Origin of the sequence: Chroococcidiopsis sp. TS-821 (genome assembly GCF_002939305.1) — a bacterium.
Taxonomy (GTDB): Bacteria; Cyanobacteriota; Cyanobacteriia; order Cyanobacteriales; family Chroococcidiopsidaceae; genus Chroogloeocystis.
In genome coordinates this window covers 57672-115342 of the sequence record NZ_MVDI01000012.1, presented here as the reverse complement: position 1 = coordinate 115342, position 57671 = coordinate 57672, and the positions used below count along the sequence as shown (strand labels likewise).

Here is a 57671-nt window from a genome sequence, read left to right as displayed (position 1 = left end):
TAACGCTATTTATCCTCTATATCCAAGAGCAATTCCACCGACAATGCATAAGAAATTTAATATATTCAATATTAAGATTTCAGTGAAATTACGGTAGCAAATTTAGGCACAGATTAGGGCTCAGAGATCGAGGGTCAGAGTTAAAACTTGCCTGTAATCTAAAAATTAGAATTTCTTCTACAATTTACTACTTACTGTTGATTCTGGTTACTTGCGGCTGCGGCTGCTTCGGCGGGGCTAGCTGGCATTAAGGCTTCTAACTGAAAAGATGTTGTAATGACAGCGCCTCGTGGCTGCACAACACCAGGCTGCTGATTGTCTCCAGTTTGTGCCAAGGATGATTGATAATCTTTAACTATCAATAGTGGCTGTAGCCGCTCAATATTGCGAATGATTGATTGCGTTTGCTCGAAAGTTCCTTCTAGCTCAATATTGACAACTTGGCGCTTAAGTTTTCCATTGACAACTGGTCCAAGGCTACCATCTGAAACAATTTCTGGTGACTGATTAACGGGGACAAATCGCTTCAGTTTTGCCCTAGGGGCATTTTGTGCAAGTTGAGCATTACCTGATTCTACAACGCGGTTGAGGTCCAGTAACAAGGTATCTAATGTGCGTTCGTCAGCAAATAACGCAAGCACTTGAGCATTTTGCTGTTTGACCTGGGCTAACTCGGCTCTTACCTGTTCAGTTTGTTGAATGGCAAGTTGTTTTTGTTCAACCAGCGCATTTTTTTCATCGCGGCTAGCTTGCAATTCTTGGTGTCTTTGCCACGTTGGCATTAACAAATTAATAACCAAGTAAACACTTCCTGCTAGCCCCAACAGCGCAATCAGCACACCGCTTACCGCCGGAGTCAGCGTCACGCCAAATGCTTTGGGGTAACTTGGCGCTACTGGTTGAAACTCAATGCTTTCTTCAGGAATAAAGTCTTCAGTTACCGTCATTGTTGAATCACACCTTTTTGTTGCAGTGTGCGAATGCGAGTTACCAATCCTAATGTACCCTTACGCTCTAGTTCTCTTAACAACTCTGAGGCGGGGACATCGCTTAACGTCGATTGAATTGTATATCTTACCGCTTGAGGCGTCACAACTGCGGTTGAATTTGCTTGGGGTACAGCTACTGTCCCTGGTTCAGCAATATCTACCAACTCAGCCGTGACAATTCTTGTATCCGTCGGTTTCAGAAATGCTGATTGTTGCAGCGTCAGCAAGAAATCGTTGACATCGTTAAAAGAACGGGCAATTCCGGCAATTTCAATATTACCTGCGGGAACTACTTGTGCTGATTGCTGTTGCTGCTGTTCAGCGTTTTGTTGATCTTGTCCCTCTTGTTGTTGCTGCTCGTTATTATTTGCAGCATTATTTGCTGCTTGCGGGCTGGGTTGGGGAGTTGCAGCAGCAGTTTGGCGAATAGTTTCAATTTGGACTGCGCGGGGAATGCGATCGCGCATATCCTGTAACATCGCTGACCAAGGACGAATTTGATTAAACACTGTAGCTAAAGCTTGGGTCTCTGTGCGAATTTGATTAATTTGCGCTTGTGTTGTTTGAATTTCTTGTTCTTGCAGTCCCAAGCGACTGAGTTCAGCATCAAGTTCTGCATTTTCGGCTTCGAGTTGCCCAATGCGAGCTTGCATAACCAACCACGCGCCACCAATCATAGCAGGCAAAATAACGCCGATCGCAATTCCCAAATACAACGGTGTTGTATCACTAGCAAGTATCCCTAGTTTTTTAGCACCCGCGTTTTTTAAGATGTACTCTGGGCGATCGCGAATAAAGTTAATGTCTAGACTGTACATAGAATTTCGTATCGATCGTCATGGATAGCTGACAGGTAAGTTAACTAAATCTCGCGCATTCCTAAACCGAGAACAATTCCGAGTCCTGGGCGTTGTCCAGGAGTAATTTTTTTCTCATCAACTTCTAATGACAAAGCTGCCACAGGATCGATTTGTACGGTGGGAATGTTTACTCGTTGTTGGAAAAACTCATCTAAGTTTACTAAGCCGCCCCCAGGACCTGCCAAGAGGATTTGGGCAACTTCGAGATTTTCACTTTGACTAAGATAAAAATCGAGCGATCGCCGTAGTTCGTCAATCAACTCTCCCATCACGCGCAACATTGCTGCGGTACCAGGGTCAACTGTCGTACTGATAACTCCTCCCATTTCATCAGTTGTCGTGGTGGGAATAACCACCGACTGTAGCATTACTTGTGTATCTCTAGACATTGGTAAGTGCAAGGCGCGCAATAGCGCACTTTGCAGGTGAAATGTACCAATTGGCACAGTCCGCGAAAACTGCGGTATTCCATCTACAATAATTGCAATTTCAGTGTTGTCAAATTCAATGTCAACTAAAACAACGGCTTCTTGTGAAGGAAATTCGCGTAGTTTCTCCCGAATCGTGCGTAACAACGCAAAACTGTTAATTTCTAAGACATCGACTTGCAGACCTGCTTGTTGAAATGTGTCGATGTAAGTATCTGTCACTTCTTTGCGCGTAGCAACTAACAACACTTGTACCTTTTCAATTCCGTCCTCGTCGACAAAATACCCAAGTTTTTGATAATCAACATCAGCTTCTTCACGCGGATACGGGAGATACAAACCTGCTTCGTGGTTGAGTACCATTTCGCGTAATTCTTGGTCATCTAACTCGGCGGGTAAAGGAATTAAGCGCACGAGTGAATCTCTTCCAGGAACAGCGGTAGCCACTCGCTTAGCTTTTATTTTGCTTTGGGCGAAGGCGGATTGGATAATTTCGGCAAGCGCTGGTGGATCGATAATTTGACCATCTTGAAAAATTCCTTCAGGTACGGGAACCGAGGTAAACGCTGCCAGTCTTATTCCTTGTCCTTGTTTGCGCAGCTGGGCAATATTAATACGTTCAGGAGCCAGTTCAACACCAACTCCCCTGGCACGTTTTGGCAGTATCTGTAAGCGGTTAGGTAGTGTCTGGAAGCGGTTAAGCACGGTTTTGTTGGTTATCTAGAGGGTAAAAAGAAATTGAGAGTGAGATACTTAATAGCAATGGTCAATATTGTTAAAACGTCACAGAGGCTAAGAATCATTGTCTTGTAAAGTTTATTTAACAAAGGATCTTCGCACACGATTTTCCGCTACTCCAAATAACTATTAACCCTGACCTCTACTATAAAAATTGAATGTCTGTTACTTTAGCTTAGAATTGCTTTGCTCGTAAAAGTCAGCAAGTGACGTTTGAAAAATGTCGATAGTATCAGTCTTTTTTAGCAAAATCAGAGGTTGGAAACGCCTCGGAATTTTCGCTTTGTTAGGTTTAACCCTGAGTTGGGTTGTGAGTTGTGGTACTGGTAACGTCAATAATAGTACCCAGCAATCGGCATCAGGTAACAGTAGTAATGTGGAATTCTGGACAATGCAACTCCAGCCACAATTTACAGATTTCTTCAACAATCTCATCCGTTCTTTTGAAGCTGAAAACCCTGGAATTAAAGTTAACTGGGTTGATGTTCCCTGGTCAGCGATGGAAAGCAAAATTCTCACTGCGATGTCCGCACGCACCGCACCGGATGTCGTCAACTTAAACCCCAGTTTTGCTTCGCAACTCGCAACGCGCAATGCTTGGCTAGACTTGGATTCGAAAGTCAGCGCGGATGTGCGCGAAACTTATCTACCTAATATTTGGAAAGCAAGCACGATTAATGGGAAAAGTTTTGGCCTACCTTGGTACCTCACAACTCGCCTGACAATTTATAACACTGATTTGTTAAAGCAAGCAGGAGTCAGTCAACCGCCAACAACTTATGCAGAATTAGCAACAGTGGCGCGACAAGTTAAAGAAAGAACTGGAAAGTACGCCTTTTTTACAACGTTTGTTCCCGAAGATTCTGCCGAAGTTTTGGAATCTTTTGTGCAAATGGGAGTCAATTTAGTAGACGCGCAGGGTAAAGCGGCGTTTAATACTCCTGAAGGTCGGGCTGTCTTTCAGTACTGGGTAGACTTGTATCGCAATGAACTGATACCGCCTGAAGTATTGACACAAGGACACAGATATGGTATAGAGCAGTATCAAGCTGGACAAACCGCGTTATTAGCTTCAGGTCCAGAATTTTTGAAAACGATCGCCAAAAACGCACCAGCGATCGCGCAAGTTTCAGCTACCGCACCACAAATAACAGGACCTACAGGCAAGAAAAACGTTGCGGTCATGAACATAGTCATTCCTGCCAACACCGACCAACCGGATGCAGCGTTAAAATTTGCACTGTATGTTACAAACAATCAAAATCAGCTTGCCTTTGCCAAAGCTGCCAATGTCTTACCCTCAACAGTCGCCGCACTCTCAGACGAATACTTTAAGTCAGTACCTGCTGATGCGTCAACCGTCGAAAAAGCCCGCGTTGTTAGCGCCAGCCAATTGCAGCAAGCCGAAGTCTTAGTTCCCGCAATGGAAAACCGCAATGTCTTACAACGCGCGATTTACGACAATCTGCAAGCGGCTATGTTAGGTGAAAAAACTGTAGACCAAGCTGTTGCTGATGCTGCGGCAGAGTGGGATAGTAGAGCTTAGAGGTCAAGGGTCAGAGGTCGGAGGTTAGGGAGTTAAAGAAAAGAGGCATTATGAGTTAAGAAAATTCTAATGCCTCCGGCACACTGCGCGAACAAGTCACAACTAATCACTAGTCGCTAACTACTCAAACCTCTCCACTCGCCCCACCTAAAATGGAATGTCGTCGATATCCTGCTCTTCGCTGGGTGGGAGCGGCGTTGAAGATGTTCTTACAGGTGGTTCATAAGTCGCCGTCGCAAAGTCAGCAATGACATCGGTGCGACTAGTTGTCGTCCGAGTAGAAGTCATCGTATCTGAATTCACATTCTTGGCAGTTTTTTCGGGACGCGAACTTACAGCAGCGGTTGCAGCTTTGGAGTTTGCTTTTGTCGCCGTTGTATCTACAGTTTTATCGACGGCGTGAATTCGTTGTATCGTCAATTCAGCACGTTTTTCTTTGAAGCCTTCCGAGCGCTCAACAGTGTTCATGCTTAGGCGACCTTCAATAATGACGCGATCGCCTTGCTGATAATTTTGTTCAATCTCTTGCGCCAAGTTACCCCAACCAACAGCTTTTAACGTTGCAGGAGAATCTTCTGCACGTAAAGCTGGAAATTGAATCAGCATTTCCGCTAATGCCATGTTGTCAGACGTATAACGCAGTTGTGGCGCTTGCACAATTTCTGCCATCAAAATACAGCTATTCATTCGCTTCTCCTATGTGTTCGCTCGATGAGAGGTTAGGGGTCAAAGGTTAGGGGAAGAATTGGTGACTAGTTGCTCTTGACACCAGCCACTAGCCACTAATCACTAGTCTACTCACTCCTAACTCACGATCGATTGCTGAGGACTGTTACTGTAAGCTTCCACTCCTTGTTGTTGTTCAATAAATGATTGAACGCGGGTGCGGTATTCCCTCAACGATTCATCTACCCAATTACGATCGTGACTGTTAGCGAACAAATGTACCAGTGGTTCGCCCGCATCGGGCAAAATGAGTACCCAATTATCATCTTCAAAGCGAATCTTCACGCCATCAACCAATTCTAGATTTTCTTCTTTATGAGTTTCGACCAAATGGCGCATCAATGCTCCTTTGACCGTCCAGGGACAGCGTACGGTGTAGCTGCGGTGGCTTACTTGTGGTAAGTCGTCATCGCGGATTGACGCGAGCGATCGCTCTTGAACCGTCAACATCTCAATCACTTTGGCAATGCAGAACATTGCGTCAAACCCAGGATGCAACTGTGGAAAAATAAATCCCATATCCCCACTTCCCGCCAGGACAACATTCGGGTTGGCACTTGGCAAAGAAGCTTCCATAAGTGCGGTAGGACTTGCCTTAGTGCGAATGACCTTACCATCATGGCGGCGGGCAATTTGTTCGACAGCACTCGATGCATGAATCGGGACAACAACAGTTCCGCGTGGATGTGCAGTCAGAATCATATTCACCATAAGGGCGGTCAACATTTCACCGCGAATCGGCGTTCCCAACTTATCAACCAAAATGAGCTGTTCTCCATTGGCAGATACCTGAACGCCAAAAGTCGCTCGCAATGCTTCGACAACATGACCTAGCTGCTGTAAGAGTGCTTCTTTCTCGACTGAAGACACCGCTGTTTGCTTCAAACTGGCATTTAACACGACGGCGTCGCAACCAAATTTTGCTAAAAGTTGCGGCAAAACCGCACCCGATACGGCATATGTATAATCAATGACAACTTTCGAGTTACTATGGCGAATGGCTTCTACGTTTAAATTTTTCTCAAAAGCACTACAGTAAGTGTCGATCATCTGAATCGGATAGACAACATTACCAATCTCGTGAATTTGCACGCGCCGGAGGTCTTCTTTAAAGTACGCGCCTTCGATTTTCTTTTCGAGTGCTTTTGAGATGTTGACGCCTTTGTTATCAATAAACTCAATCAACAGGTAATCGGGTCGATCTGGGTGCAATCGTACGTGAATTCCGCCAGCAACGCCCAAAGTTGGTGCAACAGTCCGCGCCATCGGAATTGCGGTTGCATCCAAGTTCTGAATATTGACACCCACAGACATTAAACCCGCAATCAGCGATCGCGTCACCATTCGGGAAATGCTGCGTTGGTCGCGCGATATCATCACTTGCGAACCAGGTTTCAATGTCGAGCCGTAAGCTGCGCCTAACTTCACGGCAAATTCGGGCGTGATATCAATATTAGCTAACCCAGTCACTCCACGCTGACCAAATAAATTGCGCTGTGCAGTTTGTCCCCAAATTAAATTTATGTTTAATGTTGCGCCTGATTCAATTTGTTTACTTGGCCAAACACGAACGTTAGGACTAATTTGTGCTTCTTCTCCAACTGTAGAAAGCGAACCAACCACAGCACCTTCTAATACTTGCGCGCGGCGGTCTACACGTGTTCCGCGACCAATCACACACGCTCGCAATTCTGCATCTTCGCCAATAATTGCACCATTCCAGATGATTGGTCGTTTTAAGTCAGCGTCCGCCCCAATCGTCACGTTGTCCCCAATTACCGTTCCAGCATCAATTCGCACTCGCGGTCCAATGCGGCAATTGTGACCAATCAACACTGGAGGACAAATTTCAACGCTCGGATCGATATAAGTATTCTGTCCTTGCCAAATCCCTGGCTTTGTTTCGGGGTACGCAAAGTCAAGTTTTACCTTGCCAAACAAGCCATCATACTGACTTTCGCGGTATGCATCAAGATGCCCAACATCACACCAGTAACCTTGTGCAATGTAGCCGTACATCGGCTCGCCTTTTTCTAGCAACAACGGAAACAAATCTTTGGAAAAGTCAGATTCTTGATTAGCTGGTAAATACTCTAAAACTGAGGGTTCCAAAATGTATATACCAGTGTTAACCGTATCAGAAAAGATCTCGCTTGTTGATGGCTTTTCTAGAAATCTCCGAATTCGATAGTCTTCGTCGGTAATCACGACTCCAAACTCAATCGGATTGGGAACGCGAGTAAGAACTAAGGTTGCTTTGGCTTGTTTGCGTTTGTGAAACTCAATTGCCGCGGTGAGGTCAAAATCTGTAACGCTATCACCACTAATGACTAAAAATGTTTCATTGAGAAATTCCGCGATATTCTTCACGCAGCCTGCGGTACCCAGGGGTTGATCTTCTTCAACGGCATAGATCATTTGTACGCCAAAGTCACTGCCATCTTGAAAATAATCGCGAATGACCTCTGGTAAATAATGCAGCGTGGCAATTATCTCAGTAATTTGATGTCGTTTGAGAAGATTAATAATATGTTCCGCAATTGGTCTGTTTAAAATAGGTACCATCGGTTTAGGAAGGTCACAAGTCAGCGGTCTTAACCGCGTTCCAGACCCTCCAGCCATCAGCACTGCACGCATAATTCCTCCTTAGGTGATTTGCCCTCATCACTGACATCGAGTCAATGAATCTGGCAAAAAGCAAGTCTTGTTATAGTTTCCTACGTATCTTGAAACTTAAGGTACTTCCACAGGATACATCCGTTAAGCGTAAACTTCATTAAGCATATATGTCAGTGTAGAGACGTACAACTATGCGCCTATCGAGAACAAGTAAATGTTGCTGCTGGCTATGATTCATGGATCTGTGCATGGTAGTTCGTCGGGCGCTGAACAACATATTGACAAAAAGCTGATTTAATGTATGGCGAGTCACCGCGCTTTTGAGCTACAACTAACTCAACGCTACTCATGGCGATCGCTCTAACGATTTCTCTTGGCTAATTTACACTAAGAGATAGTGGGAGAGGAACTTTAGCTCAAAATACCAATTTTTACTTTACGATCCTTTGTACAGGTGGTTTAAGGCAATGAACTGGATTGTTTTTGGCTTGATTGTTGTGTATGCAATAGGTGCTTGGAAATTCTGGAATGGATTTCATCGCACTACGTTTTCGCGTAGTTTTTCCAATCGCTTGTCTTTGTCATTATTATGGCCTGCATTGTTAATCTCGAATAAGTCTTATCGACAAAACTTCCGCAAAGCACTAAAAGGCTAACTGCGTTGCCTATTCCTCCCGCTATTGAGCCGCTTCCATCTGGTACTGTGTGTGGTAAGTTGTGGTTGATTGGCGGAACCCAAGAAAGTGTTGCGATCGCTGCGGCAATTGCACAGGCAGATATCTGCTGTATTATCTCTGTTACAACTCCTTCAGCGCAATCGCTTTACCATCCTGCACCGTGTTTAACAGTGTGGGTAGGGCGTTTAACGCGCGCTCAGATCCCTAATTTTATCAAACAACACCAAATTGCAGCAATTGTGGATGCTTCACATCCTTATGCTGTCGAAGTTTCGCAAAATGCGATCGCGGCGGCGCAACACTTGCAAGTCCCTTACTTACGCTATGAACGCCCCATCTTATCATCTAATAATGTAGATGGCAAAGCCGAACATTTCGATAGCTTTGAAGCTCTATTATCCACAAACCGCTTGCAAAACAAACGCGTCTTATTAACTGTAGGTTACAGACCGCTACACCTATTTCAAGCTTGGCACGATCGCGCCACATTATTTGCGAGAATTCTGCCTTCAGCGATCGCCATTGAAGCAGCAACACAAGCAGGTTTTACCCCAGATCGCTTAATCTGTCTGCGTCCTCCAATCTCTGCTGAATTAGAACTCGCGCTTTGGCGTCAGTGGCAAATTCAACTTGCGATTACCAAAGCCTCAGGAAAACCAGGGGGTGAAGAGACAAAACGCCTTGTCGCCACTCAACTTGGTATTCCCTTAATTACAATCAGTAGACCAACCGTTAATTATCCGCAGCAAACCAGCGATTTATCTGTTGCACTCGATTTTTGTCGTCAGTATCTCAACTAAAGCCCGTTCTCATCATTTAGGGAAGTCGTTTTAGTCTTGCTATAACTAAATTGCTAATTGCTCTCATTAAAAAGCTTGAATCCACTCTTTAATAAAGTATTCTGTCCAAACGCCATTTTTCCAATAAGGATCGGCTTCAACAAGTTGACGAACTGTTGCTTCATCTTCAGCTTCGTAGATGCCAAAAACCTTGGTTAAATCCTTCGTTGGACCAATTGTAATCAATACACCTGACTCTTTTTGCGCAGCTAGCCCGTCGAGATGAGCTTGTCGATGAGGAGCGCGTTTTTCTAGCACATCCTCGCAATAACTTCCCCACATTACGTACTTAGGCATACACAAGTTCAACTTCGCAGATTCACGCCAAATTTTTCTACCAAAGATTCTCGCACTTTTTGGTGTACGGGTTCGATGTCCTCATCTGTCAAAGTGCGATTTGGGGCGCGATACACTAAACGAAACGCTAAACTTCTTTGTCCTTGGGGGACGCGTTCGCCACGATATTCATCGAACAATTCAACAGATTCGAGCAATTCTCCCGCCGCCAGTGCGATCGCGCGTTCTATTTCCGCAACAGAGATTTCGAGATGCGCAAAAAATGCAATATCTCTGGGTGACGCTGGGTAAGTAGAATACGAACGGAATTTTGGTACTAAAACTTCGTCGCGATCCCAGTAATCTAGAATCACATCTAAATCGAGTTGAAAGACGTAAACAGCATCTGGTAAGCCTTTTTCTTGGCGTAATTGCGGATGGATTTGTCCAAAATTACCCAAATGATTTCCCTGCAACCATAACGACGCTGTACGACCTGGATGCAAGCGCGAATCTTGGTGGCTCGGTTGGTATTCTACTTTTAGCCCCAAGCGTTGAAAAACACTTTCTAAAACGCCTTTAGCTTCAAACCAGGTTAGCGGACGCTCTTTTCCACCCGATATCCACTTTCCTTGAGTTGGATCGCCGCCTAAAATACCGCCAATAGCCTCAGCTTCGAGTAATCCGTCTTCTTCTTGCCAGAAAATGCGCCCGATTTCAAAACCATTGAGGCTACCATTCCCCTGCTCTAGATTGTATTGAAAAGCATCGATTAAACCAGAAATCAAATCAGTCCGTAGCGCTGAATACTCCACAAAAATTGGGTTAGTAAGGACGATTTGTCGCTCTTGTCCTGGTTTGACGAGCGAGTAATGCATTAATTCAGTTAGCCCAGCGGCGCGGAAAGCTTCGCGGATTTGGCGCGTCAGTTGCTGTTCTAAGGAAAGATAGCCAGGTTCTGTTTTATCAGGTAAAGTATCGCAAAAGCGATCGTAGCCATACAGTCGCGCAATTTCTTCAATTAAGTCAATTTCACGCTCTAGGTCGCGATGACGATACGGTGGAACAGTGACAGTCAAAACTCTTTGTTGTTCGGATGATGGTTTTACCTGACATCCAAGGGCGGTAAGAATTTGCTGAATAGTTTCGGGTTGGAGTTCGCCAGTCGTGTCTTCTAAGTCAATTGGTCCTAAAACTTGGTTAACGCGATCGAGCCGTAATTCAATCGAACGTGATGTTGTGCCAATATCAGGTCTTGCGTCAGCAAATTCTTGTTGCACGGGAACGCCACCTGCTAGTTCCTGAATCAGCATTATGGCTCGACGACAGGCTAATTCTAATTCAGCCGCGTTGATTCCCCGCTCATATCTTGCGGAAGCTTCAGTACGTAAACCTTGACTGCGCGCCGATCGCCGAATCGCGACAGGATCGAACAGGGCGGCTTCTAAAACGAGATTTTGCGTACCCTCATGCACTTCGGTGGCTTCGCCGCCCATAACTCCCGCTAAGGCTACTGGTTCGTCGCGTGCGGTAATTAGTAAAGCTTGACTGGAAAGCGCGCGCATTTGACCATCGAGCGTTTTGAGCGTTTCCCCTGAGCGCGCGAATCGAACGCCAATGGTTAAATCTGCTTGAGCACCACTGACGGCTAAAAGGCGATCGCGGTCAAACGCATGAAGTGGTTGACCCCATTCGAGTAAAATATAGTTTGTAATATCAACAACGTTGTTGATCGGGCGAGTTCCAGCAGCTTGCAATCTTTGTTGTAACCATGCAGGTGAAGGAGCAATTTTGACTGACTCAATCACTGTACCAATATACGCAGGGCAAGCTTGTGGCTGCGATATTTTGAGCGTTAAATTCTTCTTGCCATCAGGAATAGAAATTTCTGGAGCTTCTGGTAACCGCACTGTTTTTCCCGTAATTGCAGCAACTTCGCGCGCGACACCTACCATGCTTAATGCATCAGCACGATTGGCAGTTGCTGTCAAGTCTAAAATGACATCATCTAAACCGAGCAACGGGCGCACGTCACTGCCTAATTCGAGTTCCTGCTCAAAAATATGAATTCCTGCGGATTCTTTAGCAAGTCCTAACTCAGCTAAAGAGCAAATCATGCCTTCCGAACGTACTCCGCGTAGTTTTGCGGCTTTGATTTTGACGTCAATTTTGGGCAGGTAAGTACCTACTGTGGCGACGGGTACATATATTCCCGCACGGACATTCGGCGCACCACAGACAATATTTAATGGTTCTGGGGAAGCCGTTCCGACATCGACTTTAGTAACGCTGAGTTTATCCGCATTTGGATGGCGATCGCACTCTAGCACTTTTCCCACAACCACACCTTCCGCCCATAGACGGCGATCTTCAATTTCTTCTACTTCAAACCCTGCCATTGTCAACGTTTCTGCCAATTCTTCAGGAGAAAGCGTCAACTCAACAAGTTCTTGTAGCCAATTTAGAGAAATACGCATGGAGTGTGATTGCTTAGACCTCAGCTAGACTATCTTATCAAAAGCAGGGGTCAAAGGTCAGAACTAGGCAATGCTTAGCCTGTAATCGGATTTTGCAGTAATAACTCTCTGTCTTTATAACATTCTCATCCCATCGTAGTTGGTGGTTTTGAGGGATGAGTCATAGAGAAAACTTTATTCTTCCCCTGCTCCTGTGCACCTCTCATTTTCCGTATAAATCACGTGGCTATGAGACATATTTCTTTAAATAATTGAAGCAGGGTGCGATCGCTCCCAGTGTTACCTGAAACAGCGAGTAAACGCTCATATGAGCTACTGCCTAAATCCCAACTGTTCCAATCCGCAAAACTCCAGTTCTCGTCAGACCTGTGCAGCTTGTGGCGCTCCATTATTATTACGCGATCGCTACCGCGCGCTGCAAGCACTAGCACAAGGTGGTTTCGGTGCAACGTTTTTAGCCCAGGATGTTACTTTACCTGGCGAACCCAAATGCGTTATCAAGCAGCTACGACCTTCGGCTACATCGTCAGAAGCTTTAGACATGGCACGAAAACTTTTTGCCCGGGAAGCTAAAACTTTGGGTAAAATAGGCAGTCATCCACAAGTTCCCAGACTACTTGACTACTTTGAAGATAGCGAACAATTCTATTTGGTTCAAGAGTACATTAATGGTTTAACGCTGCAACAAGAAGTCAAACGCTCTGGTCCGTTTAGCGAAACTGGGGTAAAACAATTTTTGAGTGAAATTCTGCCAACGCTGCAATATCTCCATAGCCAACAGGTCATTCACCGAGACATCAAACCCGCGAATATTATTCGCCGTCATGAGGACTGTAAACTCGTTTTGATCGATTTTGGTGCAGTGAAAGACCAAGTGAGTCAAACAACGAGTATGTCAGAAAATACAGCATTAACAGCTTTTGCGGTGGGAACTCCAGGTTTCGCGCCGCCTGAACAACTCGCGATGCGTCCTGTCTACGCAAGTGACATTTACGCTCTTGGGGTGACTTGCATCTATCTTCTCACAGGAAAATCTCCCAAGGATCTCGACTATAATTCCTCAACGGGAGAAATGGTGTGGCAAAACAAAGTACAGATTAGCGATCGCTTTCGCAAAGTCTTACAAAAAATGGTAGAAGGTTCGGTGCGACATCGCTACCAATCACCTAATGAGGTTCTCACCGCACTCGAACTCGAACCCTACATGGATAGCTTAGCGAATAGCATGGCGGCGCAGCCTTCAGCGGTACGTAAACCCAAATTACCCCGCAAGGTGAAGCAAGCGACACCGACAACAACCCCAGTAGCGACTACAACAAGTGCTTACACAGGAAGTAGCGCTGCGCAATCGCGGGCACAACTGGCTGCGGCTATTCGTGCCAGAAGAGCCAATTTGACTGAAGCATCGAATACATCAATACAGTCTCCACTACCATCAGTTGCGCTGACTTCTGCACCTTCAACAGTTGGAGCCAAGCCTAAATCACCACCAAGAAAGCTCGATGCGAATAATTTAGTCTTATCTTATATCAAAGGTAGAAGAGATTTTGCTTCTTACGATCTCAGTTTACTTGACCTACAGCGAGTAGATTTATCGGAAGTTAACTTTCGCGCAGCAAAATTAGACCGCACAAATTTTTTTAAATGTATTTTGTCAGGTAATGACTTTAGCCACGCTAGCCTCAAGCGTACTAATTTTAGAGAAGCGATCTTAACAAAAGCGTACTTTCATTCTGCCGATCTAGAAGGAGCCGATTTTCGCGGTGCTAACTTAAGCTACGCTGACTTCAGCGAAGCTCATTTAAAAAATGTGAATTTGTGTGGTGCTAACCTTACTGGGGCAAAAGTTTCGGACGAGCAACTAGCACAAGCTAAAGTAAATTGGATGACCGTACGCCCTAATGGTAAGCGCGGTTGGTTTTAGCAATAAATATCAAAAATATATAGTACTTAAATTCACAAAAAATTCATCATTATTAGCTTAGAAAGAGTCATCCTTTAACACTTATTTTACATAAGTGAAATATATTTAGTACAGAACTAAGGCATGTAGTTTTAAATAATTCAAGCGCAACAATTTACAGAAATAGTTTCTTAAGTTTCTATCTTTGAAAAGAGAGAAGCAAATTTATGTTGAAAAAGTTTATAGTAGCTACGGCTTCTCTGGTAGCAATATTTTACACAAATTCTGCTTCAGCAAGGCAATGGATAGTGCTAAATTCTGAACCTTATCTTGCCGTGGATGTTGATAGCATTAAAGGAACAGGAGATACTAGAACTTTTTGGAGCAAGTTAATTTATACTCAAGTTTCCAACTCTAGCTCGTCTATTTCATTCAGCCGACCAAGAACTCAATCTGTAATGTCATTAACTTATGTTGATTGTGCAAGCAACAAAATAGGTGTATTAAGACAGGTTGAATACGATTCAAAAGGTAATGTATTAAGTGATGATGACTTCAGTCATCTCAAAGTACCACGTAGTTTACGTTCGCCTGTACCTGACAGTCTTGGTGAAGCAGAATTACTTTATGTTTGCAGTTTAAGAACGGCTAATGGTGGAAGACAAACTGTAAGTAGTTCTCGCACCAGTAATAGAGCAGCTGTCACTAGTAGAAACGTCTCATTTCCTCGTAAAAGCTGTGGAGATCCATTCCAGAGCCAAGGAACATATTGGCCAGTATTTATAGATGGAGGTAATCTCCGTCAAATTCGAACTCATCTATGTAATGATGCATTTTCGATTGTGAGAGAACGGGGTATTAAATCAGTTCAAGTAGCATCTTTTACGTCTTATGAACGCGCGTTGTCTTTCGCGCAACAAGTAGGCGGAACAGTAGGTGCAGCAACACGCTACGTGAATGGGCGGGTTGTCAATTAGTTGATTATACCTTTTGCTAAAAGCGAGCAGTTGCATTGGATACAACTGCTTGACATAATCTTAATCTTGCTTACTGTGCTTTAGCGGAATTATAGGCGTGCCGACTTGTAACACGCGGACTGTTTCGCCTTTGGCGATCGCCGATTGACCGACGGGAATAACGGCGAGACCGTTGGTTTGTGCTAAGTTAATTAAGTTGCCTGAACTGTGGCTGCCTTCAGCTAAATGAAACTCGTAGGCACAATCGATGAGGTGGAGTTGTCCCCAAAGATAAGTTTCGCGCTGACCGTCAGATTTTAAATCGTGCTGCGATCGCGCTTGCACAAACATCGGTCCCCAACTGTGGGCAAGTCCGGAAAGCTTGCGTAAAGCAGGCTGGACAAACCGCCAAAAGCTGACTAAAGCAGAAACCGGATTACCAGGCAAACCAAAATACAATACGGGTTTATGTTTAGTCGCTGCCGATGCAGAAAATGTCGCGAATGTCAAGGGTTTCCCTGGCTTAACAGCAACAGCACGAATATGAATCGTCGCGCCTAACTCGGCAAGAATTTGTTCGACGAAGTCGTAGTCACCAACCGAAACACCACCAGAGGATAAGACAACATCAGCAGTAGCGATCGCCTGTGAAATTGCGCGGCGCAAAACATGAGGTTTGTCAGGAAAAATGCCCAAGTGCAATGGTTCTGCACCAGTTTGCGCGACGAGCGCGGCTAAAGCATACTGATTAGAATCAACGATTTGACCGAGTTGTAAAGGCTGATCGGGGGTAATTAATTCGTCACCCGTCGAAAGAATTGCGACGCGCGGGCGGCGATAAACTTTGATTTGGGTACACTGTGCTGCTGCTAATACTGCAAGTTCTGGGGGTTGGAGCGCAATTCCTGGCAACAACAGGGGCGTTCCTGCTTGATAATACGATGCTCCTTGACGGACAAAAGCTTTTTCTTCGGGTGGTGCTGCCAAAATCATGACGCGATTGCCTTCCTGGCGCGCGTGTTCTTGCATGACGACGGTATCTGCGCCCGATGGCATCACCCCACCTGTAAAAATGCGTGCGGCTTGTCCTGGCTTGATCTCGCGTTTTGGTGCTTGTCCTGCACGGATTTCTTCGACAATTTCTAAAGCAACGGGTTGCTCTGCATGACTATTTTTGACGTCTTCGTAACGCACCGCATAACCATCCATTGCCGAATTATCCCAATGCGGAAAATCCAACTGACTCACAACTGGTGCTGCCAGGATGCGGTCAATTGCTGTTAAAAGTGTTACAACCTCACCATGCCGCTTTCCATCTAGGGGTTGCACCAAATCTAAAATCATTGCCTCTGCTTGGCTTGCTGGCAGCATACAAGTTAACTCTGAATTCTGTATTCTTAGCTTAGTAACAGCACTTGGCTGTTAGCAATTAGCGGTTAGCGATAATCCTCAAATTAAGGATGTCAATATCATATGCAAGCTTAGGCATCGTTATTCACGTACTAATTGCTTTTTTGGTAAGTAAATATTTGCTGTAGGTTCAGCATTGCTTTACTTATCATAGTTATATAATTAAATGCTCTTGGTTTAAAGTAAAATTGAACAATTCAATGGCTACAATGCGACGGCTATCAGCATAGGATATGAAAGTAGCCAGTCACAATTTTTTGCTATGAAGACTTCGCCAGACTATACCCGCTTTCCTCGGGTGCAAATGGGAAGACGCGCTGTAGCTTTTGCAATCGATTTTTTAGGCGTTTGGCTACTAAGCTCTTTATTGGGCGGACGCGATCGCTTTTCTTGGGCGCAGGCTATTGTGTTTTTATTAGCATGGTACGGTACGCGGGTTTTTGTTGTGGCTCGAAATCACGGACAAAGTCTTGGGCGCTGGGCGTTGGACATGAAGGTACTCGATGTAGAGTTGGGTAAAGTTCCAAGTTTACAAGCCTTAGTGCTCCGCGAAAGTATTGTGGGATTGGGTGCGATGCTTGCCGCGATCGCCTTTAATAATTTCTTCACGAGTGCCGGTAATATATTACTACTGCTACCGTTAGCAATCGACTGCGGTATGGCGTTTGTCGATAACACGCGATCGCTCGCCGGACATGACCGAGTTGCCCGTACAATTGTTGCTAGTTCGCTGCGCGGCTATTCACTCGACATCAAAATGAAACGTTTTCTTGCCCAAGCTTGGCAGCGTATTCTAAAATAATAGATTGTGTTTAATTTTGTTTAAACTTGAGTAAGTGTCAATATGGCTAAGAATAAGGGTGTCCGGATTACTGTGACACTAGAATGCACAGAATGTCGCACTAACCCAGACAAGCGATCGCCTGGAGTTTCGCGCTATACCACAATGAAAAACCGTCGCAACACAACTGCAAGATTAGAACTGAAGAAGTTTTGCCCAAACTGCAACCGCCACACCGTTCACAAGGAAATTAAGTAAAAATGAGTTACTTTCGTCGTCGTTTGTCACCGATTAAACCGCAAGATCCCATTGACTACAAAGATATCGAATTGCTGCGCAAGTTTATTACCGAACGCGGTAAAATTTTGCCACGCCGCATTACAGGATTAACTGCTAAGCAACAACGCGATCTCACAGTAGCAATCAAGCGGGCGCGTATCTTAGCAATGCTGCCTTTTATTAATCAAGAGGGATAAATAGGAGCATCAGCTGAAGGCAAAGCGCAGCGTTGGGGCGAGGAGCGAGAACTTCAGTTGTCTTTTAGTAACTTGCCCTAAACCCCGCTTGTAAAACTTGATTGAACATAAACTTAACTGCTGAGTGCGCTGGTAGTGGAAAAGGGAACGCTAGTCGAATTTAGGGTACAAGGCGATCGCCGACTTGGAGTTGTCGATCGTCCTGATGGCAAATCACGCTGGATTGCTGTAGACGAACGCGGCTCAACGCATAGTCTAGCGCCGCGACAAATTACCTATCAAGTTTCCGGTCAAACCTTCCAACCAGGAGAAATTCCCCAGTTTTTGGCAGAAGTACAGACATACCTCGATCCTGCAAGCTTAGAAGTCGCCTGGGAATTGCTTGTAGAAAGCGGTGAAACCGTCAATCCTGCACAAATGGCGACACTGTTATTCGCTGAACAAAATCCGCCACAGTGTTATGCTGCCCACTGCTTGCTTTCAGATGATAAGCTCTACTTTAAGCAAAAGGGCGACAGCTACGAACCACGAAGCGCAGCGCAAGTCGCTGAACGAAAACACCAAATCGAAGTCGAAGTCAACCGCCAACGCGAACAACAAGAATTTCTCGCACGCGTTGCGCAAGCGATCAAAGGTGAAACAGTGGAATGGAGTCGCCAAGATCGCCAACGCATCGAGATGTTAGAAAAGTATGCGACACTACTAGCAGAAGGCGTGCGTTCCGGGGTAACTCCAGACTCGCTAGCGCGTACTTATGCCCCACCAGCTTCTGTGGTAGAAACCATGAATACTTTGGGACGTGCCGCTACGCCGCAAGCAGCTTTTCAGCTACTCGTAGATTTGGGGATCTGGAGTGTTCACGAAAATTTATTTCTAAGGCGCAGCCAAATTGCGGTTCAGTTCCCTACCAAGGTGTTAGAAGTGGCTCAACAGCGTATGGATTCTCCACCACCTGATGTCGATCAGCGCCTCGATTTAACTCATCATAAAGTTTACACAATTGACGACCAAAGTACGAGCGAAATTGATGACGGCATCAGTTGGGAATTGCTACCCGATCGACGTCAAAAGGTGTGGATTCATATTGCCGATCCGACGCGCTGGTTATTGCCAGAAGATGAACTTGATTTAGACGCACGGCGGCGGGGGACAACAGTGTATTTGCCAACGGGAATGATCCCGATGTTTCCCTCAATATTAGCAACAGGACCAATGAGTTTGTTGCAGGGAAAAGTTTGCTGTGCTTTAAGTTTTGGTGTTGTTTTAGATGAATCAGGCGCTGTACAAGAGTACAGTATTCATCCAAGTTTGATTAAACCGACGTATCGTCTAACGTACGAAGATGTAGACGAAATGTTGGAATTGGGGGTAGAAGCAGAACCGGAAATTGCCGCGATCGCGCGCTTAGCCCAACGTCGTCAACAGTGGCGGCAATCGCAAGGCGCAATTAGCATTAACTTACCCGAAGCTATTATCAAAGTTCAAGACGACGAGATTACGATCAAGGTCTTAAATGATTCTCCAGCGCGCCAGTTGGTCGCCGAGATGATGATCTTAGCAGGCGAAGTTGCAGGACATTACGCGCAAGTTCATAAAATTGCGTTGCCATTTCGCGGTCAACCACAACCCGAATTACCTTCAGATGAAGAGTTAATGCAATTACCCGCAGGCTTCGCGCGCGCTTGTGCAATGCGCCGCTGTATGCCTAAAAGCGAGATGAGTATTACACCCACGCGTCACGCCGGCTTAGGATTAGCAACTTATACGCAAGCGACTTCGCCAATTCGTCGCTACACAGATCTCCTCACGCATTTTCAACTAAAAGCCCACTTACGCGGTGAAACGCCTCCTTTTTCTAGCGAACAAATTCAAGAACTCATGTTAAGTGTATCGACCGCAACCCAAGAAGCGACATTGGTCGAACGACAAACTAACCGCTATTGGGGATTAGAATATCTACGTCGTCATCCTAATCAAGTTTGGCAAGCATTGGTACTGATGTGGCTGCGCGAAGATAGCCGTTTGGCACTGATTTTGATTGAAGACTTGGGATTGCAGTTACCAATGGTTTTCAAACGTGGCGTTAAAATAGGCGAACAGGTATCAGTAAAAGTCAGCTACGTCGATCCGCGTCAAGACGTGTTGCAGTTTCAGGAAGTCACTTATTCGGAAGCGCAACAGGCGGCTAATTAGTGCAGTATTGTAAATGCGATCGCACGCAAAATATACTTCCGTAAGATTACTGTTACCACAACACAGTTAGATCTCTACTTCGCATAAAATTCATAATAGTACTTTTGCTATGCTTTAAAACTTGATAAAGTTCGTTTAAAAATAGCAATTATACTTTATTCTTCTTTTAAATTTTAATTAGTAATTACACTGTGGTAGTTCAAAGTTCTAGTTCCTAAGATGAAACTATCGAACGGAATTGATTCTACTTCAAAAATTATAATATTTTTCAATAAGCTAATTAATTCCCATCGGCAAGAATAAAGTAGATTCTATTAAAGGAATTGAAAAATGCAATATCAACTGATTCAGGATACTTTAACCTACCTAATTAATGGTGTCGCTATTTCTGGAGTACTCGCAGCTGGTACAACTATTGTTTATCAATACTGGACACAAGGACGACTACAATTAGTAGATGGTGAACTTCCTCAAGAAGGATCGTCACAACCAGATTCAATCAAGTCACAAGTAAGTGAACAAAAACCTGTTTCAATTGAAGAACAGCTTAAAATTGAGCTTAATCAACTTCAGCAACAACTATCTTTTACTCAAGAACAATTACAACAAACTCAACAACAACTAGCACAATCTCATCAACATAAACTTCAAATCCAGTCTTATTTTGATGCTAAATTACAGCAAGCTCAGCAACAAGAACAGCAAGCTCAAATTGAGCTAAGTCAACTTCGGCAACAATTATCTTCTACTGAAGAAGAGTTACAAAAAACTCAGCAAGAGTTGAACAGTACAAAAGAAGGAGTACAAGGATTTGTTAATAAGATGTTTTATTTAGATCGAAGTGCTAAGACGAAGTTGAAAGCACTCTTTTCAAATAAGGAAGTTTCCCAACAACCAACTTTCAATTAAATAGTTTATAGTTGTCTCAATATGGATATTAGAGATACGGAAGTTTCCATTTTATTAAGTATGACAGAACATACAACCTCGCGCTACATAATGTTTCTGTTATTTTAAAGTTCTCGAAATCCATATTGAGTCATCATAAATAATCTCATAGACTTACCTATCTAAACAATAGTCTGAATTTGAAAGAAACCACCTTTTATGTCAAAACTTTATTGATGAAAATACATGGGGCGACAAGAGACACTACAGAGATCTTGTAGACGTACAGGTGAGATATGTAGAAATGTAACTCGCAAAGAAATTGTCGCAATTGCTATAAACAATGGTTGGGAAGTTGTACCAGCAGGCAAAGAACAACTAAAAGCCTGTAAAAAAGGACATTCCAGCGTTCCCATTCCAGGACATAGAGATAGCGCAATTATTCCTAACGGTACAGCACATAAAGTCATTAAATCACTACAGCAGCCTTCGGTTAATGATGTGGAATACATAAACACAAATAATAAGCTTCAAAAAGTCTCAAATTTTTATAAAGCTAAAGTCAATCAACTTGAGGTTCAGCTAGCAGAAGCAAATTCAACTAATAAAAAATTAAAAGATGATGTTGAAGCAGCCATTGATTTAGCAGCAGAAACTGAAACGAGGAACGCAGAATTAAGTAAGGAAATTTACAGACAAAAGTGTTGGATTGAAGGATTAAAACAAGAAATTGCTAACCTGATTCAGCAAAAAGCACAACAAGATAAAGAAATGCTCATGATTGCTGAGGAAGTGGAGCAACAGGAGTTGCTGATTAAGGTTGGTGGTGAAAAGTTAACTCGGTTTTCGCGGCGGCTAAGACCAAAATTACGGCTAGAACTACAGCAAATAATTCAATGGCTGACGGAGGAAAATTCATGAGTCTTGCACAACGGATACGAAATAACGTAGCGCGTTCTCGTCGAACAACTTCTGAAATTTTAGGAGCTACATCAGAACTCGTTCAGGCTCATGAGCGCATATTAGAGCAACTGGATACCTTTAATCAACCTACACTATCAGCCAAACGAAAAACTTGGACGATCGCTGTCATGAAGCGCGAACTTGGTGGATTCAAGGCGGCTAAAAATCACTTTGCAAAAATCTACGGCATTAAAGCAAAAAGTTGGACTGCATTAGTTGAGAAAGTTAATACTATTGAATCTGCGTTGGTTCATTTAGGGTATTGGCAGTAATATCGTATCGAGTTGATTGAATATAAATTCCTGTACGTTACAAAAAAGACCAATCAACTAGTTTTAAACTTTAAAGGAAAATTTATACAATAACTTTTACGCATATTAGCCAACAGAAACTAATCAATGTTGCGCTTACAATAGTTTGTACCGTCGGTATTGCTCACACTGCGATCGCTAAACCCAAAGATATCGGTTTAATGTCTGCTTTTACTGCATTATTAATAGTGATTAAAAAAACACAACAGGCAGAAAAAAGTGGTGTTGAAGCTTTACAAGACTCTCAATGTGCGATTAACAAACTCCAAATTCAAAACAATTTGATAAGCGATCGCGTGGAAGAAGTAATGCAGCTTGTCAATCAACGCTGCGATCGCGTTGACCAGAAATTGCAAGAACATATCGACGCTCTAAATCATCAAGTCATTGAACAACCTAAGTTATCTAAATCTAAAACTAAGCAAGTGACTTTTACTGAAGAAGAATTAGAAAATAGCCTAGTTACTTTGGTAGCAGATTTGTGTGCCCAAAAAAAAACGGCAAGCGTTTCAGTCTGTGTTGTAGGTAGTCACTTTTGCCGTATTTATGGTAAAAGTTTGTCCTCAGTTTTGAAAGAACTTAAATTAGAAAAGTACCCTGTTAAATTCTTGAAAAAAAGACCTAATAAATTTCATGTAACTTACCAAGATGGAGCTTCTTTTATAAGTCTTGTTCGCTCGGTTAATGACTCAAAAGAACATAATATGCTAGTCAAGGTGGCTTAGTCGTATTTCATTTATGTGATGTTTCAGAGCGCTGCGAGAAAGGTTTATATCTTTTAATTCTGCTTGTTAGATTGCTTTTATATATGAAACAGTGATTGCGGCTTCTTTCTGATTTATAATTAGCAAATTAGTATAAATTACCATACCGCCAAGAAATTAATTTCTTGGCTGATAGCTTAAGTCGGATAAATCCGACTAGCTTGGTAAGATTTTTTTATTCCATTTTAACGGAATATTGATTATTGAGGCAATGAGAGAAAGTGCAAAATCTGAAGTCAAGAAATTCAAAAATAGTGCCTTCAAATTGCATCAGTATTGAATGAATTATTCTAGTAAAGATAATACAGATTTGGGTTGTAATTTATCTTTAAACCACACAATTCTTGCAGGGCAATCGTTTAGTTTTACTCCAGCTTTTTCTAAATTTAAGCGTTCAGAGATTGCTAAGATTAAATTATCGCAATTCGCTCTACGCACTTGAGAGAACTTCTTTTGTAAATATTCAGGTCGCCAATAACCGACAATTTCTAATAAGAATATTCTGCCATCGGGATGTACCAAGCGAAAGTCGGGAATCATGACGCTACCAGGAATTGGAATTAAATCAACTTCGCGTTCTAGAACCCAATTTGTGTTTAATGCTTCCCAGCGATTTACAAAGGAAGCTTCGAGCATACTATCGTATGTTTTACCTGGTGGATAGTGCGATACTAAACCGCATTCAGAATCGAGACTAAAACGACCTGTTTTCCAGTTATTTGTATAAAAGTCACGAAATTGTAGTGTGGCGCTGAGACTCCATTTAGTAACGTGTAAGAGTGCGGGAATGAGTTTAGCGATCGCTAGTCCATAGCGCGTACTCGGACTAAATAAACTCGCAGGTCCATCAATTGTAATTGTAAATCCGTGTTCCGCGTCGCCTTCAATATAAGCCATTAACTGAAATAACTTCAAGTAACGAAATAACAACTTATATTGACCAGGAACATTGCGATGTGCATTAATAGTTAAATGACTCGCCTTATAAAAAATTCCCTGCACTTGAGACAAGTTATATCGATGTAATAATTCCTCTGGCGTAGGCGCATCAAAAGAAGTTAGAATTCGATTTTCAGCTAAATCAGCATACAATCCTACACGAATTTCCTCAGCAATAACTTCCCGTTTTAACTCTTGCGTGAGTTGTAATGCCAACTTATTAAGAGTTTGTTGACTATTAAAAGTACTAGGAACTGTTTGCGCCGCAACCTTAAAGACTCGTTCGCGCAAAACTTGAGGTTCTAAGGGGCTAACAACTTCAAATTCACACAAACCTTTCAATAAATGCGCTAATCCACGCTTAATGCGATAATCAGGACTATCACCCTCAAAATATTGCAATTTTTCATTTAATTCGCCTTGAGAGTTACCAATTGATTCTTGGAAACAAGCAATCAACTCTGCTGCTAATTCTAAATTCCGATCGTCAATCGCTAATTGCTTCGGAACAATTGATTCGCCATTCAATCGATGCGTGAGTAAATCAGTCGGTAACATTTTAAAGTAGGTAACTGGTAATCGGTAATTGGTGGTATAAACAACATTTATCCACCCTACTCATCATTATCAACATCAACTTTATATAAACCAGAAGATTCCGCCGCCAACAAACCTCCCTTTTCTTCTCCTCTGCGCCCTCTGTGTCTCTGTGGTTCGTTCTCCAAACCCCTTCTTCTCACCGAAGTTCCCTCCTCTGAAGTATCCTCCGCCACCACCTCATATAACACAGCCAACTTCTCTCCCTCTGTACCGCGCCGCAAGACACGCCCTAAGCGTTGGATATACTCGCGCGCCGAACCCGTACCCGAAAGAATAATCGCCACACTCGCTGCGGGAACATCCACCCCTTCATTTAAAACGTGCGAAGCCACTAAAGCGCGATATTCGCCTGCGCGAAACCGCGTGAGAATGTCATGACGTTCCTTAATCGGAGTTTGATGCGTAATCGCTGGAATCAAAAACTCTTGCGAAATGCGATACACCGTTGCGTTATCTGCGGTAAAAATTAACGTGCGTTCGGGATAATGTTGTGCAAGTAAATTACTCAAGACGCGTAACTTACCATCCGTACCCAAGGCGATCGCCTTCGCTTCGCGGTGCGCTAACATGGCTTGACGTCCCGCTGTGGAACGCGCGCTGGCTTGCACAAACAATTGCCAACCTTTTAAGTTCCCTAACTTGATATTTGCTTGCTGTAAAAAGGCATTGCGTAACCGAATTAATTCGTTGTAGCGATCGCGTTCGTGTTGCGATAGTTGCACCTTGATTTGTACTACCTCGTGTTTGGCTAAAGCCTTTCCCGCCAGTTCAGCCGCAGTTTGGCGATAAACTTCGTTTCCAATCAAGTAGTTTAAATCCGAATGCTTTCCATCGCTGCGTTCGGGCGTTGCAGTTAATCCTAATCGATAGGGTGCGATCGCATATTCGGCGATCGCGCGATTAAAATCGGTAGGTAAATGATGACATTCATCAAAAATTAACAATGCGTAGCGGTTTCCCAAAGCTTCCGCATGAATTGCTGCACTATCGTACGTTGCGACTAATAAAGGCGATTTATCTCGCGAACCGCCACCGAGTAACCCCACTTCTGCATCGGGAAATGCTGCTAAGAGTTGCGCGTACCACTGATGCATTAAATCGAGAGTAGGAACGACAATCAGCGTACTACGCGGAGTAGAAGCGATCGCTAGTTGTGCTAAATACGTTTTTCCCGCTGCGGTAGGTAAAACGACAACTCCTTGACGCCCTGCGTGTTTCCATGCGGTTAAAGCTTCGGTTTGATGCGGATACGGTTCCATCGCCAAACTGGAAACAAGTTCCAACGAAACAAACGCTTTCGCTTCATCAATAAAGTTAACGTTCTCGTTTTGTAAGGCTTCCACCAGCGAACGATAGTCAATCGCTTTGATGCGGAATTTTTCTACTCTGTCATCCCAAGTCGCGTAATCTACCCAAGCTTTACCTTTGGGTGGAGGATGCAAAATTAAAGTACCGCGATCGAAAGACAATGTAGGAATACGTACCATTAATAATTCGTAATTCGTAGTTCGTAATTTGCAGTGGGCTTCAGCCTACGGATTCGTAATTGAAGAAGACACAAGCCGTAGGTTTGAATTTGCAGGTAGGTTTTGGAGTACTTATTCGCTCATCCTTGCATATTTAAGTTTACTGCGCTGCTGGTTTTTGGCTCAAAATCGCAAATAATTCTGTAAAGCGATCGCATTGAGTACACTTTTGGGGGCAAAATCGTTTCATAATGACGTAAACCGAGTCAGTGCAAATTATCCATGTTGCAGGAACAAGAAACGGTTATTGAATTCCGTGATGTCAGTTATAGTCCACAACATCGCGCGATCGTGTCAAATCTCAATTTCTCAATTCGGCGAGGTGAAGCACTGATTTTATTAGGGCGTAGTGGTAGTGGCAAAACAACGACGATGAAGTTGATTAATCGGCTGTTAACGCCGACGCAAGGCGAAGTTCTCTTCGATGGAATTCCCACGAATCAGTGGGATGAAATTAAGCTACGGCGCAAAATTGGTTACGTCATTCAAGAAACGGGCTTGTTTCCGCATTTTACGGTAGAACGCAATGTTGGTTTGATTCCTGCACTAGAAGGCTGGAAACCCAAACAAATCAAAACGCGGGTCTTTGAATTGTTAAACTTAGTCGGTTTAGAACCCGAACAATTTGCCAAACGCTATCCACACGAATTATCTGGCGGACAACGCCAGCGCGTCGGTGTCGCCCGTGCTTTAGCTGCCGATCCTCCAGTACTATTAATGGATGAACCTTTCGGTGCATTAGATCCAATTACTCGCTTGGAAATTCAAAGCGAGTTTCGCCGCTTGCAACAAGAACTGGGGAAAACTGTTGTTTTCGTAACGCACGATATTCAAGAAGCCTTTGTCTTAGCTTCGCGTATTGGTTTAATGGATACGGGGCGGTTAGTCGTCTTGGGTACGCCAGAAGAGTTTTTGGGTTCGCAAGAATCGGAAGCGCTTGCTTTTAAGCAGTGTTTGCGGGGAATTGCCATCCCAGAATCATTTCCAAACTTCTCAGAGGGAGATAGCAATAACGGGAAATGGATTTAAACGAATTTTTCTTGATTAGATACGCCCCAGAAATTTTGCAAGAAACTGGGACACATCTATTAATTGTCGGAATTGCAGTTGGCGTTGCAACTCTAATCGGTATTCCTTTAGGAATTCTGATTACGCGTCAAGTACGCTGGCGACAACCGATTCTTGGCATTGCAAATATCTTGCAGACGATTCCGAGTTTGGCACTGTTCGGCTTTTTAATTTCTGTACCCATCATTGGCGGAATTGGAGCGCAAACTGCAATTATTGCCTTAACGTTATACTCTTTTCTCCCGATTATTCGCAATACTTACACAGGAATTACCAGCGTCGATCCCGCAATTCGCGAAGCTGGACGCGGTATGGGAATGACCGATCGACAATTGCTTTTCCAAGTCGAAATTCCTTTAGCCTTAAGTTTTATTTTAGCCGGAGTGCGCGTTGCTACCGTGATTGCGATCGGGATTGCAACAATCGCCGCTGCGATCGGCGCTGGTGGCTTAGGTGTATTTGTGTTTCGCGGTATCGCGATGGTAAACAATCAACTGATTCTCGCTGGCGCGATTCCCGCCGCTATATTAGCAATTCTAGCCGACTGGGGTATCGGTTTAATCGAGCGACGTCTGTTAAAAAAGCGATCGCAAGCTAAAGCTAAGGGTTTTTAAATCTCTTTCACTCATCACTAGCCACTCTTTACTCTTGTTCAATCTCAATTCCCAATTCGCGCAACTTTTGCTGTAGTAATTTTACTTTTGCTTCCGCCGCATTAGCCCGTCTTCGTTCTTCTGCTTCTGCTTCCTCTGGCGTTGGAACTAATTGACCTTCTGGTGTAAAAAACCGCAACTGTTCGCCGACAATCCCCAAATACAACTGCAATTCATCACTCCACAACCATCCTTGATCGTTCGGGATGAGTGGTTCATAAATACGGTAATTGAGTTTGAAACCCGCAAATTCTAAAGTATAAGGGTCAAACCAGAAGTAATTCGGCGTGCGAAACACATCCTGATACAACTGTTTTTTTAAACCTCGGTCATTTTTAGCAGTAGATTCGGAAAGAATCTCCAAAATGAAGTTAGGATACTTTCCTTCCTCTTCCCACACTGTCCAGCTTTTTCGCTCTTTACGTTCAGTGTTTAAAACAACAAAAAAATCTGGTCCTCTTACATCCTCTGATTTAAGCTGACGAATGCTGTAGTAAATGCTTAAGTTACCTCCTGCAAAAAAATCTTGCCGATTTTGCCACAAGCGTTCTAGCGAAGTGAGGAGTACGATAAGTTGTCTAAGATGGCGATAGGTTTCCAACGGCGGTTCGTTACTTAGTAAATCAGTAGGAGGATAGGTTGGAGAATGCGTTGGACTGCTTTGTACCATATTACTGAGGCTGAATTGCGCGAGCAAGGCGATTTAAGATTACTTCTAGTTTAGTTGATGAGATTTTTGGCGTTGGTAGATATGAAAAAATTTATTCTGCTGTGCTTTGTTACTTTTAGTTTGGTACTCGCGATCGCTAGTTGTAATCCCAGCACAACAACTGGCGGCGGTGGTGATATTGTTGTTGGTTCTAAAGACTTTACTGAACAAAATATTCTCGGTGAACTTTTGGCTCAGCATATCGAAAATACTACTGGATTAAGCGTCGAGCGCCGCCTACATTTGGGTGGAACTTTTGTCTGTCATCAAGCATTACTTGCTGGACAAATTGATACTTATGTTGAATACACGGGTACGGCTTTTACTGGAATTTTGAAACAAAAACCCATCGGCGATCCGCAAGCAGTTTATCAACAAGTGCGATCGTCTTATGCAGAACAATTTGACCTGGAAGTCACTCCCCCTTTAGGCTTTGAAAATACCTTCGCAATTATTGTTCGCGGTGAAGATGCAAGAGCATATAATCTACAAACAATTTCGCAAGCTGCACAATATACTCCCCAATGGCAAGCAGGCTTTGGCTACGAATTTATTCAGCGCGAAGATGGATTTCCTGGACTTGCTCAAACGTACGGTTTACAATTTGCGCGATCGCCCCGCGTTATGGATTTGGGCTTAATGTACCGTGCTTTAATTGATAAGCAAGTCGATATGGTTGCAGGTAACTCTACCGACGGACAAATTGCCCGATTAGATTTAGCAATTCTAGAAGACGATAAACGCTATTTTCCTCCTTACGAAGCTGCACCAATCGTCCGCCAAGCTACGTTGAAGAAATACCCTCAGCTACTACCCGCAATGCAACAACTCGGTAATTTAATTACTGAAGATGAAATGCGCAGTCTTAACTACCAAGTCGAAGGCGAATTACGCGATATTAAAGAAGTTGTGAGCGAATTTTTACAGGCTAAAATTCCACCGAAAAATGCGAAGAAGTAGGGGATAGGCAGTTGATTTTTTCCTTCGCACCTGATACAATTTTCTACATAATGGGAATCTGTGCAAAAATTTTATTTTGGGTTATATCTCCATTATGAAGAAAATCATATAAAAATAATACAACAAATTGCAGCAATTGTATACTACCTTGTCAGAAAATCTTCTTAATATTTGAGCGCATGAAAAATGACATATATCTATTATCTGAATGGGAAATATGTTGCTGCTGATGAAGCTTGTTTACCAATCAACGATTTGGCAATCGTCCGAGGATACGGCGTATTTGATTTTTTGCGGACATACAACGGAGTTCCATTCAAACTCCGCGAACACGTACAAAGACTGCAAAAATCAGCAGAATTAATCGGTTTAAATTTACCGTGGTCAACGCCAGAAATCGAGGCAATCGCGCAAGAGACATTCAACCGCAATCATCTTCCAGACGCAAACATTCGCATCATCGCTACAGGAGGTATTGCCACCGATTTCATCACTCCTGCTGGCGAACCCAGCTTAATTGTAATTGTGACTCCGGTAACTGAATATCCTGAAGCCTATTACAAACAAGGCGTCAAAGTTATTACAGTCCAAACGCAGCGATTCATACCAGGAGCAAAAAGCCTCAATTATATCTCTGCAATCATGGCATTACAACAAGCCAAACAAGAGAATGCAGTTGAAGCACTATACGTAAATCAGCATCGCGTCCTAGAAGGAACAACAACAAACTTATTCGTATTTCAAGACAATAAACTCATTACCCCAAAAGACAACATCCTTTACGGTATTACCAGAGAAGTTGTTTTAGAACTCGCCAAAAACAAGTTTGAGATCGTCGAACAGCCAATTAGCTACAGCGACTTAAATCGTTGTGACGAAGCATTCATCACCGCCACCAACAAAGAGATTATGCCAGTCATACAAATCGACGATCTCCAAATTTCCAACGGCAAACCAGGAGAAAACACCCAATACCTTATGCATCTGTTTCACAACTACACAAAATTGGGTAGTTGGTCATAGGTAATTAATCAGAAAAGTCAGTACAATTACCAATTACCAGTTACCGCTTACCACCAATGCCCGTCACCTCCAAATACAAGCCCTTCACGCTTGTCGCAATTTCCCTATGCTCGATCGCACCTGAAAAAGCAGCGATCGCAGCTTTTGTCCAACCACTGCGCACCAAACAAGCGATGGTTGTTTCCGCACATCCGTTAGCCAGCGAAGCGGGATTAGAAATCTTACGTCAAGGTGGTAATGCCGTCGATGCAGCTGTCGCGACAACCTTTACGATTTCTGTCGTCGAACCCTTTTCTGCGGGAATTGGTGGCGGTGGTTTTCTGTTACTCCACCAGCCAGGGAAAGAAATAAAGGCATTAGATTTTCGCGAACGCGCACCATTAAAAGCAACGCGAAATATGTATTTAGACGCGCAAGGTAAAGTACGTCCAAACGCCAGTATAGACGGTTACTTATCTGTTGCAGTTCCAGGAACCGTAGCCGGAATGTACGAAGTGCATCGCCAATACGGAAAATTACCTTGGGCGACATTAATTGCACCCGCGATTCGCTACGCGCGCGATGGCTTTGTGGTGTCGCAAAGATATACGAATGCTGCCGAAAGTCGTCAACAAGTAATTTTAGCAAATCCCGCTGCGCGACAAATATTTACACGCAACGGCGAAATGTACCAGCCAGGCGAGAAATTAGTACAGCGCGATTTAGCAAAAACATTACAGTCAGTCGCCCAAAATCCGCAAAGCTTTTATACCGGAAATATTGCCCGCGCGATCGCCTCCGATATGGCAAAAAACGGTGGTTTAATTACCCTCACAGACCTCAAAATCTATCAACCGATTTGGCGTACTCCCGTTTGTGGCGATTTCCGCAACTACCGCGTGTGTTCGATGCCGCCGCCGTCTTCGGGAGGCGTACACTTGTTGCAGATGTTGAATATCATCGGCAATACTGATTTAAAATCACTAGGATGGCGCAATCCTGACGCACTGCATCTGATGGTAGAAGCGATGCGAATTGCGTATGCAGATCGATCTGAACATCTCGGCGATCCTGATTTTGTCAAAGTTCCCGTGCAACAACTCATTAGTCGCGACTATGCCTTGCAAAGACGTCAAGAAATTCGCATGGATAGCGTACGACGTTCGAGTGAAGTCAAACCTGTAGACCGCCAAACGCTCTTGCGCTACATTAAAGGCAACGAATCATCAGATACCAGTCATTTAACCGTCATCGATCCGCAGCGTAACGCGGTGAGTCTCACGTTTACGATTAATTACGGCTTCGGTTCTGGCGTCGTAACGCCAGGCACAGGAATTCTCCTCAACGACGAAATGGACGACTTTGCGGCTGCACTAGGGGTTCCCAATGCTTACGGGCTAGTTGGCAAAGAGGCAAATGCGATCGCCCCGCGTAAAACTCCTTTATCAAGTATGACACCCACAATTGTCACCGAAAACAATCGCTTGCGCATGGCAGTCGGCGCACCTGGCGGTAGTACGATCATCACTACAGTCTTGCAAACAATCCTCAACGTTTTAGAATACGGCATGGATGCCGGATCTGCGGTAGCTGCACCTCGAATTCATCACCAATGGCTACCCGACGAATTACGGGTCGAACCTTTTGGCTTAGACTACGCCACGATCGCTGAATTGTGTCGTCGCGGGCATAAAATTGAAGAGCGATCGCCGTGGGGAAATGCAAATGCGATCGTCGTCACTTCTGATAACATGCTAGAAGGTGCTGCCGATCCGCGTGGAGAAGGTTCACCAAAGGGATTTTGATTCAAGAATTGCGAACTATCAGGGTTGAGTATTAAATTCAAAACTCAAAACTCATCACTAGCCACTATTCACCCCCTCCTTACCCCTACTTCAAAATTTCTGCCTCCGTCGCAATTTTCCCAAATTCTGTAGCGCGGGCACTAGGCACCAAAATCCAGCCTTGCTTGATTAGTTTTTGGTAAGTTGCCCAACCTTTAGAACCGCCAGGAATTCGGTAATCGGGTACTGCATACTGCGGAAAATGCGTGTAAGGTTTCCATGGCTCATTTGGTGCAGCTTGTAAATACAAAACTTTCTCGCCATCTGTACCGGATTTCGATAGCCAGCACAATTGTCGAGGCATAGGCACTCCTTGTCTCAAATAACGGCACAAAACGCAATGCACTGATTCGCATTTAGGAAAAGCTTGTCTTTAGGCTGATAACTTTGAAGAATTATGTAGCCTCAAGCTTATAAATGTTTAAGCACACTAATTTACGTTTGTCAAGACTAATGTCTTGCTGTCAAGATACTTTTTCTTTAAGTTTTGTATATCTATCTAGGGTAAGAGTTCCTATCTGGCACCGTAGCTAGGTGCTGGGGATCGCCTTGTAGTCAGGTTTTGTCATGAAGCAACTACCTGGAGGACAGTAGAGGGAGTAGAAGAGAATAAATGGGAATTACGTAATTAGGATTAACTTATCACTCATCACTTACTCCCTGTAAGACATGACCAATCTTATAGCGAACTTCTGCCACGATTTGAGCATACGCAGCGTCGGATAATACGGGTTGGGAGTTTTCTAGAGAAATTGTTTGTGCTAAATCAATCCAAGACTTACAACCACCGTATTCTGCACGATAAGGAATGTGATGCACTTGGGGAAGAGAGTAAGTTCGTAACAGCAAAATATAAAGCGGCTGACGCGATTTCCATTTCAAGCGATCGCTGATAAACTTGTCGTTCCAGATATGAAATGGCAACAACGCTTCTACTACTTGCGGATCGCTCACAGGTAAAATATCCGTAATTTCTGCCCAACTGCCAATACGCACAGTTTCCGGATGCCAACCAGAAGCAACAGGAGTGACAGCATTAGCATATTCCGGTTTCAACAACCCAGGTTGCTGATGCTCGTAAGTAGGATAAAGCAAAACTTGGTCGCAAGCAACGCGAAAGCGCCCGCCTTGTTCGTGAATTCCACCTTTGCGTAGCAGCATAATTGTTTTCGCTTGTTCTAGCGCTGCAACTGCTACCGCCCATTCTTTGAGGGCATGGCAAGTGTTTAATTGCATGGATAGAGTCAGGGGTCAGGATAGCTAAAGATTATTTTAGCCCTGCGAATTTCTTCGGGGTTATCCAAACAAAGTGTGCGCAGGCATACTTAAAGTGATATTTTGTTTATTTAGCGGCGAATTTATTCGCCTAATATTCAGGTAGAAATGTAGAAAATCTAGATCGTCAATTTATCGATTGCCCATTGAAACAAAAGCAGATGGAGAATGACATCTACCACCTGCTTGATTGCTAATAATATAGTATTTGATTAATTTGTCATACTACCTACCAATCAGCATTCCGTTGAGGTTTGAAAGGTTCTCCTGTGAACGGCTGTACTCCTGTTGCTGGATAGGCATCATCACTCGGTCCAAAAATCCGCGTAACAGCTTCAGAAATATATCGAGTCATGCTGTCAATCATGCGATAAATATTCATAGGATATTTCTCCTAATGATGATTATGATGAATTCAATTCTGAATGCATGTAGTTTAATCCCCTTCTGCTTTTATTATGATACGTGCTTAATTCTTCGCGCACATTTGTAATGCTTATTCGTTTATGTTTGCAATACTTTATTAGGAATCAGCACTCAGGGATCAGAGGATGCTAAAGAAGTTTGAGCTCGGTATCTACAAAGCTCAATACAACTAAATATAGTAAATTTGACTACAAATAAACATAAATAAGTATGTAGTTTGTGTAATCTCTCCCTCAATATCTGCCAAAACTCTGATTTGCTGGAAAATAATCGCAGCTTGCTTGGCAATATTTTGGTGAATTATACTATAATTAAACAAACTACCTGAATTGCTGTGTGATGGCACCTTCCCTCGATTGGGTATCAACGCAGGAACTGACACTTACTTCAGAAGATTATAGTCTGCTGACAGACCTTTATCAGCTGACAATGGCGGCTTGCTATACGGGTGAAGGGTTAGAGCAAAAATGGGCGAGTTTTGAACTATTTACGCGCCGCCTACCAGACGATTTTGGTTACTTAATCGCAATGGGATTAGCCCAAGCATTAGAGTATCTCGAAAATTTGCATTTTACGCCAACGCAGATATCAGCTTTAAAAGCAACGAACATTTTTACCCACGCGCCAGAAAGCTTTTGGACGCTGCTAGAATCAGGACACTTTACTGGCGATGTGTGGGCAGTACCTGAAGGAACCGCCATTTTTGCCAATGAACCACTTTTACGAGTCGAAGCCCCTTTGTGGCAAGCGCAGCTAGTAGAAACCTATTTACTTAATACACTCAATTTTCAAACATTAGTCGCCACCCGCGCCGCACGCATCCGCGATATCGCTGGACCGTCCGCAACACTTTTAGAATTTGGGACGCGACGCGCTTTTAGTCCGCAATCTTCACTCTGGGCAGCGCGTGCAGCACTAGCCGCTGGTTTAGATTCTACCTCGAATGTGCTAGCCGCATTGCACCTGGGAAGTCAGCCGAGTGGGACAATGGCGCATTCTTTGGTGATGGCGATCGCCGCGATGGAAGGTACAGAAGACCAAGCGTTTACTGCATTTCACCGTTATTTTCCAGGCGCACCGTTACTAATTGACACCTACGACACCGTAGCAGCAGCACAACGTTTAGCCAAAAAAGTGCAAGCAGGAGAAATGCAACTTGCAGGAGTGCGATTAGATTCGGGAGACTTAGCCACGCTGTCGCAACAAGTGCGATCGCTTTTGCCAGGAGTCAAGATTTTTGCTAGTGGCGATCTCGACGAGTGGGAAATTGCCCGACTCAAAGCAAATAAGGCAGAAATTGATGGCTATGGCTTGGGAACGCGCCTCGTTACAGGGACGCCTGTCAACGGTGTCTACAAGATCGTAGAAATTGAAGGCATTCCAGTGATGAAACAATCGAGTGGGAAAGCAACGTATCCAGGACGCAAACAAGTTTTTCGAAGGTATGCGGGAAATAGAGTTATCAAAGACGCTTTAGGTTTGATGACAGAAACAGACGCGCAACCATTATTACAACTTGTCATGCAGCAAGGCAAACGCCTACAACCGCCAGAGACACTCGCCCAAATTCGCGATCGCACGACTCGTTCAGTTGCGAGTCTACCCGACACCGTCCGGCGACTAGATAACCCGATATCTTTACCTGTAGAAATATCACCCGCCTTGCAGCAGTTAACTGAGAAAACGCGACTAGCTAAAACCACCGTAACCGCATAGCCAATAGTAAATCTAAAATTTAACATGCTCAAAATTGCCTTATTTGGTACAAGTGCCGATCCTCCTACCGCCGGACATCAAGCGATTATTAGCTGGTTGTCGCAACACTACGATTGGGTAGCAGTTTGGGCAGCAGATAATCCTTTTAAGTCCCATGCTTCACCCTTGGAACATCGCGCCGCTATGCTGCGGCTACTCATTGAAGATATCAATCCGCCGCGACACAATATCGGTTTACATCAAGAATTGAGCAGTCATCGCACGCTAGAAACCGTTAACAAAGCAAAACAACACTGGAAGGATGCAACGTTTACACTCGTTATTGGTTCAGACTTGGTGCATCAACTACAACAATGGTACGCCGTTGAAGAATTGTTGCAACAAGTGCAGCTATTAGTCGTACCGCGACCAGGATATGAAGTAGCAGAAAGTGACCTACAACAGCTAAAACAGTTGGGTGCGAAGTTTGCGATCGCAAACCTAACTGCACCAGACGTGTCCTCAACCGCGTATCGTGAAAGTGGAGATTCTGAAGCGTTAACACCTCCTGTAGAAGCATATATTCATCAACAGCATTTGTACGAATGCCAACACGCAGCCAAAGAAACATTGCCGACGCGGTAAAGCCACAGCCTTTAGCAGATTTCAAGGTCGGGGTAGACAACGCGATTTTTTCAGTTGATACCGCCCAAAATCGGCTTTTAGTCCTCCTTGTGATGCGACAACAACAACCTTTTTTAGGTCAATGGAGTTTACCTGGAACTTTAGTACGCCAGGGCGAATCGCTTGAAGATGCTGCCTATCGGATTTTGGCAGAGAAAATTCGTGTCAAAAATTTATATTTAGAGCAATTGTACACATTCGGCGGACCAGAACGCGACCCGCGCGAAGAAACCCACGGAGTGCGCTATCTTTCTGTTAGTTACTTTGCACTAGTGCGATACGAAGATGCCGAACTGATCGCCGATGGTGTTAGCGGTATTGCTTGGTATCCGGTAAAACAAGTACCGCAACTCGCGTTTGACCACAACGAAATTTTAGCTTACGGACACCGCCGACTCAAAAATAAACTTGAATACAGCCCTGTAGCGTTTGATGTCTTACCCGAAGTTTTTACACTCAACGATCTCTATCAGCTTTATACAACAGTTTTAGGCGAATTCTCCGATTATTCTAACTTCCGCGCCCGACTTCTCAAGCTCGGTTTTTTGTGCGATACAGGTTTAAAAGTCTCGCGCGGTGCCGGACGTCCCGCCAGTTTGTACCGCTTTAATGCTACCGCCTTTGCTCCCTTTAAAGATAAACCTTTAGTATTTATTTAGCGATCTTCAATTAGCAAATTTCCTGATATTTCCACTTACCAGTCACTAGCCACTTTCTCACTATGAAAATTGCGATCGCTCAAATTAATCCTACCGTTGGTGATTTAGCAGGTAACGCGCAAAAAATCCTCACCGCCGCCCAAGAAGCAGCCGCGCAAGGTGCAAACTTGTTATTAACGCCAGAACTTTCGCTATGTGGCTACCCACCGCGAGATCTATTACTCGATCCGAGTTTTATTGCGGCGATCGCATCTCATCTACAACAACTCGCACAAAGCTTACCACCTGCGATCGCTGTCTTAGTTGGTTGTGTCGAACCAAACACCCAAGCCTATATTTCTGGTGGTAAACCTTTATTCAACAGCGTTGCGTTACTCTCTGGTGGCAAACTTCAGCAAACATTTCACAAACGCCTCCTTCCCACCTACGATGTCTTCGATGAGAATCGCTACTTTGAACCTGGGCAAGAAACTCGATTTTTTACAATTTCACAACCAAAAGAAATTACCAATTACCCGTTACCAATTACCAATGACCCAACCTCCCTCAAAATCGGTGTCACGATCTGCGAAGACTTGTGGAATGACGAAGAATTTTGGGGAAAACGTCACTATGCAATCAGTCCAATAACAGACTTAGTGGAAGCTGGTGTTGACTTAATTGTCAATTTATCAGCGTCTCCTTATAGCGTCGCCAAACAGCAACTGCGCGAAGCGATGTTGAGTCATGCTGCAAGCCGTTATCGTTGCCCAATACTGTATGCTAATCAAATCGCTGCGAATGATGACTTGATTTTTGATGGTTGCAGTGTCGGATTTAACCGTCAGGGCGAACTAGTATGCCGCGCGCAGGCGTTTGAGTCAGATCTACTCGTTGTCGAATTTGACGAGCAAAAACATGACTTACAGCCTAGTACAATCGCGACTATGCCCGAAAATGACGATGCGGAGATCTGGCAAGCTTTAGTTTTAGGTGTAAGAGATTATACACGTAAGTGCGGTTTTCGTCAAGTTGTTATTGGCTTAAGTGGGGGAGTTGATTCGGCATTGGTAGCAGCGATCGCCACCGCAGCACTTGGTAAAGAAAACGTCCTCGGCGTACTTATGCCTTCGCCATATAGTTCCGAACACTCAATTAAAGATGCCTTGCAACTCGCTGCAAATTTAGGCATCCAAACGCAGACGTTACCTATTGGTGAATTAATGCAAGGCTATGACAAAACGCTTGCACCTTTATTTAGTAATACTGAGTTTGGACTTGCCGAAGAAAATATTCAATCGCGGATTCGCGGTAATTTGTTAATGGCAATTTCTAATAAATTTGGTCATTTACTGCTATCGACAGGCAATAAATCAGAAATGGCAGTCGGCTATTGCACCCTTTATGGCGATATGAATGGTGGTTTAGCCGCGATCGCTGATGTTCCCAAAACTCGCGTTTACTCAATATGTCGTTGGTTAAACCGAGACTCAGAGGTGATTCCAGAAAACATTTTAGCTAAAGCACCCAGCGCCGAATTAAAACCAGGTCAAGTCGATCGAGATTCTCTACCACCGTATGATGTCCTTGACGATATCTTAGAACGCTTTATTTGCAACCACGAATCAGCAAGTCAAATCACCCAAGCCGGTCACGATCCAACCGTAGTCGATCGCGTTATTAAGATGATAGTACGTGCTGAATTTAAACGCCGTCAAGCGCCACCAGGACTCAAAGTTACCGATCGCGCGTTCGGTACAGGCTGGCGAATGCCAATTGCAAATAAGTGGATATCAACAAATACTTATCAGACTCCTCGCGAACAAACTACTTCACAAGCCTCAGCCTAAATCCTGGTCTAAAACTGCCAATTCTTCTGCGTACAGGATAGCGGTTATTGTGGATGCGACGGCGATGGAAACTACCAGTATATAAATGATAAAAAGGATCGGCACGGTAAACTGCATTTACGCGTTGTCGATAAAACCTGCGCGATCGCGGCAATCCCTGAAGACGACTAAAATCTGAAGTGTAGACTCGACTGCGATACCCAGCGCGACTATATTGATACTGTTGTGCTGGCGGTACAGTTGCTTGGACAGGAAGAGCGATCGCACTCACTAAAATAATGATTCCTAAGGCAGCGATGACTCTACGATTGAGTAGCATGATCCTTCCTTACCAATCTATAGTCAATATAGCAAGGATCAAAGTGCTACTTTACTGAGGCGATGAATTTTATATATCTCAATAATTATACAAGCAATTAATTAACTAATAAAGATAAATAGCCCCAGTTCTACCAATATTCACAACACGATAGCCTTCTTCTTGTGTTGGCTGAACAAGCACGGTCACAACATTCCGATTAACAGAAACTGCATAATTTAGATTAACCTCATCTCCCGCCCCCGCCTTAGGTGAAGGGTCGTAAACAGCAATGTTCAATGGTAAAGTAACGCGGCTAAGCTGAACTTGGTCGCCAACAATTAAATCAGCTTCCGCACGGTCATCCAAAAAGTTATACTTGAGTGGCATTTCCGTCTGGTTTTCCAAAATTACTGTTATTGGCATCTTTGGATTTACCCGCGCTCGTGGTTGCCAGTACCCTGGTTGATAGGTACGTGCAGGTGGAGTCTGGGCGACTACAGGTAGAATTGAACTCACGAACAACGAAGCACCAGCAAGGCACAACAATTTTGTCCAAGCTTGCCACCGCATAACTTGCCTACCTTTGTAAAATAAAAGCTGAGATTTCAGCAGAATTATCTCAGATTGTCTTAGGACGAAATAGAAAATTTTAGAGTAAATTTATTTCTCTCGTTACTTTATTCTCTTTTTAGCAAAAGCATACTTCACGTACGAGTGGATTTAGCCTCATCTTGCAAGGTTAGATTATTACCCTCATCTACTCGCAATACTCTGCAACCAGCACGTAGCGAAATCTAGGTGATAATTTAAGTATGGATCGATTTAATCAACAACTTAAATATTGATGCCTGCTGTCTCGCTGCAAAACGTTCGCAAACTGTTTAATAACGTTCCTGTTGTTAATGACCTTTCGTTTACGATTCAGTCTGGAGAAATATTTGGTTTACTAGGACCTAACGGCGCAGGTAAATCAACGACGATTCGGATGCTAACAACTTTAACAAAACCGTCGCAAGGGCGTATCGAAGTCGCAGGGTTTGATGTCGTACGTCAAGCTTTGCAGGTAAAGCAGTGTATTGGAGTCGTCTTGCAACCAACGAGTGTCGATGGCGATTTATCTGTGTGGGAAAACATGGAGTTGCACGGAAGATTGCATCACATCCGCAATCCAAAACGTCAACGCCTGATTCATCAATGGCTAGAGTACATGGAACTTGCAGAGCGGCGCGACGATTTTGTGAAAACATTGTCTGGCGGGATGAAGCGTCGCTTACAGATTGCCAGAGCATTGTTACATCAACCACAAATTTTATTTTTAGATGAACCGACAGTTGGACTCGATCCGCAAACGCGGCGACGGTTATGGGAAATCATCCTTGATTTAAATAAACAAGGTATGACTATATTGCTCACAACACACTACATGGAAGAGGTGGAATACTTGTGCGATCGCATCGGCATTATAGATCGCGGTCAGTTGATTGCGCTAGGAACCTTACAACAGTTACGTGCCAAACACGGCGAAGCGTTAGCAATTAAACAAATTGGTACGAAGGACGCAGCACGCTGGGAATACCAATTTTTTCCCACCCTCGAACAAGCCAACGCCTACCTTGAGCAGCAAAAGGATAAAACTGGTATCATGGTACGTCCCTCGAACCTCGAAGATATTTTTGTCGAACTCACCGGACGCCAACTCGACTAGCGAATTGCTGAATTAAAGTCGTGGCGTTAGAAGACGTTCTAAACGACTACTTCCTGGTTGATTGAGCAGCATATCGTTGACTGCTTTCTGGGCTTCTGCTAAGTCTGGTTGCAGGGCTAATGCACGTTTATAGGCGTCGATGGCGCCCTGAACGTCGTTTTGCACTCTGAGAATGTCTCCCATTTGTAGGAGGACTGTTACATTTTGGGGGTCAATCTGCACCGCTCGTCGCAAAGTCATCAAAGCTGCGGTCATATTGCCCTGACTTGCCCAAGCTATGGCAAGATTTAATAAAACATTGCCGTTGTTAGGGTCGATCGTTGCTGACCTTTGGAGCATTGCGATCGCATCGCGAAACTTATCTTGTTGTAGAAGAATCGCTCCCATCAACTCATACGCACTTGAATTATTAGGATCGCGATTAATCGCTTGCTGAGCTGCCCATTCAGCACCCTGATAATTTTTGAGACGCAACATTACGACGCCTAATCCAAGATAAGCGTTGATGTTATTCTGGTCTAGCTCGGTTGTTCGCCGATACGCACTAGCAGCCTCGGCATAGCGTCCCATCCGTGCTAAAGTGTAGCCGAGAGCATAGTGGAAGTCTGCGTGGTTGGGAGCTGCATCAATCGCTTGACGATAGGCTGTCGTTGCCGCAGCATAGTTTCCTTGGCGCGCATAGAGGAAACCAATCGTCGAAAAAATGCGTGCATTCTTTGGCGATAATTTAGCGGCTTGTTGATAGCGGGCGATCGCTTCGGCTGATTTTCCCGCATCCATCAACCTCCGTCCTTCTTGCAGCAATTTTTGTAGCTGCTGACTGCGTTGATAAGGACTGCTAGGTACCGCGCCTTTGGTTTGTGCAACCACTATTTGAGCTTGAGCGGTTGGCGGTACAATAACGCCAATTCCTCCTAGTAGCAAGACACTTATAGCTAATAAACTCTGCTTTTGCACGACTACTTTTCTGCTATACTTCTGCAATTTTTGCTAAGGTGCGACTGATGCTCTACATTAAACCAGGAATCTTTCAATTTGGAAACTTTTTTTCCCAATTTTCTGGGTGCTAGTCAATTTAAAATTGTCTTGGTTTCAATGTTTGAGATCGGACTTTCCCACTTCTGGTAAATCGCGTTTTCTGAGGCTCCTCCATGATTTTAACGACTACCGATGTTATTCAAGGAACTACGATCGAAGCCTATTTGGGAATCGTTACGGCAGAAGTCGTCTACGGCAGTAATGCGTTGCGTGACTTTTTCGCAGGCATTCGAGATATTATTGGTGGTCGTACTGGTAGTTACGAACGCGTGTTTGAACGCGGTCAGCGCGATGCAATTCAAGAATTAGAGCGCCGCGCCCTTAAACTCGGAGCCGATGCTGTCATTGGCATTGAAATTGATACTGGTACGATTAATATCGACCAATCAGGAGCTTTACTACTGATTACAGCAACAGGAACTGCTGTTAAGCTTCGTTAAATCTTTTTTAAAATTTCATCGCTTTGAGATAGAAATCAAAATAGGCTGATGTCTATATATATTTGATTAATTAATCAATTCGATAAAAATTGACAATTCATTTCATTTGTTAACTTTTAAGATCTTAATAAAGCAGTTACAAATTAATAAAATAATTAAATTTTTATCACGCAAATTAAAATTCACAAATTGCTGAGTTTACTTTACTCCTAAAGGTAGATTCCGCAACTATTTCTACTGATAGATAGTTAAATTAAAATTCCAAATTAAATTAGAGATTCAAGCAAAATTGTAGAGAAACAGAACAGGGAAGGGGGTAAGTTACCCATGTCGTACGTAAATAGACCGGCAGATGATGTTGTTTCTGAACCTGCCGTAGTGAATCGAGCAGCTGTCGTAGATTATCACGATCGCGTTCGTTGGGGTCCAATTCTTTCAGGTTTAGTCGTTGCTCTAGCAACTCAGTTACTTCTTAGCGCACTCTTTGGTGCTATTGGCGCAACAACAATTGCCGGCTCGGGCGCTCCTAGAACAGATGCCCCTGATGTGGCAGGTAATGTAGGTATTTGGTCAACAATTGGTTTATTAATCTCCTTATTTGTCGGTGGTTGGGTAACAGCCCGCGCTTGTGGACCGATGAATCGCAGCACAGCGCTACTAAACGGAGCGATTCTTTGGGCAACCACATTAGCACTTGGTTCTTGGCTACTCGCAGCTGGAGTCACAGGCGCATTTGGTTTAGCAACTCAAGCGGCTGCTAACGTTGCAGGTGGTGTCCTTGAGCAAGCTCAGCAAGGAAATATCCCTACACCAGGAGCAGGAACAGGTGCACAACAGCCAGGCGTTACAGCACAGCAAACGCGTGACATTGCTGGTGGTATTTCTCAAGGGTTGTGGTGGTTCTTCTTTGGTTCGTTACTTGGCTTAATCGCTTCCATGATCGGTGCAGCAGCTGGTGCGCGTAGTCCAAGAGCAAACGTCAATACAACTAATTACTAATTAACCTTGACAGTACTAGTTAGAAACAAACAAAAATGAGATTCTTTAGCACCTAATCCGAGGTGCTATTTTTATTTTTAAGACGTAAGCACTAAGTAATTCTGTAAAAGTAGAGTGACTCATTAACAACTGAGCAAAAAGATAGAATAGGGCAATCCCTCTCAAGAGGAGAGAGCAGTATGATAGAACAGCTGCAAACAACGACACAAAGGATTTTTTACCCCGATAGTGACGGTCAACCAATGGCAGACAACACCAAACAATTTCGTTGGATTGTCACTATCAAAGAAAACTTAGAACTGCTATTTGTGAAAGATAGCCAAGTATTTGTTGCTGGCGATCTCCTGTGGTATCCGGTTCAAGGAGACAATAAAATTCGTCAAGCACCAGATACGATGGTTGTCTTTGGTAGACCAAAAGGAGACAGAGGTTCTTACAAACAATGGGAAGAAGACAACATTCCACCGCAGGTTGTATTTGAAATACTCTCTCCTGGGAACCGCCTGAAGAAAATGGCAGAAAAATTTAAGTTTTACGAACGTTACGGCGTCGAAGAATACTATGTATATGACCCAGATGACAACGAGCTAATCGGTTGGCTGCGATCGGGGGATGATTTAGAAATTATTCCAGAGATGAATAATTGGGTAAGTCCCCGCCTCAAAATTAAATTTCAGCTAAGTTCTGATAATTTAGAAATTTTTTCACCTCAAGGAGATAAATTCCTTACCTATGTTGAGCTAAATCAACTACGCGAGCAAGAACGTCAACGCGCCGAACAAGAACGCCAACGTGCTGATGAAGCAATAAAACAATTAGAAGAGGAAAGACAGCGTTATGCAGCTTTAAGCGCACTACTGCGAGAAAAAGGAATTAATCCAGAGCAACTATAAATCATGCACTGAAATATTTAGCTACGGGGTGATAAGCAATAATCGCAGTTGTTGATTGTTCAGGATAGAGTTGTTCGCTTTCATCCATATGGAGGTTGATGCGATCGCTTCCCAACAACTCCAACAATTTATACTGATCTTGAATATTCGGACACGCGGGATAACCAAAACTATAACGCGAACCGCGATAGCGCTGCGCCAGGACATCCCGAATATTATCTGGTTCCTCAGCCCCAAAGCCCAACTCGCGCCGAATCCGTGCGTGCACCCACTCTGCCAAAGCTTCCGCCATCTGCACTGCCAAACCGTGGAAATAGAGATAGTCAGTGTATTGATTCGCTCTAAACAACTCCTGCGCAAACTCCGTTGCAATATTTCCCATCGTCACCGCTTGCATCGGAAACACGTCAATGACACCCGATTCCTGCGGCGCAAAGAAATCAGCAATACAAAGCCTTCGCAGAGACTTTTGCCTTGGAAACTCAAACCGCGCAATTTCTTTTGTATCTTTGTGGTTCGGATCGTAAACAATCAACGAATTCCCCACAGCCTGACATGGAAAATACCCATAAACCGCCTGCGGATGCAATAAGTTTTCCGCAACAATTCGCTGCTTCCAAGACTCTAAAATCGGATACACCTTCTGTGCTAAGAAAGCCTGATATTCCTCTTTCGATTTCTCCTTAGGCTTACGAAACTGCCATTGTCCGGCGATCAAAGCTTGTAAATCCAAATACCAAAATAACTCGTCCCAAGCAATATCTTCTGGTTGTAATATCTTCGTTCCCCAAAAAGGCGGCGTGGGGCGCTCTATATCGACTGCAACGGCTTCAGATCGGCGAGTATCAACTTCAGTGGTAATTGGTAATTGGTGATTGTCAACGGGTGTTTCTTTGTCTTGCGTGCTAGCTTCTGATTCTGGAGTGGTCATTTCTAAGTTTTGGCTGCTGATACCATTCAAGAAGCCTCGGAGATCGTCCCAGTTGCCTTGCGACTTGGCTGGCATCAACTTATCCATAAAGTGTAAATCAGAAAAGGCGTCTTTACCGTAAATTACCTGTCCTTTATACGTTTGCTGGCAATCTTCATAGACAAATTTAGGAGTCAACGCTGCACCACCCAAAATCACTGGAACTGTAATTCCGCGTTGGTTGAAGACTTCCAAGTTTTCTTTCATGAAAGCAGTAGACTTGACGAGTAACCCACTCATCGCGATGCAATCGGCTTTGTGCTGCTCGTAGGCATCGATAATGTTTTCTACCGGCTGTTTGATGCCAAGGTTAACGACCTTGTAGCCATTATTAGACAAAATAATATCGACAAGGTTTTTACCAATGTCATGAACATCACCTTTAACGGTCGCAATCACTACTGTACCTTTTGAGTTATTGCCGCTTTCTTGCTTTTCCATAAATGGCTCAAGATACGCGACTGCGGCTTTCATTGTCTCTGCCGATTGCAACACGAAAGGTAGCTGCATTTGCCCAGAGCCAAACAGATCGCCGACAACTTTCATGCCATCAAGTAAGAAGTTGTTGATGATATCAAGCGGCGCGTATTTTTCTAACGCTTTTTGCAGCTGTTCTTCTAAACCGATTCTTTCACCATCGATGATATGACGTTTGAGGCGTTCTTCGATAGGGATACTTTCGTCAATTGTGCGATCGCGTTTCGTTGTTGCGCCTTCAAATAATTTCGTTAACTCTGCCAAAGGATCGTAAACGCAAATATCGCCATCAAATTGCCGCTCATCATAAATCAACTTGCGACAAACTTCCTGATGCTCTGGCGCGATCTTCGCAAGCGGCAAAATCTTACTTGCACTTACAATCGCTGCGTCCATTCCCGCCGCCATTGCCTCATGCAGAAACATCGAATTGAGTACGACACGCGCAGCAGGATTCAAACCAAAGGAGATATTAGAAACACCTAAAATGACATGACAACCTGGTAATTCTTCCCGAATGCGGCGAATCGCTTCAATTGTTGCTTTACCATTAGCGCGATCTTCCTCAATTCCTGTCGATATCGGTAGCGCTAAGGTATCAAAAAAGATTTCTGCTGGTGGAATTCCGTATTCCACAGCTTGATTGTAAGCGCGTTGGGCAATTTCAAATTTCTTTTCGGCAGTTCGTGCCATGCCATCTTCATCAATCGTACCGACAACGACACCAGCGCCATATTTTTTTGCTAACTCCAACACTTTGAAAAAGCGCGGTTCTCCATCCTCGTAGTTCGTCGAGTTGAGCAGACACTTACCACCCGCAACTTTTAACCCCGCTTCCATCTTTTCCCATTCAGTGGAGTCGAGCATCAATGGCAATGTAACATTTGTTACTAAACGAGATACCAATTCATGCATATCCCGTACGCCATCGCGCCCCACGTAATCGACGTTGACATCTAATACGTGTGCGCCCTCTCTCACCTGTGCCTTTGCCATCGACACGAGTCCATCCCAATCTTCCGCATTGAGTAATTCGCGGCATTTCTTAGAACCACTCGCATTCAATCGTTCACCGACAATCAAAAACGAATTATCTTGGTCGTAAGGTTGCGCGCTGTAGATCGATGCTGCTGCTGGCTCATAACTGGGATGCCGTTCTTTTGGTTTTAGCGTTGCAGCAATTTCTGCTAGTTGTTGAATGTGGTCAGGACGCGTACCGCAACAGCCACCAATGACCTGTACGCCCAAATCTTCCACAAAGTGCATCAGCGCCATACGCAATTCCATCGGCGTGAGTCGATAGTGCGCTTGACCGCCGACGTTTTCTGGTAGTCCAGCATTCGGAATACAAGAAACAACAAAGGGCGAGTGCTGCGACAGATACTTGATATGTTCCGCCATCCGGTCTGGACCTGTCGCGCAGTTTAGACCGAGAATATCAATTGGGTATGGCTCTAAAATCGTCAACGCTGCACCAATATCCGAGCCTACCAGCATCGTGCCAGTCGTCTCCATTGTCACTGATACCATCAGGGGACGTCGTTCTTTCTTGCGATGAAATACCGACTCAACGGCGTTTAATGCGGCTTTGATTTGCAGCACGTCCTGACACGTTTCAATAATAAATAAATCAACCCCGCCGTCATATAATCCTTCGGCTTGTTCGGCAAAAGCCGCTTGCATCGTGTCAAAGTCGATGTGTCCTAGGGTTGGTAATTTGGTCGTTGGTCCCATCGAACCAGCAACAAAGCGGGGTTTTTCGGGAGTAGAAAATTCTGCAGCGACTTGTTTTGCGAGTTCTGCTGCTTTTTTGTTTAAGTAGTAAGCTCGATCGGCTAGGTCATACTCTGCTAAAACAATTGACGCTCCACCGAATGTATCTGTCTCGATAACATCTGCACCTGCTGCTAAAAAGTCGCGGTGCACCTTGGCGACAGCTTCGGGTTTGGTATGGACTAAATATTCGTTACACCCTTCGTACTGCGCTCCTCCAAAGTCGGCTGCGGTAAGATTTTGAGCTTGCAAGTTTGTTCCCATCGCGCCATCGAAGACGATGACAGGACGTTCTGGACTATGAAGGCGAGTCAAAAAAGGGCTGTTCATATATAAATATCGCTAGCAAATGGGACGAACTGTCTGATTGCTGAGAATTAAGTTAAGAATATTCAACTTCTATATATTTTGCAAAATTTCTGCGCGATGGGGAGCGATCGCACCGAAATAATTACCTTTTATTACCTAATGTCCTACAAAAACCCATCATGCCTATTTATGACGCGATCGGTCAATCGTATACTCGCTCTCGGCTTCCAGATATGCGGATGTCGATTCTGTAGTACAGTTCGTTGCACCCAGAAGTGGCTATAGTTGGATGCTTGCTGAACGCGGATTTCATGTTTATGCGGTTGAACCTTCTGCTGCGATGCGATCGCCAATGACACCACATCCATGAGTGCAATGGCTGAACAATTATGCTGAGGCAATTGCTTTACCTGACGATGCAGTAGACGTTGTCATTTGTCTTCTAGCAATTCACCATTTTTCGAATCTCAAAACAGCTTTCTACGAGATGAACCGAATTGCTCAAAAGAAAGTGATGATTTTTTCCTTTGACGCGATCGCAGGCAAAAAATTTTGGTTGTATGATTATTTTCCTTTTATTTGGGAGTATGACAAACAAGTCTTTTCTCATCTTTAAAAGACGTTGTATCTCTCCTTAAACAAATGACCCAAGATAGGTTAATGTTTAACCTTTCACGCTACCACCAGATTTATCAAACATATTCTTAGCCACAGGTTGGAGACGACCTGAAAGTTATTTAAATCCTCAATTTAGAGCAAGTAAGTCAGCTTTTGCTCTAGCTAATCCTCATGCAGTTCAAACCGGAATCAACTCAATCAGTTGGATGTGGGCTATAGATTCTTATGCGCGAAGAAATGAATTAGAAGTTAATTTCATATCAACACAACAAAGGAGTAGAAACATTTTCCCTACTCCCTAAATTACTCCACAATACTTTGGTTATAAATAAAATCTTAGCTGCATCCGCAACCACTGTGACCGCAACCTGAACCACTTGTGTGACCATTAGCACAAGCTTCGCTGCAATAAGGCTTACCGTCTTTCTGGATAGCGTCTTCTAGAGAAACGATACACAAGCAATTTTCACACGCACACTTCATTTGAGTTACAGTTGTCATTTTTTTCTCCTAGCTCTGAATCTCAGTATAACATATGAACAATTATTCAGACATAATTCAAAAAAATTTACACTAAGGATTTGTTATGAAATAGCGATTGCCTTAACGGTAGTTAGTAAACTGCAAAGCTACTGGAAAATCTTCTTGCTTCAAACGTTGCATAACAGCTTGCAAGTCATCTTTTGATTTACTCGAAACTCGTACCGCATCGCCTTGAATCGAAGCCTGTACCTTCTTAAATTCGTCGCGAATTAACTTGGAGATTTGCTTGCCAATCTCTTGGCTAATACCTTTTTTGAGCTTAATTTCTTGGCGAACGCGGTTTCCACTAGCAGATTCAACTTTACCAAAATCAAAGATTTTCATCGATAACTGGCGCTTTGCAGCTTTTTCGCGCAAGACTGTGTGGACGGATTCTAGAGTAAACTCGCTGTTAGTGTTAATTGTGATAACTTCATCACCGAGTTCTACGGTAGTTTGTGTATCTTTCAAGTCATAGCGACTTTTGATGTCGCGCACAGTTTGATCGACCGCATTGACTAACTCTTGGCGGTCAAAATCACTAACGATGTCAAAAGAGTATGTAGCAGCCATAAGCAAGGGGGTTGTAAGACAGAGGGCGCAGAGGAGAATACTACGTATAAACATTCTCTGACACTAGTCACTCGCTTCTCGCACCTAATTATTGTGCAGAAGACTTAGAACAAATAGCGTACCAGAACAGAGCGAGCCAACAGCAAACATGAGCGATCGCCCGACGGGAATATTGGCGATATAAAAAACTGAATAGAACAAGCGGGCAATCACAAAAGCGATCGCCGCACCAACAGCTAAGTTAGAATTTATGCCTGTAACGTATGCCATCAAAGCAGCAGGGGCAAAGATCGTGAAAGCTTCAAAAGAGTTTTGATGCGCCCATGTTGCCCTTTGTGCATAAGGCGGCAATTTATCAAACATAGCGCGGGGTGCGGCGATATCGTAGCCGACTTGTACTCGCGCATAACCGACAACTAAAAATGGTAGATAGATGAGGATCGCCGCCGCAACAATGCAATACAAAAAAACTGTAGAAGCTGGTAGTTGCGATAAATTCATGTTTTACCAGTTGAAAAGAGCGAATAACTAACAGCCTTAATCTAGATAGAATAGCGTCACTACCTTGCGCTGATCCTCTGCCTCTCGGCACGTTTGTAGCAAAGTCCGGCTATCGTGAAACGCAAAGCAAATCAACTGCTGACAGCGCGAGATGATTTCTTGGTTACAGATCGCACTTGCTTCTGCCAGAGACAAATTATCATTGCTAGGATTTTCCACCAAATGCATTACCTGCTCGAGCTGCTGTCGTGACTCTAGCGGTTGGCGTTCTAGGCTTTGGGGCAGAATAACTGTCAATAAATTAGCATCAGCCCGCATTGCGCCTCGAATCGCCGCCGAGTTTGTTCCGGTTGCGCCAGAGGTAATCAGCCGATTGCCAGATAATACAAGAGCATAACTCATCATTTCGATCAGATGCTGATGAGTCAGAGGAACGTGACGAGAACCCAACAGAGCGATTCGCTTAGCACCTGTTTGCTGAATCGTAGCTAGTTCTTGCGCTAACGTGTCAACGTTGTTGACGAGATCGATAGACTGACTCAAAGACGGAATCAGATTAAACAACCTAGTTATTTTAACAGACAGCGCGAGCGCTGTTATTTACAATTTAACGAAGTAATTCAATTGCGCGATCGCACCAAGCCACCCAATCTGACTCGTAGCTAATACCTTTGAGTAGCGTAAGATAGCGAAACTTCGCGGGCAAAGACAGCGATTGTATATTTTGAAAATAGCGCTGCTCTAAAGCCTTGTACGTCGATAGTTTCTCTAAGTGCGCTTGGCGGTGCTGCTGTAATTCATTCAAAATGATTTCGGGGGAAGTCGCGACATAACCCGCAAAAATTTTGACAAGTAAATCTTCTTTAATTGCTGCTGGTTCGCAAGGTTGAGCAATCCACGCTTGTAGTTCTTGTTTCCCCGTTTCGGTAATGTGATACAGCTTTTTATCAGGACGTCCTTCTTGCGGAATGATTTCACACGTTAGCCAGCCTTGCGCTTCGAGTTTGGACAACTCCCGATAAATTTGTTGATGACTCGCCGCCCAAAAGAAGCCGACAGAACCATCAAATTGCTTTGCTAAGTCGTAACCACTATGCGGACAATCAACGAGAACTGCCAAAATTGCGTGTGCTAAAGCCATGTAAATAATTTCCTTGACATATGCAACAGATTGCATATAATCTAAATATGCAATTAATTACATAATAAATTAATTGCATAAAAAGCCTCCAGTTGAGCGCAAGGAGAGAATATTCATGGCTCAAGTTATGCCAGGACGCTATACAGCGCAAGTTGACGAACCCTTCGTCGTGTTTCTAATTGGCATGCGCATCAATCAATTCTTTGCTTTTTCCAAATGGATTCCGACAGCACAGGCGATGACACCGATGCTGCGGACGCTTTATCAGCATCCAGAAAAAGGATTTTTAGGGGGAGAAAGCTTTTTATATTGGCGGGGTGTGGGACTCATTCAATACTGGCGATCGTTTGAAGATTTAGAGCGCTTTGCGAGGAATCCTGCCGATCCCCATCTAGCAGCATGGCAACGCTTTCATCGCGCCGTAGGTAACGATGGCAGTGTCGGAATTTGGCACGAAACGTACCTGATTGAACCTGGCAACTACGAAGCAATTTATGGCAATATGCCCGTCTTCGGCTTAGCTGCTGCGACTCAGCACGTTACGGCGAAAGGACGGAGAGAAACAGCACGACAACAGCTAAAACCAAAAGCATCTCATACATAAAACCTTTAAGGCAAAGCTACTGCAGGCTTTAACTCGAGTTGCGACAACAAACGGTCAATATCAAAATGTTTCTGCATCAACTCGCGGATGCATTGCACTTTAATTGGTTCGTGCAGGCGGACTTGTCCAAAAGTGCGGTCGATGATTTCCACTGTCGAGAGTGTATCGAGATCGACCGACAAAATAGGAATTTCCAGATCCTCAGCTTTGGCGAGGATAAACGGTGGTGGTGGTAGTTGTCCTGTGAGGATGAGACATTGCGTTGAACTTTCTAAAGCAGCCAATTGAATTTCGACGCGATCGCCGCCTGTTACTACTGCCATATTTTGCCGTCGGCGGAAATATTTCAGCGCCGCATTGACATTCATCGCACCAATTGCCAGACTTTCTACCATTAAATCTAGGCGATCCGGACGACACAGGACTTCAGCATTTAAATGCTCTACAAGTTCGGCGACGCTGACGCTACGCAGTAAGTTATTTTTTGGCAGCGTTCCTAATACAGGAATACCTTGCTTTTCTAAAAACGCGCGGACTTCGGTATTCACCGTCTGCATTTGTTCTGGGGCGATATCGTTGAGCAAGACACCGATCAAGCGATCGCCTAAACGCTGCTTCGCCGCTAACAGTGCTTCTACCAAGAAAACTGATTTATAGCGCGTTACAAGCAGGACTTTAGCATCAACGATCTTCGCAACTTCGAGTAAGCTTAAGCCAAACAAACTACCTTCTTCTAAATTTCCTGGACCTTCAAGAATGACTAAATCTCCTTTTGAGTGCTGATATTGTACCGCTGCTAAGTGCTGATAATCAGTCGTATCCTCACCGCACAGGCGCTTTTGAATCGTTGTTTCATTCAAAGTCAAAAGCGATGGCAACAGTCGGTTTTCTGGTAGCCGAAGGATTTGGTTTACAAATTGAACATCTGCATCGATCGGTGATTCCTCCGAGTCATTCACCCAATTACCCAACGGTTTTCCATAGGCAAGATCGAGCTTTGTATGCTTTAGCTGTTCAGATAATCCCAGCACTGTCGCTGACTTACCGCTGTAAGCCTCGATCGATCCGATCAGCAAGTACTTAGCATTCGGCACGTCCCCACTCCCTAAACTCAACATTTCACCGCCTGCGGCTTGATTATTTTTCTATTCTAGGTGGAACCTGCTATTTGATAAGACTCATAAGCAGTTCTTGTAGTTTGAGGGCAGACGGGTAACAGATTGGAATTATAAGTTACAAAATGACGTAAGATTTCGAACTCAATCGTCAAATCGAAGTAGTTTTCGGTAAAAAGCCTTAGTAAAATCGACAGTGTTCGTACGCTTGAAATGTAAGATCGTATCGATCAAAAAGTCTACGAGTTCCGAGCTAGACATCATCACCTCATAACTGAGGTCTGCCTTACCGTCAAACTGCATTCGGCAACGCGTTAAATCAGCAGGTAGTGTAGACACGTTCCAAGTTGCCACAAACGGAATACTATCACCACCTTCTATGTTGCGCTGTCCTTGAAGAACTCCTTGCTTGTAAAGGCTAATCGCTAAAGGTAGTGTGTTGCGTTTATTGCCTTGAAAATAAGGTTGATAAACTCTGACTTCTTGTAGACTAGCAGGTTGTAGTTGCTCAATCGACATATCAAGACTATAGCTCAAAGATTGTGACCTATGCTTAGCATTCCCAAATACATGAGTGTCTGTCACAACTATCAGTTATAGGCTTGAGATAAAGCACTCTGAGGAAGACTATTCGCTTGCTTCTGTCAATGTCGGATACAATAGGGCTGCACTTACTTTTATTGAAGCTAGGGAAATTACATCAAAAAACCTCGCTTTTATGGCAATTGAAGGGACACTGAGGACATGATAAAAGAGCAATTCCATTACCTCTTTTAGCTTTTAATCTTGACTTCTGAGCCCTGCTGTTGTCGTGATGTTACCTTACTTCTTAGAAGTGCGTAGATAAATACTGGTGGTTGATCGAGTAAACTATGCCAGCGAATTCCTGGGCTGAGAACGATTCTTATAGCGAACTTGATGCGCTAGGCTCATTGTTGTCTGAGTTATCAGAAGACGAGTCTGAGCTAGAGGCGTTGCAAACAACCTCTCTCAAGACTTGCGGCGAAGGTCGCAGACGCAAAGCGGCTGTTGTTTTCATCGTAGTTTGGAGTGGCACGATCGCCCTTCATTTAATTTCTTTTGGATTTTGGCTGGTACTAGGTTTAACAACTTTGTGGGGAATTCATACCCTACGGTTGGTTTTAGCTCGTTCCCGTACCCAAAATGCGCAAGCCGATTATTTACCTTCTGTTTCGCTGTTAGTCGCTGCCAAAAATGAAGAAGCAGTCATTGGTAATTTAGTCAAGACACTTTGCAGCCTTGATTATCCGGTAGACCGCTACGAAGTTTGGGTGATTGACGATAATAGTACCGACCAAACGCCCGCACTTTTAGAAAAATTACAGCAAAATTACCATAAATTAAAAGTTTTGCGACGGGGGGCAAAAGCTAGCGGTGGTAAGTCTGGGGCATTGAACCAAGTTTTACCCTTAGCGAAAGGTGAAATTTTGGCAGTATTTGACGCCGACGCGCAAGTCACGCCTGATTTGTTGCAGCGCGTATTACCCTTATTTCAAAAACGCACTGTTGGAGCCGTACAGGTACGCAAAGCGATCGCCAACTCCCACGAGAACTTTTGGACTCGCGGACAGATGGCAGAAATGGCTGTCGATAGCTATGTTCAGCAGCAACGCGTCGCCCTTGGCGGTATTGGTGAATTGCGCGGAAATGGTCAATTTGTTCGCCGTCAGGCGCTGGAACGTTGTGGCGGTTGGAATGAAGAAACGATTACCGACGATCTCGATTTGACGTTGCGCTTGCACTTAGACAATTGGGAAATTGAATTTGTCAGCGATCCTTATGTCGAAGAAGAAGGCGTAACGAGTGCGATCGCGCTATGGCATCAACGCAACCGCTGGGCAGAAGGTGGTTATCAACGCTATTTGGATTACTGGCGGTTAATTCTCAAAAGCCGCATCGGTGCTGGCAAAAAATTCGATTTACTGATGTTTATGCTGATTCAGTACATCGTTCCAATCGCGCAGGTTCCTGATTTGCTGATGGCGATCGCCCGCAACCGATTACCTGTACTAACGCCGCTCACGAGCTTCACTGTCACCATATTTATGATATGGATGTTCTTGGGGTTAAAGCGAATTCGCACGCTTGAAGATAAGCTCACTTGGTCTGCATTGTTTGTTATCCTCTTACAAACGCTGCGCGGTACTTTGTACATGTGCCACTGGATGGTGGTGATGGCAAGTACAACCGCACGTATGTCCGTGCGACCAAAGCGGCTAAAATGGGTGAAAACTGTTCATCAGGGCAATAATTAAAAGTCAAATTCGGCAGTATCTTCATCCACATCATCCCAATCTGAAGCAGCCTGCGGTGGTAGGCTGCTTGTTGTTATTGGCTGGGTAAACACGCGATCGTCGTCTAGTTGTAAAACTTCGCCTTTAAAAAACTCGGCTAAACGTTGCGCCGCGATCGCGACATCGTCGGTTGCAGGTTCAGGAGATTCAGGAGTTGAAATAGACTCGGATTGTGTTTCAGCAAGAGTTTGGGGTGCAATCGCAGGTTCACGTTTAATTAAAGTAGACGTCGCACTCGATGCTGATGCAGTTGTTTCAGGCTCGCTATTTACCGGTGGCTTTCGGGTAGGCGGCGGTGTGACCTCCTGAGAAGAATTCGCCTGCGGCTGATGAGTCGTGGCAACTTCAAGTTGTACTTTTACTTTGCGATCGTATAATTTTCCAAATGCTGTTTCCAAATCGGCTACTTTAGTTTGAGCAATTTTAAGTAACTTTGCCGAACGAATTCCAATCGACGCTTGTTGTTCGCGAATCGCAACTAAGCTGCCGTGTTCTTTAAACAGTGCTTTACTGGGTAAAGGTAAGTTTTGCAGCACTTGTTGCCAAACTTGCTCGAGGTCAACATCCGTATGAATTTCAACGGCTTTATCTTCCTCCGTGCGAACATCTGGATGTTGGCGAACAATCGGCGGTGGTGGTGAGATGGTTTCAACGACTTCTTGTTGTGGCGGTGTTTGTGGTTGTGGAGTGTCTTTGACTGGGGATGGAGTTTGGGAATTGCTGAGATTGCGATGAGTAGCAACTAGCGACGATTGAGGCGTACTGGTTGTCGGTAATAATCCCAGCAGTGTCACCTCTAACCACAATCGGGGTTGCGTGGAAGTTTTAATTTGCGCTTCACTGGCTTTGAGATTTTTTTGTCCGTCAAGAATTGTTGCGATTTCCCACTGCTGCACTAAATCGCACATTGCTTGCCATGTTGTCGCAGTACACGCAACCAAGTCATTACGGTGAGGTGCGGTTTTGGCAATCAGCAAATCGCGATAGCAACTTGTCAGATTTTGCAAGATCGTTAACGGTTCTCTACCGCGTTCTAGTAATTGACGCGTACGATCGAGCAGTTGTTCTGGATTATTTTGGGCGATCGCGTCGAGTAACGCAAGTAAATCTGGCTCTGCTACCGCACCGACTAAATCCCAAACGCGCTCTACGGTTACTTCTGGTAATAAACTTAATTGATCCAACAAACTCTCAGCATCGCGTAGTCCTCCTTGGGATAGTTGTGCTATCAAAGTTAAAGCTTCACGCGTGATTGGGATTTGTTCTTTAACGGCGATCGCTTGAAGATGCTGCACCATTGCTTCTAAAGGAATGCGACGAAAATCGAACCGCTGACAGCGCGAAATAATTGTCGGTAAAACCCGTTGGGGATCAGTTGTTGCTAACACAAAAACAACGCGTGGTGGTGGTTCTTCGAGCGTTTTGAGTAAGGCGTTGAATGCTGCGGTACTCAGCATGTGGCATTCGTCGATCGCATATACTTTGTAGCGACACTGCACCGGGGCAAACTGCGATCGCTCGATGATTTCTCGAATATTGTCTACCCCTGTGTTACTCGCCGCATCAATTTCAATGACATCTAACGCCGAACCATTTGCAATTCCCCGACACACTTCACACTTACCACAAGGTGTTTCAGTAGGCACATCAGTTGCTAAACAATTCAGTGATTTTGCTAAAATACGGGCGCTAGAGGTTTTCCCTGTACCGCGCGGTCCTGTAAATAAATAGGCAGGCGCAATTCTACCAGTACGGACAGCATTACTCAGGGTTGTGGCGATCGCTTCTTGTCCCACGAGTTCAGCAAAGCGTTGGGGTCGATATTTGTGGTGTAGTGGCTCGTACATGGGGCAGAGGAGTAGGGAAGCAGAGGCAGCAGAGGAGAATTATAATGTAATCATTTGGCAATTAGCGGGGAAGTGTAATTTTTATCACGCTAATTTGATGCTCAACCTTCAAACTAGAACAAACATACTAATAAGGTAACTCGCCCGCAGAAAAATAGGTAGAAGACAGGCACGTAATTGTGCTAGCCTTAATAGTCCTTCACTTTCGGATATAAGTTGGTGGACGTAGTTTGGCTTTGGGTCATGGAAACAGGTAATTGCGAATAAATATAATTGCCAATGACCAGTTACCAGTTACCGACTTTTTATTTTCACCCGCTTCCTTAACGTTTCAATTTCTATATGCCTGCTCATACAATCAAAAGCATATATACAGATGGAGCCTGCACGGGCAACCCTGGTCCTGGCGGTTGGGCGGTTGTTATTTACTTTGCGGATGGTTCAGTTCAGGAACTCGGTGGTTACGAAGCGCAAACGACGAATAATCGCATGGAAATGCAAGCTGCGATCGCCGCACTAGAACTGCTCTCAACCGTACCGACAAACGAACCAATTACCTTATATACCGATAGTGAGTACCTGATTAAAGGCATTACACAATGGGTAAAAGGTTGGAAAAAGAAAGGTTGGAAAACAGCCCAAGGAAAGCCCGTACTCAATCAAGACCTCTGGGAAATTCTTGACGCAAGAAACACCAAGAATGTGCAATGGCAGTACGTTCGAGGTCACGCGGGTAACATAGGCAACGAACGCTGTGACGAAATTGCGCGGGCGTTTGCTACAGGTAAAACTCCAACGCTGCAACAACCGAAATTAGATTCTGTACTAGTAACAGAAGTAT

The 57671-nt window shown here is 44.1% G+C and carries 58 protein-coding genes (1 of these 58 only partly in view); 30 read left to right on the top strand and 28 right to left on the bottom strand.

Annotated elements, in window-relative coordinates:
* Positions 1–191 precede the first annotated feature (191 nt).
* Genes B1A85_RS21075 through pilM form a run of 3 tightly spaced genes read right to left on the bottom strand, consistent with a single transcriptional unit; the run spans position 192 to position 2982 of the window.
* Complete coding sequence (locus B1A85_RS21075; RefSeq protein ID WP_104548684.1) at positions 192–947, bottom strand: pilus assembly protein PilO; 756 nt, start codon at positions 945–947, stop codon at positions 192–194.
* Positions 944–1807, bottom strand: a complete 864-nt coding sequence (locus tag B1A85_RS21070; RefSeq protein WP_104548683.1) for a PilN domain-containing protein — start codon at positions 1805–1807, stop codon at positions 944–946. Before B1A85_RS21070 ends, B1A85_RS21075 begins: the two co-directional genes overlap by 4 nt.
* Positions 1808–1851: 44 nt before the next feature.
* Positions 1852–2982 (bottom strand): type IV pilus assembly protein PilM, encoded by a 1131-nt coding sequence (pilM, locus tag B1A85_RS21065; RefSeq protein ID WP_210404637.1) that lies wholly within the window; start codon positions 2980–2982, stop codon positions 1852–1854.
* Between the two features lie 253 nt (positions 2983–3235).
* Between pilM and B1A85_RS21060 the strand changes: the two genes are divergently transcribed.
* Positions 3236–4561: an ABC transporter substrate-binding protein gene (locus B1A85_RS21060; RefSeq protein WP_104548682.1), complete on the top strand. Its 1326-nt coding sequence runs from the start codon at positions 3236–3238 to the stop codon at positions 4559–4561.
* Positions 4562–4708: 147 nt separating this feature from the next.
* Here the strand turns inward: B1A85_RS21060 and B1A85_RS21055 are convergent, their stop codons facing one another.
* The 3 genes from B1A85_RS21055 to B1A85_RS25725 all read right to left on the bottom strand — a co-directional run bounded on the left by B1A85_RS21055 (position 4709) and on the right by B1A85_RS25725 (position 8256).
* Positions 4709–5248, bottom strand: coding sequence for a single-stranded DNA-binding protein (locus B1A85_RS21055; RefSeq protein ID WP_104548681.1), 540 nt, complete (start codon positions 5246–5248; stop codon positions 4709–4711).
* A 117-nt stretch (positions 5249–5365) separates the two neighbouring features.
* Positions 5366–7924: a mannose-1-phosphate guanyltransferase gene (locus B1A85_RS21050; protein WP_104548680.1), complete on the bottom strand. Its 2559-nt coding sequence runs from the start codon at positions 7922–7924 to the stop codon at positions 5366–5368.
* A 209-nt stretch (positions 7925–8133) separates the two neighbouring features.
* Positions 8134–8256: a hypothetical protein gene (locus B1A85_RS25725; protein ID WP_256387487.1), complete on the bottom strand. Its 123-nt coding sequence runs from the start codon at positions 8254–8256 to the stop codon at positions 8134–8136.
* A gap of 117 nt (positions 8257–8373) precedes the next feature.
* Between B1A85_RS25725 and B1A85_RS21045 the strand changes: the two genes are divergently transcribed.
* Complete coding sequence (locus B1A85_RS21045) at positions 8374–8562, top strand: hypothetical protein (RefSeq protein WP_104548679.1); 189 nt, start codon at positions 8374–8376, stop codon at positions 8560–8562.
* Positions 8563–8567: 5 nt separating this feature from the next.
* Entirely contained in the window at positions 8568–9383 is an 816-nt protein-coding gene (locus B1A85_RS21040; RefSeq protein ID WP_210404636.1) for a cobalt-precorrin-6A reductase, read from the top strand.
* 66 nt (positions 9384–9449) lie between these two features.
* On the opposite strand, the gene B1A85_RS21035 is transcribed toward B1A85_RS21040, so the two are convergent.
* Entirely contained in the window at positions 9450–9719 is a 270-nt protein-coding gene (locus tag B1A85_RS21035; protein ID WP_015189135.1) for a YciI family protein, read from the bottom strand.
* Positions 9720–9727: 8 nt separating this feature from the next.
* Positions 9728–12175: a phenylalanine--tRNA ligase subunit beta gene (gene pheT / locus B1A85_RS21030; RefSeq protein ID WP_104548678.1), complete on the bottom strand. Its 2448-nt coding sequence runs from the start codon at positions 12173–12175 to the stop codon at positions 9728–9730.
* Positions 12176–12482: 307 nt separating this feature from the next.
* On the opposite strand from pheT, the gene B1A85_RS21025 reads away from it, so the two are divergent.
* Both B1A85_RS21025 and B1A85_RS21020 read left to right on the top strand, forming a co-directional pair.
* A complete protein-coding gene (locus B1A85_RS21025) occupies positions 12483–14099 on the top strand; it encodes a serine/threonine-protein kinase (protein ID WP_104548677.1) in 1617 nt (538 codons plus the stop codon).
* Positions 14100–14305: 206 nt separating this feature from the next.
* The gene (locus B1A85_RS21020; protein ID WP_339376884.1) at positions 14306–15055 is read left to right on the top strand and encodes a surface-adhesin E family protein; all 750 of its coding nucleotides are present in this window, start codon (positions 14306–14308) and stop codon (positions 15053–15055) included.
* 60 nt (positions 15056–15115) lie between these two features.
* Here the strand turns inward: B1A85_RS21020 and glp are convergent, their stop codons facing one another.
* The gene (gene glp / locus B1A85_RS21015; RefSeq protein ID WP_104548675.1) at positions 15116–16405 is read right to left on the bottom strand and encodes a gephyrin-like molybdotransferase Glp; all 1290 of its coding nucleotides are present in this window, start codon (positions 16403–16405) and stop codon (positions 15116–15118) included.
* A 301-nt stretch (positions 16406–16706) separates the two neighbouring features.
* On the opposite strand from glp, the gene B1A85_RS21010 reads away from it, so the two are divergent.
* The 8 genes from B1A85_RS21010 (at position 16707) to B1A85_RS20975 (ending at position 22781) form a co-directional block, all read left to right on the top strand.
* Complete coding sequence (locus B1A85_RS21010) at positions 16707–17246, top strand: RDD family protein (protein WP_104548674.1); 540 nt, start codon at positions 16707–16709, stop codon at positions 17244–17246.
* A gap of 42 nt (positions 17247–17288) precedes the next feature.
* Complete coding sequence (gene rpmG / locus B1A85_RS21005) at positions 17289–17483, top strand: 50S ribosomal protein L33 (RefSeq protein ID WP_104548673.1); 195 nt, start codon at positions 17289–17291, stop codon at positions 17481–17483.
* A 2-nt stretch (positions 17484–17485) separates the two neighbouring features.
* Positions 17486–17701, top strand: coding sequence for a 30S ribosomal protein S18 (rpsR, locus tag B1A85_RS21000; protein ID WP_015189143.1), 216 nt, complete (start codon positions 17486–17488; stop codon positions 17699–17701).
* Between the two features lie 135 nt (positions 17702–17836).
* Positions 17837–19894, top strand: coding sequence for a ribonuclease catalytic domain-containing protein (locus tag B1A85_RS20995; RefSeq protein WP_104548672.1), 2058 nt, complete (start codon positions 17837–17839; stop codon positions 19892–19894).
* A 330-nt stretch (positions 19895–20224) separates the two neighbouring features.
* Positions 20225–20803, top strand: a complete 579-nt coding sequence (locus B1A85_RS20990; protein WP_104548671.1) for a hypothetical protein — start codon at positions 20225–20227, stop codon at positions 20801–20803.
* A 225-nt stretch (positions 20804–21028) separates the two neighbouring features.
* Complete coding sequence (locus tag B1A85_RS20985) at positions 21029–21703, top strand: hypothetical protein (protein WP_104548670.1); 675 nt, start codon at positions 21029–21031, stop codon at positions 21701–21703.
* Positions 21700–22017 carry a hypothetical protein gene (locus B1A85_RS20980; protein WP_104548669.1) on the top strand — a complete coding sequence of 106 codons (318 nt, stop codon included), beginning with the start codon at positions 21700–21702 and terminating at the stop codon, positions 22015–22017. Before B1A85_RS20985 ends, B1A85_RS20980 begins: the two co-directional genes overlap by 4 nt.
* A 200-nt stretch (positions 22018–22217) precedes the next feature.
* Positions 22218–22781 (top strand): hypothetical protein, encoded by a 564-nt coding sequence (locus B1A85_RS20975; protein WP_104548668.1) that lies wholly within the window; start codon positions 22218–22220, stop codon positions 22779–22781.
* A gap of 324 nt (positions 22782–23105) precedes the next feature.
* Here B1A85_RS20975 and B1A85_RS20970 read toward each other — a convergent pair whose 3' ends face one another.
* Together B1A85_RS20970 and B1A85_RS20965 are read right to left on the bottom strand one after the other, a co-directional pair.
* A complete protein-coding gene (locus B1A85_RS20970; RefSeq protein ID WP_104548667.1) occupies positions 23106–24317 on the bottom strand; it encodes a DUF790 family protein in 1212 nt (403 codons plus the stop codon).
* 56 nt (positions 24318–24373) lie between these two features.
* Complete coding sequence (locus tag B1A85_RS20965) at positions 24374–25846, bottom strand: DEAD/DEAH box helicase (RefSeq protein ID WP_104548666.1); 1473 nt, start codon at positions 25844–25846, stop codon at positions 24374–24376.
* Between the two features lie 261 nt (positions 25847–26107).
* Here B1A85_RS20965 and B1A85_RS20960 point away from each other — a divergent pair, with 261 nt between their 5' ends.
* Together B1A85_RS20960 and B1A85_RS20955 are read left to right on the top strand one after the other, a co-directional pair.
* Positions 26108–26914, top strand: a complete 807-nt coding sequence (locus tag B1A85_RS20960; protein WP_104548665.1) for an ATP-binding cassette domain-containing protein — start codon at positions 26108–26110, stop codon at positions 26912–26914.
* Positions 26905–27567, top strand: coding sequence for an ABC transporter permease (locus tag B1A85_RS20955; RefSeq protein ID WP_104548664.1), 663 nt, complete (start codon positions 26905–26907; stop codon positions 27565–27567). The genes B1A85_RS20960 and B1A85_RS20955 overlap by 10 nt, the downstream gene beginning before the upstream one ends.
* 28 nt (positions 27568–27595) lie before the next feature.
* Here the strand turns inward: B1A85_RS20955 and B1A85_RS20950 are convergent, their stop codons facing one another.
* Positions 27596–28276, bottom strand: coding sequence for a Uma2 family endonuclease (locus B1A85_RS20950; RefSeq protein ID WP_104548663.1), 681 nt, complete (start codon positions 28274–28276; stop codon positions 27596–27598).
* 81 nt (positions 28277–28357) lie between these two features.
* On the opposite strand from B1A85_RS20950, the gene B1A85_RS20945 reads away from it, so the two are divergent.
* From B1A85_RS20945 to ggt, 3 genes are all read left to right on the top strand, one after another.
* Positions 28358–29275 carry a glycine betaine ABC transporter substrate-binding protein gene (locus B1A85_RS20945; RefSeq protein ID WP_104548700.1) on the top strand — a complete coding sequence of 306 codons (918 nt, stop codon included), beginning with the start codon at positions 28358–28360 and terminating at the stop codon, positions 29273–29275.
* Positions 29276–29461: 186 nt separating this feature from the next.
* Entirely contained in the window at positions 29462–30298 is an 837-nt protein-coding gene (locus B1A85_RS20940; RefSeq protein WP_104548662.1) for an aminotransferase class IV, read from the top strand.
* Positions 30299–30354: 56 nt separating this feature from the next.
* Positions 30355–32082 (top strand): gamma-glutamyltransferase, encoded by a 1728-nt coding sequence (gene ggt / locus B1A85_RS20935; protein ID WP_104548661.1) that lies wholly within the window; start codon positions 30355–30357, stop codon positions 32080–32082.
* Positions 32083–32167: 85 nt separating this feature from the next.
* Here the strand turns inward: ggt and B1A85_RS20930 are convergent, their stop codons facing one another.
* The 3 genes from B1A85_RS20930 to B1A85_RS24080 all read right to left on the bottom strand — a co-directional run bounded on the left by B1A85_RS20930 (position 32168) and on the right by B1A85_RS24080 (position 33778).
* Positions 32168–32425 carry a hypothetical protein gene (locus B1A85_RS20930; protein WP_015189157.1) on the bottom strand — a complete coding sequence of 86 codons (258 nt, stop codon included), beginning with the start codon at positions 32423–32425 and terminating at the stop codon, positions 32168–32170.
* 338 nt (positions 32426–32763) lie between these two features.
* A complete protein-coding gene (locus B1A85_RS20925) occupies positions 32764–33357 on the bottom strand; it encodes a DUF1802 family protein (RefSeq protein WP_104548660.1) in 594 nt (197 codons plus the stop codon).
* A gap of 268 nt (positions 33358–33625) precedes the next feature.
* Positions 33626–33778 carry a hypothetical protein gene (locus B1A85_RS24080; protein WP_168192451.1) on the bottom strand — a complete coding sequence of 51 codons (153 nt, stop codon included), beginning with the start codon at positions 33776–33778 and terminating at the stop codon, positions 33626–33628.
* A gap of 383 nt (positions 33779–34161) precedes the next feature.
* Here B1A85_RS24080 and B1A85_RS20920 point away from each other — a divergent pair, with 383 nt between their 5' ends.
* The 4 genes from B1A85_RS20920 to B1A85_RS20905 all read left to right on the top strand — a co-directional run bounded on the left by B1A85_RS20920 (position 34162) and on the right by B1A85_RS20905 (position 38689).
* On the top strand, positions 34162–35538 hold the full coding sequence (locus tag B1A85_RS20920; RefSeq protein ID WP_104548659.1) for a nicotinate phosphoribosyltransferase: 1377 nt from the start codon (positions 34162–34164) through the stop codon (positions 35536–35538).
* Positions 35539–35562: 24 nt separating this feature from the next.
* On the top strand, positions 35563–36162 hold the full coding sequence (locus B1A85_RS20915; RefSeq protein WP_104548658.1) for a nicotinate-nucleotide adenylyltransferase: 600 nt from the start codon (positions 35563–35565) through the stop codon (positions 36160–36162).
* Positions 36123–36860 carry an NUDIX domain-containing protein gene (locus B1A85_RS20910; RefSeq protein WP_104548657.1) on the top strand — a complete coding sequence of 246 codons (738 nt, stop codon included), beginning with the start codon at positions 36123–36125 and terminating at the stop codon, positions 36858–36860. Before B1A85_RS20915 ends, B1A85_RS20910 begins: the two co-directional genes overlap by 40 nt.
* 62 nt (positions 36861–36922) lie before the next feature.
* A complete protein-coding gene (locus B1A85_RS20905) occupies positions 36923–38689 on the top strand; it encodes an NAD+ synthase (RefSeq protein ID WP_104548656.1) in 1767 nt (588 codons plus the stop codon).
* Here the strand turns inward: B1A85_RS20905 and B1A85_RS20900 are convergent.
* Both B1A85_RS20900 and B1A85_RS20895 read right to left on the bottom strand, forming a co-directional pair.
* A complete protein-coding gene (locus B1A85_RS20900) occupies positions 38667–39008 on the bottom strand; it encodes a hypothetical protein (RefSeq protein WP_104548655.1) in 342 nt (113 codons plus the stop codon). The two genes, B1A85_RS20905 and B1A85_RS20900, sit on opposite strands and share 23 nt — an antisense overlap.
* Positions 39009–39113: 105 nt before the next feature.
* On the bottom strand, positions 39114–39560 hold the full coding sequence (locus B1A85_RS20895; RefSeq protein ID WP_104548654.1) for a hypothetical protein: 447 nt from the start codon (positions 39558–39560) through the stop codon (positions 39114–39116).
* Between the two features lie 274 nt (positions 39561–39834).
* On the opposite strand from B1A85_RS20895, the gene B1A85_RS20890 reads away from it, so the two are divergent.
* On the top strand, positions 39835–40695 hold the full coding sequence (locus B1A85_RS20890; RefSeq protein WP_104548653.1) for an ABC transporter ATP-binding protein: 861 nt from the start codon (positions 39835–39837) through the stop codon (positions 40693–40695).
* Between the two features lie 12 nt (positions 40696–40707).
* Here B1A85_RS20890 and B1A85_RS20885 read toward each other — a convergent pair whose 3' ends face one another.
* Positions 40708–41652 (bottom strand): lipopolysaccharide assembly protein LapB, encoded by a 945-nt coding sequence (locus tag B1A85_RS20885; protein ID WP_104548652.1) that lies wholly within the window; start codon positions 41650–41652, stop codon positions 40708–40710.
* A 194-nt stretch (positions 41653–41846) separates the two neighbouring features.
* Here B1A85_RS20885 and B1A85_RS20880 point away from each other — a divergent pair, with 194 nt between their 5' ends.
* The 3 genes from B1A85_RS20880 (at position 41847) to B1A85_RS20870 (ending at position 44065) form a co-directional block, all read left to right on the top strand.
* Complete coding sequence (locus B1A85_RS20880; RefSeq protein ID WP_104548651.1) at positions 41847–42173, top strand: YbjQ family protein; 327 nt, start codon at positions 41847–41849, stop codon at positions 42171–42173.
* A gap of 327 nt (positions 42174–42500) precedes the next feature.
* Positions 42501–43172: a hypothetical protein gene (locus B1A85_RS20875; protein WP_104548650.1), complete on the top strand. Its 672-nt coding sequence runs from the start codon at positions 42501–42503 to the stop codon at positions 43170–43172.
* Positions 43173–43351: 179 nt separating this feature from the next.
* The gene (locus B1A85_RS20870) at positions 43352–44065 is read left to right on the top strand and encodes a Uma2 family endonuclease (RefSeq protein ID WP_104548649.1); all 714 of its coding nucleotides are present in this window, start codon (positions 43352–43354) and stop codon (positions 44063–44065) included.
* A 1-nt stretch (position 44066) separates the two neighbouring features.
* Here B1A85_RS20870 and metH read toward each other — a convergent pair whose 3' ends face one another.
* Both metH and B1A85_RS23705 read right to left on the bottom strand, forming a co-directional pair.
* Positions 44067–47615: a methionine synthase gene (gene metH, locus B1A85_RS20865; RefSeq protein WP_104548648.1), complete on the bottom strand. Its 3549-nt coding sequence runs from the start codon at positions 47613–47615 to the stop codon at positions 44067–44069.
* A 143-nt stretch (positions 47616–47758) separates the two neighbouring features.
* Complete coding sequence (locus tag B1A85_RS23705; protein ID WP_146087206.1) at positions 47759–47962, bottom strand: hypothetical protein; 204 nt, start codon at positions 47960–47962, stop codon at positions 47759–47761.
* Positions 47963–47964: 2 nt separating this feature from the next.
* Here B1A85_RS23705 and B1A85_RS20860 point away from each other — a divergent pair, with 2 nt between their 5' ends.
* Entirely contained in the window at positions 47965–48210 is a 246-nt protein-coding gene (locus B1A85_RS20860) for a class I SAM-dependent methyltransferase (RefSeq protein ID WP_104548647.1), read from the top strand.
* Between the two features lie 338 nt (positions 48211–48548).
* Here the strand turns inward: B1A85_RS20860 and B1A85_RS20855 are convergent, their stop codons facing one another.
* The 5 genes from B1A85_RS20855 to B1A85_RS20835 all read right to left on the bottom strand — a co-directional run bounded on the left by B1A85_RS20855 (position 48549) and on the right by B1A85_RS20835 (position 50949).
* Complete coding sequence (locus B1A85_RS20855; RefSeq protein WP_015189173.1) at positions 48549–48713, bottom strand: metallothionein; 165 nt, start codon at positions 48711–48713, stop codon at positions 48549–48551.
* A 102-nt stretch (positions 48714–48815) separates the two neighbouring features.
* The gene (locus B1A85_RS20850; RefSeq protein ID WP_104548646.1) at positions 48816–49307 is read right to left on the bottom strand and encodes a YajQ family cyclic di-GMP-binding protein; all 492 of its coding nucleotides are present in this window, start codon (positions 49305–49307) and stop codon (positions 48816–48818) included.
* Between the two features lie 84 nt (positions 49308–49391).
* Entirely contained in the window at positions 49392–49808 is a 417-nt protein-coding gene (locus tag B1A85_RS20845; RefSeq protein WP_104548645.1) for an MAPEG family protein, read from the bottom strand.
* Positions 49809–49844: 36 nt separating this feature from the next.
* Positions 49845–50351: a DNA recombination-mediator protein A gene (locus B1A85_RS20840; RefSeq protein WP_104548644.1), complete on the bottom strand. Its 507-nt coding sequence runs from the start codon at positions 50349–50351 to the stop codon at positions 49845–49847.
* Between the two features lie 64 nt (positions 50352–50415).
* Positions 50416–50949 carry a PadR family transcriptional regulator gene (locus tag B1A85_RS20835; protein WP_104548699.1) on the bottom strand — a complete coding sequence of 178 codons (534 nt, stop codon included), beginning with the start codon at positions 50947–50949 and terminating at the stop codon, positions 50416–50418.
* Between the two features lie 115 nt (positions 50950–51064).
* On the opposite strand from B1A85_RS20835, the gene B1A85_RS20830 reads away from it, so the two are divergent.
* A complete protein-coding gene (locus tag B1A85_RS20830) occupies positions 51065–51553 on the top strand; it encodes a DUF4188 domain-containing protein (RefSeq protein WP_104548643.1) in 489 nt (162 codons plus the stop codon).
* 5 nt (positions 51554–51558) lie between these two features.
* Here the strand turns inward: B1A85_RS20830 and B1A85_RS20825 are convergent, their stop codons facing one another.
* Complete coding sequence (locus B1A85_RS20825) at positions 51559–52647, bottom strand: phosphotransacetylase family protein (RefSeq protein WP_104548698.1); 1089 nt, start codon at positions 52645–52647, stop codon at positions 51559–51561.
* A gap of 165 nt (positions 52648–52812) precedes the next feature.
* Positions 52813–53187: a type IV pilus biogenesis protein EbsA gene (gene ebsA / locus B1A85_RS20820; protein WP_104548642.1), complete on the bottom strand. Its 375-nt coding sequence runs from the start codon at positions 53185–53187 to the stop codon at positions 52813–52815.
* Between the two features lie 353 nt (positions 53188–53540).
* Between ebsA and B1A85_RS20815 the strand changes: the two genes are divergently transcribed.
* Positions 53541–54944, top strand: coding sequence for a glycosyltransferase family 2 protein (locus tag B1A85_RS20815; protein ID WP_104548641.1), 1404 nt, complete (start codon positions 53541–53543; stop codon positions 54942–54944).
* Here the strand turns inward: B1A85_RS20815 and B1A85_RS20810 are convergent.
* Complete coding sequence (locus tag B1A85_RS20810) at positions 54941–56830, bottom strand: DNA polymerase III subunit gamma/tau (protein ID WP_104548640.1); 1890 nt, start codon at positions 56828–56830, stop codon at positions 54941–54943. The genes B1A85_RS20815 and B1A85_RS20810 overlap by 4 nt on opposite strands.
* 342 nt (positions 56831–57172) lie before the next feature.
* Between B1A85_RS20810 and rnhA the strand changes: the two genes are divergently transcribed.
* Positions 57173–57671, top strand: the 5' portion of a protein-coding gene (gene rnhA / locus B1A85_RS20805) for a ribonuclease HI (RefSeq protein WP_104548639.1). The gene runs 395 nt beyond the window's last position; the window shows 499 of its 894 coding nt (coding positions 1–499); it begins with the start codon at positions 57173–57175; the stop codon falls past the right edge of the window.

Coding starts and splice junctions, on each gene's coding strand:
- B1A85_RS21075 (WP_104548684.1), bottom strand. CDS start 947: ATGACGGTAACTGAAGACTTTATTCCTGAAGAAAGCATTGAGTTTCAA.
- B1A85_RS21070 (WP_104548683.1), bottom strand. CDS start 1,807: ATGTACAGTCTAGACATTAACTTTATTCGCGATCGCCCAGAGTACATC.
- B1A85_RS21060 (WP_104548682.1), top strand. CDS start 3,236: ATGTCGATAGTATCAGTCTTTTTTAGCAAAATCAGAGGTTGGAAACGC.
- B1A85_RS21055 (WP_104548681.1), bottom strand. CDS start 5,248: ATGAATAGCTGTATTTTGATGGCAGAAATTGTGCAAGCGCCACAACTG.
- B1A85_RS21050 (WP_104548680.1), bottom strand. CDS start 7,924: ATGCGTGCAGTGCTGATGGCTGGAGGGTCTGGAACGCGGTTAAGACCG.
- B1A85_RS25725 (WP_256387487.1), bottom strand. CDS start 8,256: ATGAGTAGCGTTGAGTTAGTTGTAGCTCAAAAGCGCGGTGACTCGCCA.
- B1A85_RS21045 (WP_104548679.1), top strand. CDS start 8,374: ATGAACTGGATTGTTTTTGGCTTGATTGTTGTGTATGCAATAGGTGCT.
- B1A85_RS21035 (WP_015189135.1), bottom strand. CDS start 9,719: ATGCCTAAGTACGTAATGTGGGGAAGTTATTGCGAGGATGTGCTAGAA.
- pheT (WP_104548678.1), bottom strand. CDS start 12,175: ATGCGTATTTCTCTAAATTGGCTACAAGAACTTGTTGAGTTGACGCTT.
- B1A85_RS21025 (WP_104548677.1), top strand. CDS start 12,483: ATGAGCTACTGCCTAAATCCCAACTGTTCCAATCCGCAAAACTCCAGT.
- B1A85_RS21020 (WP_339376884.1), top strand. CDS start 14,306: ATGTTGAAAAAGTTTATAGTAGCTACGGCTTCTCTGGTAGCAATATTT.
- glp (WP_104548675.1), bottom strand. CDS start 16,405: ATGCTGCCAGCAAGCCAAGCAGAGGCAATGATTTTAGATTTGGTGCAA.
- B1A85_RS21010 (WP_104548674.1), top strand. CDS start 16,707: ATGAAGACTTCGCCAGACTATACCCGCTTTCCTCGGGTGCAAATGGGA.
- rpmG (WP_104548673.1), top strand. CDS start 17,289: ATGGCTAAGAATAAGGGTGTCCGGATTACTGTGACACTAGAATGCACA.
- rpsR (WP_015189143.1), top strand. CDS start 17,486: ATGAGTTACTTTCGTCGTCGTTTGTCACCGATTAAACCGCAAGATCCC.
- B1A85_RS20990 (WP_104548671.1), top strand. CDS start 20,225: ATGCAATATCAACTGATTCAGGATACTTTAACCTACCTAATTAATGGT.
- B1A85_RS20985 (WP_104548670.1), top strand. CDS start 21,029: ATGGGGCGACAAGAGACACTACAGAGATCTTGTAGACGTACAGGTGAG.
- B1A85_RS20980 (WP_104548669.1), top strand. CDS start 21,700: ATGAGTCTTGCACAACGGATACGAAATAACGTAGCGCGTTCTCGTCGA.
- B1A85_RS20975 (WP_104548668.1), top strand. CDS start 22,218: ATGTCTGCTTTTACTGCATTATTAATAGTGATTAAAAAAACACAACAG.
- B1A85_RS20970 (WP_104548667.1), bottom strand. CDS start 24,317: ATGTTACCGACTGATTTACTCACGCATCGATTGAATGGCGAATCAATT.
- B1A85_RS20965 (WP_104548666.1), bottom strand. CDS start 25,846: ATGGTACGTATTCCTACATTGTCTTTCGATCGCGGTACTTTAATTTTG.
- B1A85_RS20960 (WP_104548665.1), top strand. CDS start 26,108: ATGTTGCAGGAACAAGAAACGGTTATTGAATTCCGTGATGTCAGTTAT.
- B1A85_RS20955 (WP_104548664.1), top strand. CDS start 26,905: ATGGATTTAAACGAATTTTTCTTGATTAGATACGCCCCAGAAATTTTG.
- B1A85_RS20950 (WP_104548663.1), bottom strand. CDS start 28,276: ATGGTACAAAGCAGTCCAACGCATTCTCCAACCTATCCTCCTACTGAT.
- B1A85_RS20945 (WP_104548700.1), top strand. CDS start 28,358: ATGAAAAAATTTATTCTGCTGTGCTTTGTTACTTTTAGTTTGGTACTC.
- B1A85_RS20940 (WP_104548662.1), top strand. CDS start 29,462: ATGACATATATCTATTATCTGAATGGGAAATATGTTGCTGCTGATGAA.
- ggt (WP_104548661.1), top strand. CDS start 30,355: ATGCCCGTCACCTCCAAATACAAGCCCTTCACGCTTGTCGCAATTTCC.
- B1A85_RS20930 (WP_015189157.1), bottom strand. CDS start 32,425: ATGCCTCGACAATTGTGCTGGCTATCGAAATCCGGTACAGATGGCGAG.
- B1A85_RS20925 (WP_104548660.1), bottom strand. CDS start 33,357: ATGCAATTAAACACTTGCCATGCCCTCAAAGAATGGGCGGTAGCAGTT.
- B1A85_RS24080 (WP_168192451.1), bottom strand. CDS start 33,778: ATGAATATTTATCGCATGATTGACAGCATGACTCGATATATTTCTGAA.
- B1A85_RS20920 (WP_104548659.1), top strand. CDS start 34,162: ATGGCACCTTCCCTCGATTGGGTATCAACGCAGGAACTGACACTTACT.
- B1A85_RS20915 (WP_104548658.1), top strand. CDS start 35,563: ATGCTCAAAATTGCCTTATTTGGTACAAGTGCCGATCCTCCTACCGCC.
- B1A85_RS20910 (WP_104548657.1), top strand. CDS start 36,123: ATGCCAACACGCAGCCAAAGAAACATTGCCGACGCGGTAAAGCCACAG.
- B1A85_RS20905 (WP_104548656.1), top strand. CDS start 36,923: ATGAAAATTGCGATCGCTCAAATTAATCCTACCGTTGGTGATTTAGCA.
- B1A85_RS20900 (WP_104548655.1), bottom strand. CDS start 39,008: ATGCTACTCAATCGTAGAGTCATCGCTGCCTTAGGAATCATTATTTTA.
- B1A85_RS20895 (WP_104548654.1), bottom strand. CDS start 39,560: ATGCGGTGGCAAGCTTGGACAAAATTGTTGTGCCTTGCTGGTGCTTCG.
- B1A85_RS20890 (WP_104548653.1), top strand. CDS start 39,835: ATGCCTGCTGTCTCGCTGCAAAACGTTCGCAAACTGTTTAATAACGTT.
- B1A85_RS20880 (WP_104548651.1), top strand. CDS start 41,847: ATGATTTTAACGACTACCGATGTTATTCAAGGAACTACGATCGAAGCC.
- B1A85_RS20875 (WP_104548650.1), top strand. CDS start 42,501: ATGTCGTACGTAAATAGACCGGCAGATGATGTTGTTTCTGAACCTGCC.
- B1A85_RS20870 (WP_104548649.1), top strand. CDS start 43,352: ATGATAGAACAGCTGCAAACAACGACACAAAGGATTTTTTACCCCGAT.
- metH (WP_104548648.1), bottom strand. CDS start 47,615: ATGAACAGCCCTTTTTTGACTCGCCTTCATAGTCCAGAACGTCCTGTC.
- B1A85_RS23705 (WP_146087206.1), bottom strand. CDS start 47,962: ATGGATGTGGTGTCATTGGCGATCGCATCGCAGCAGAAGGTTCAACCG.
- B1A85_RS20855 (WP_015189173.1), bottom strand. CDS start 48,713: ATGACAACTGTAACTCAAATGAAGTGTGCGTGTGAAAATTGCTTGTGT.
- B1A85_RS20850 (WP_104548646.1), bottom strand. CDS start 49,307: ATGGCTGCTACATACTCTTTTGACATCGTTAGTGATTTTGACCGCCAA.
- B1A85_RS20845 (WP_104548645.1), bottom strand. CDS start 49,808: ATGAATTTATCGCAACTACCAGCTTCTACAGTTTTTTTGTATTGCATT.
- B1A85_RS20835 (WP_104548699.1), bottom strand. CDS start 50,949: ATGGCTTTAGCACACGCAATTTTGGCAGTTCTCGTTGATTGTCCGCAT.
- B1A85_RS20830 (WP_104548643.1), top strand. CDS start 51,065: ATGGCTCAAGTTATGCCAGGACGCTATACAGCGCAAGTTGACGAACCC.
- ebsA (WP_104548642.1), bottom strand. CDS start 53,187: ATGTCGATTGAGCAACTACAACCTGCTAGTCTACAAGAAGTCAGAGTT.
- B1A85_RS20815 (WP_104548641.1), top strand. CDS start 53,541: ATGCCAGCGAATTCCTGGGCTGAGAACGATTCTTATAGCGAACTTGAT.
- B1A85_RS20810 (WP_104548640.1), bottom strand. CDS start 56,830: ATGTACGAGCCACTACACCACAAATATCGACCCCAACGCTTTGCTGAA.